This is a genomic window from Micromonospora purpureochromogenes (assembly GCF_900091515.1).
Classification (GTDB): domain Bacteria; phylum Actinomycetota; class Actinomycetes; order Mycobacteriales; family Micromonosporaceae; genus Micromonospora; species Micromonospora purpureochromogenes.
Genome location: NZ_LT607410.1, coordinates 4974560 through 5032230, shown reverse-complemented (window position 1 = coordinate 5032230; position 57671 = coordinate 4974560). Strand labels below are relative to the sequence as shown.

The window sequence follows — 57671 nt, the reverse complement described above, 5'->3', positions numbered from 1 at the left end:
CCGGCCGACGCCCAGCCGGTCGACATCAGCGGCGTCTACGACTACCTGACCGCGCAGGGCTACCACTTCGGACCGATGTTCCGCGGACTGCGTGCCGTCTGGCTGCGCGGCCGGGACCTCTTCGTCGAGGTGGCGCTCCCCGACGAGGCCCGGCAGGACGCGGCCGCGTACCGGCTGCACCCGTCGCTGCTCGACGCCGCGCTCAGCGCCACCGACTTCCTCGGCGGGCGCAGGCCGCAGGACATCGGCGCCGGCCAGCTGCCGTTCTCCTGGACCGGGGTACGGCTGCACTCCGGCGGCCGCAGCCGGTTGCGGGTACGGATCAACTGGACCAACTCCGACGAGAGCGCCGGCTCCGAGGCGGTCCGGCTGGACCTGGCCGACACCACCGGCACCCCGGTCGCCACCGTCGAGTCGCTGGTGGTCCGGCCGGTCACCGCGGACCGGCTGGTGGCCGCCGGAGCGGCGATGACCGGCACCCGCCACCTCGACTCGGTGTTCCGGGTCGACTGGCCCCAACTGCCGCTGGGCGAGGCCGCCGAGGCCGTACCCGGGCGGTGGGCGGTGCTCGGCGGCGAGGTCGACCTCGGCCGCGCGGACGTGCCCGCGTACCCGGACCTGGCGGCGCTGGCCGCGGCGGCCGCGACGGACGGCGTACCCGATGTGGTGTTCCTGCCGGTCGAGCCGGCGGACGGCGAGGTGCCCGAGGCGGTCCGCGACGGCCTGGCCGGGGTGCTGGAGACCACCCGGGCCTGGCTGGCCGACGAGCGGTTCGCCGCCACCCGGCTGGTGGTGCTGACCTGGTTCGCGGCCGACGACGACAGCGGACACCTCGACCTCACCGTCGCACCCGTCTGGGGCCTGCTGCGCGCCGCGCAGGCCGAGAACCCGGACCGGCTGATGCTGGTCGACCTCGACTCCGACGAGGCCAGCCTGCGGATGCTGCCGGCCGTGGTGACGCTGCCCGAGCCGGAGGTCGCCGTGCGCGGCAACCAGGTGAAGGTGCCCCGGCTGGCCCCCGTCCCGGTACCGACCGAGCTGCCCCCGTCGCCCTGGCGGCCCGACGGCACCGTGCTGGTCACCGGCGGCACCACCGGCCTCGGCGCGCTGGTCGCCCGGCACCTGGTCGGCACGCACGGCGTGCGGCACCTGGCGCTGGTCAGCCGGCGCGGCCCGGACACCCCGGGCGCGGCGCGGCTGCGCGACGAGTTGGCCGCGCTCGGCGCCGAGGTGACCGTCGCCGCCTGCGACGTCACCGACCCGAAGGCCCTGGCGGCGCTGGTCGACGGGCTGGCGCAGCCGCTGACCGCCGTGGTGCACGCCGCCGCGGTGCTCGACGACGCGCTGTTCACCTCGCTCACCCCGGACCGGCTCGCCGCGGTGCTGGCGCCCAAGGTGGACGCCGCCTGGGCGCTGCACGAGCTGACCGAGGAGCGGGAGCTGACCGCGTTCGTCCTGTTCTCCTCGGTGGCCGGCCTGCTCGACCCGGCCGGCCAGGGCAACTACGCGGCGGCGAACAGCTTCCTCGACGCGCTGGCCCGGCACCGCCGGTCGATGGGACTGCCCGCCACCTCGCTGGTCTGGAACCTGTGGGGTGAGGGCGCCGGCCTGGCCGGCGGCACCGACCCCGGGGTCACCCGGCGGCTCGCCGCGATGGGCATGCCGGCGCTGTCACCGGCCGACGGGCTCGCCCTGCTCGACCAGGCGATGCGGGTCGACGAGCCGGTGCTGGTGCCGCTGCGCCCCGACCCGACCGGCACCGAGATTCCGGCCAAGCTGCGCGACGTCGCCCGCGCCGCCGCCGGCCGCCGGCCCGCCCGGGCGGCCACCCTGGCTGCCACTGCGGAGGCGGCGGCCCCGGTGGACGAGGGCAGCCTCGTCCAGCGCCTCGCCCCGCTGCCCGAGGAGGGCCGGCAGCGGATGCTGCTGGATCTGGTCCGCGGCCACGTCGCGGCCGTCCGGCACGCCGAACCGGGCGAGATCGACGTCCACCGGGGCTTCACCGAACTCGGCCTGGACTCGCTGGCCGCGATCGAGCTGCGCAACCGGCTCAGCGCGGCGACCGGGCTGCGGCTCGCCGCCACGCTGATGTTCGACCACCCGACCCCGGCCGAGGTGGCCCGGCTGCTGCGCGAGGAACTGGCCGAGGAGGTGCCGGTCGGGCCGTCCGCCGACGCGCCCGCCGGGCCGGCGGGCGCCGACGCTCCGGACGAGGACGACGTACGCCGCCGGCTGGCCACCATTCCGCTGCACGCGCTGCGCGAGGCGGGGCTGCTCGACGCCCTGCTGCGGCTCACCGCGCCGGGCGTCGAACCCCCGCCCGCCGCGGCGCCCGCCGCCGCCGATCGCAGCGAGGAGATCCGGAACATGGCGGTGGACGACCTGGTCCGGGCCGCCCTCGGCGGCGCCGACCCGAACGGAGGGCACCGGTGAGCGGCGTGGACACCGACCAGATCGTCGCGGCGCTGCGCACCTCGCTGCTGGAGAACGACCGGCTCCGGCAGGAGAACGCCCGGCTGGTCCAGGCCACCGACGAACCGATCGCCATCGTCGGGATGGCCTGCCGGCTGCCGGGTGGCGTGGACTCCCCGGAGAGCTACTGGGAGCTGCTGGCCCGGGGCCGGGACGCGGTCACCCCGTTCCCCACCGACCGCGGCTGGGACACCGATGCCCTGTACGACCCGGAGCCCGGCCGCCCCGGCCGGACCGTCACCCGGGAGGGCGCGTTCCTGCACGACGCGGCCGACTTCGACGCCGACCTGTTCGGCATCTCCCCCCGCGAGGCCCGCGACATCGATCCCCAGCAGCGGGTGATCCTGGAGACCGCCTGGGAGGCCCTGGAGCACGCGCGGATCGACCCGCTCTCGCTCAAGGAGAGCCGCACCGGCGTGTACTGCGGGGTGATGTACCACGACTACGACGGTGCGGACGGCGGCGGCAGCATCACCAGCGGCCGGATCTCCTACACCCTCGGGTTGCAGGGGCCGTCGGTCTCGCTGGACACCGCCTGCTCGTCCTCGCTGGTCGCGCTGAACCTGGCCGGGCACGCGCTGCGCTCCGGGGAGTGCACCCTCGCGTTGGCCGGCGGCATCACCGTGATGTCCACCCCGGAGACCTTCGTCTACTTCAGCTCCCAGCGCGGCCTCGCCCCGGACGGCCGGTGCAAGTCGTTCGCCGCCGCCGCCGACGGCACCGGCTGGGGGGAGGGCAGCGGCCTGCTGGTCCTGGAACGGCTCTCCGACGCCCGCCGCAACGGCCGGCGGATCCTGGCCGTGATCCGGGGCGCGGCGGTGAACTCCGACGGCGCGTCCAGCGGCATCACCGTGCCGAACGGGCCGGCCCAGCAGCGGGTCATCCGCCAGGCCCTCGACGGCGCCGGGCTGCGACCGGCCGACGTGGACGCGGTGGAGGCGCACGGCACCGGCACCCGGCTCGGCGACCCGATCGAGGCCCAGGCGCTGCTCGCCACGTACGGGCGGGACCGGGCGGGGGAGCCGCTCTGGTTGGGGTCGGTCAAGTCCAACCTCGGGCACACCCAGGCCGCCGCCGGGGTCGCCGGGGTGATCAAGATGGTGCTCGCCATGCGGCACGGGCTGCTCCCCGCCACGCTGCACGTCGACGCGCCCACCCCGCAGGTCGACTGGTCGGCCGGGCGGGTGGAGCTGCTGACCGAGGCCCGGCCCTGGCCGGAGACCGGCCGGCCGCGCCGGGCCGCCGTGTCCTCCTTCGGCATCAGCGGCACCAACGCACACGTGATCCTCGAAGAGGCGCCGGCCGAGGGCGGGGACGCCCCCGCGCCGGCGCCGGGCTGACGGGCGGGAGAGCGATGACATCGCGTACGGGCACCACGGCGGGCCGGGTCGACCCCGGCGCCTTCCGGCACGTCCTCGGACTCTTCTGCACCGGGGTCACCATCATCACCGCCGCCGGCGACGGAGTACGTCCGGTCGGCTTCACCTGCCAGTCGTTCGTCTCGCTCTCCCTCGACCCGCCGCTGGTCTCCTTCTCGGTGTCCCGCACCTCCCGCTCCTGGCCGCTGATCCGGGCCCGGGGCGCGTTCGGGGTGAACATCCTGACCGCCGAGCAGGAGGGGCTGTGCCGGACCTTCGCCAGCCGGGTCACCGACAAGTTCACCGGGGTGGACTGGACGCCCGGCCCGGTGACCGGCTCGCCCCGGCTGCCCGGCTCGCTGGCCTGGGTGGAGTGCACCGTGGAGGCGGAGTACCCGGGCGGGGACCACGTCATCGCCGTTGGCCGGGTACGCGACCTGGAGGTGGTCGACGGCGACGCCGACCCGCTGCTGTTCTTCCTCGCCGGGTTCCGCCGTCCCGCCCCGGCCGTCCCGGGCACCCCCTAGGCCGCGCCGGCCGACCCCTGAACGGCCCCCGCCGGCCCCCTGATTACCGCCTCAGCCAGGCCGGATCCAACGGTCGCGGCCCTAGCGTCATGGCCACCGGGCAGCTTCTCGTCACGCGGAGGAACGCATGCGCTTCGGCTTGACCTATCACCACCAACTTCCCCGGCCGTGGGCCGAGGACAGCGAGGAACGCCTGTTCCAGGAGGCGCTGGCGCAGATTGAGCTGGCCGACCGGCTCGGCTTCGACTACGCCTGGGGCACCGAACACCACTTCTTCGAGGAGTACTCGCACTCCTCGGCGCCGGAGGTCTTCCTCGCCGCCGCCGCGGCCCGGACGAAGAACATCCGGCTCGCGCACGGCATCATCCACATGCCGCCGGCGGTGAACCACCCGGTGCGGATCGCCGAGCGGCTGGCCATGCTGGACCTGATCTCCGGCGGCCGGGTGGACTTCGGCTCCGGCCAGGGCAGCTCCCAGCTGGAGGTGGGCGCCTTCGGCATCGAGCTGGCGGACAAGCAGGAGCAGTGGCACGAGGCGCTCGAGGTGGTCATCCGGATGATGACCGAGACCCCGTTCACCGGCCACCAGGGGAAGTGGGTCGACGTGCCCGTCCGCAACGTCATCCCCAAGCCGAAGCAGAAGCCGCACCCGCCGCTGTGGCGGGCCTGCACCCGCCGGGAGAGCATCCAGGAGGCGGCCCGCGAGGGCATGGGCGCGCTCGCCTTCTCCTTCGTCAACCCGGAGGAGGCCGAGGAGTGGGTCGAGGCCTACTACCGGACGCTGGAGTCGGACGACTGCGTCCCGATCGGCCAGGCGGTCAACGCCAACGTCGCCATGGTGCTGCCGTTCATGTGCCACGAGGACGAGGAGGTCGCCCTCGACCGCGGGCTGGAGGGCGCGTACTTCTTCTCGTACGCCCTGATGCACTACTACATCACCGGTCAGCACCAGCCGGGCGTGACCGACATCTGGCAGAGCTTCCAGGACGCCCGGGAGAGCATGGGCTTCACCCGGGACGCGATCGTGCCGGACGAGAAGGACCTCCAGTCGGCCGAGTCGCAGGCCATGATGGACCAGGTCGGGCAGCTGCGCCGGGGCATCGGCACGCCGGCGCAGATCGCCGACATCATCCGCCGGTACGAGGCCGTCGGCGTCGACCAGATCATCTTCTCGGTGCAGATCGGCAAGAACAAGCACGAGCACATCATGGAATCGCTGGAGCTGTTCGCCCGCGAGGTGATGCCGGAGTTCGTCGGCCGCCGGGAGGCCCGCGAAGCCGCCAAGCGGGACCGGCTCGACGTCGCCGTCAAGGCGGCCCTCGGCCGCATCAAGCGGCGGACCAGGGACGTCTCCGACTTCGTCATCGCCCCGGAGATGTCGCTCTACGGCGACGCCGACGACGACGACTGACCACCGCCGTGTCCCCGGCCGGGTCGACCCCGGCCGGGCCGGCGGCGGCCGGGCCGTTCCTCCCGCGCCGGCCGCGCCGGCGCACCGACGCGAAGGATGCACGAGATGGCCGTACCCACGGACAACGGCGCCTGGATCCGCCGCTTCCACCCCGCCCCGGACGCCCCCACCCGGCTGGTCTGCTTCGCCCACGCCGGTGGCTCCGCGTCGTACTTCTATCCGGTGTCCCAGGCGCTGAGCCCCGGCCTGGACGTCCTGGCCGTGCAGTACCCGGGCCGCCAGGACCGCCGCGCCGAGCCGGCCTTCGAGGACGTGCCCCGGCTGGTCGACGCCCTCGTCGACGAGGTGGCCGTCTGGGCCGACCGGCCGCTGGCGCTGTTCGGGCACAGCCTGGGCGCGACCGTGGCGTTCGAGGTGGCCCGGCGGCTGCAGGCGCGCGGGACCGAGGTGTCCGCGCTGTTCGCCTCCGGCCGGCGGGCGCCGTCGCGGCACCGCCCCGCCTGGGTGCACGAGGGCGACGACGACGCGCTGATCAGCGAGATGCTGAAGCTGGAGGGCACCGACGCCCAGATGCTCACCGACCCCGAACTGGTCCGCATGGTCCTGCCGGCGCTGCGCGCCGACTACCGGGCCGCCGAGACCTACCGCTACCAGCCGGGCCCGCCGCTGACCTGCCCCGTGTACGCGCTGACCGGTGACGCCGACCCGCAGGTCGACGTGCCCGACGCGGAGAGCTGGCGGGGGCACACCACCGGCCCGTTCGCGCTGCACGTCTTCTCCGGCGGGCACTTCTACCTCAACCGGCACGCCCCCCAGGTCCTGGCCCTGATCCGCCGGCACGCGGCGGACGGGGTGGTGGCCGGCCACGCCCGCGCCTGACGCGCGCCGCCCCGCGGCCGGCCCCGTCGGAGCGTCGCGGTGGCGGGCCGGGGCGGCACGGGCGCGAGGTGCCCGGCGGGCCGGGCCTCCGGAACGCTACAGACCTGATGTCGGGGATGGCTCAAGCCGCTTGCGGGCAGGACGGTGGTGTCGCGGGCGTTGTCGAGCTGATGTCGTGGACGGCTCAGGCCGCCGCCGGCAGGACAGCGGTTCGCGGGACGCTGTCGAACTATGACGTGGCGGACTCGTGGCCCTCGCCGGGCGGGCAGCGGCGGTCGGCCCGCGACCCGAGGTCCCGGGCGGGACGGCGCGGGTCACCGCGACGGATCAGCGTGCGGGCTGAGTCGTTCACGACATCAGGTCCACAGCGACGGGACCAGGGTGTGCGTCGGTCGGCGGGGGCGGGCCGTCCGGGCGGAGGGTCAGTGCCCTTCGCCGCCCGCGCTCCTCGCCGCGGCGCGCTGCTCGACCAGGGCGCCGACCCCGTCGAGGATGCGCTCCAGGCCGAAGACGAACTCGTCGTCCGGGCCGGCCGGGGTGTCCAGCACGCCGGCGTCGATCACCGCGTTGAACGCCGGGAAGCGGTCCGGCCCGGCGAGCTTGCGGACCAGCTGACCGTAGGAGGACATCGCGGCCAGCTCGTCGGGGGCCTTGGCCATGAACGAGGCCTGCACGTCGGCGGAGACGGTGGCATCGTTGCGGCAGAAGCCGCTCAGCAGCATGATCACCGACAGCTTCTCGCCCTCGCCCAGCGCGGTGCCGCCCAGGCACTCCAGCCCCCGCTCCAGCCAGATGATCTGGTTGGGGGTGACCGGCGGGCCGAGGGTCGGGATCTGCAGCGCCCAGGTGTGCTTGCGCAGGATCGCGTGCTGCTCCCAGGTCCACCGGGCCAGCCCGGCGCGCCAGCCCTCGTCCGGCGCGTCGGGCCCGGACGGCGGCGTCTGGTAGATCGCGTCCATCATCAGCTGGAGCAGTTCGTCCTTGGCGGACAGGTAGCGGTACAGCGACATGGTCGAGGCGCCGAGATCCGACGCGACCCGGCTCATCGACACCGCCGACAGACCCTCCGACGCGGCGATGGCGACCGCCGCGTCGACGATGCGCGGAAGGCTCAGTGCGCGCTTGGGGCCCTTGTTCGGTCGGTCCCGCAAACCCCAGGCGTCCCCGATGTATCCCGGCAGCCCCGGATCAATGCTTCCGCCCATCGACTCCACTTTCCCTCGAGACGCCCGGCCGCGGTCATCCGCCCTTCGCCGCTGCCCGTCGCTGCAGATCAGGGTATGCCGCCGCCCGAACGATGTCTGCACGGGATTGGGAACCGGACCGTCGGTGCCGTGACAGTAACCGTTCCGCCCCGTCCCGTGGTGCCGGCATAGGGGGCTCATCGCCGACCTTAGGGGGTGCGGAACCTGTCCGCCGTGCCGGCGCGCTGCTTGAATCGATCCGATCGATTCCCCGCCGCCCCCTGAAGAGAGAGGCGTCGCAGCGATGACCGAAACAGCCGATGCCGTGACCACCGGTACCGAGCGCCCGGATTTTCCGCTGGACCGGCGCCGGTGCCCGCTCGCCGTTCCGCAGGAATACGAGCGGATGCGTGAGGAGAACCCACTCGCTCCGGTGACCAACCGGATGACCGGTAAACCCGTCTGGGCGTTGACCCGATACCGGGACGTGCGCCAGGTGCTCGGTGACCCGACGATGAGTTCGAATGCGCGTAACCCCGCCTACCCGGCGCAGTTCCACGTGCCGGAGGAGATGCTGCCGTACATCGCCTTTCCGTTCCCGGCGATGGACCCGCCGGAGCACACCGTCCGCCGGCGAATGGTGATCCCCGAATTCACCGCCGCGCGGATCAACAAGCTCCGCCCGCGGATGCAGCAGATCGTCGACACGCAGATCGACCAGATGCTGGCCAAGGGCGGCCCGCTGGACCTGATGGCCGAGCTGGCGCTGCCCGTGCCGGCGCTGCTGTTCTGCGAGATGCTCGGCGTCGACCCGGTGCACATCGGCTATTTCCGCCGCTACGCCGAGACCACCACGGGCCGGGACTCGACGCAGGAGGCGGTGGCCGGCGCGATCGCCGAGATGGACGAGTTTCTCGACGAGCTGATCACCGAGAAGACCAAGAACCCGGGCGACGACCTGCTCAGCCGGATCGCGGCCCGGCTGCCCGACGAGCCCACCCTCGAACACGAGGACCTGGTCGCCATCGCCCGGGTGCTGGTGATCGCCGGCTCCGACACCACCGCCAACGTCGTCTCCCTCGGCACGGTGGTGCTGCTGGAGCACCCGGAGCAGCTCGCGGAGCTCAAGGCGGACCCGTCGCTGTGGCCGGGCGCGGTCGAGGAGCTGCTGCGCTTCCTCAGCATCCTCGACTCGGCCACCGTGCGGGTGGCCACCCACGACGTCGAGGTCAGCGGCGGCACCATCCGCCAGGGCGAGGGCGTGCTCGCGCTCAACGGCGCGGCGAACTGGGACCCGGGGCGTTTCCCGGAACCGGAGAAGTTCGACATCCACCGCAACGCCGAAGGACACCTGGCCTTCAGTTACGGCAACCACATGTGCCCCGGCGCCAACCTGGCCCGGATGCAGCTGGAAACCGTCTTCCGTACGCTCTTCGAGCGCATTCCGGATCTGCGCCTGGCCGCCGACGTCGACAAACTGTCGTACATGTTCGACGCGCACGCGTACGGGTTGCACGAACTGCCCGTCACCTGGTGAGCGACGGGTCGCCGACAATGCGTGTCGAGGTCGACCGGGAAACCTGCGTCGGTTCCGGCAACTGCGTGTACTTCGCGCCCACGGTGTTCGACCAGGACGACCGCGACGGTCTCGTGGTCGTGCTGGTGGAATCGCCGGAACCGGCGCTGCGCGCGGCGACCCGTACGGCCGCGCTGAACTGTCCGGTCGGCGCCATCTCGGTCGATCGGATCAATTCCGGCAGCCCGCCGGTCCGGCCCGCCCCCTAGGGGCGCGGTCGGGCCGGCGGAAGCCGTTGAGGGGTTGCCCCGGAATTAGGGGGTCGCCGCTATGGAACCGCACTCCCGCGAGTCGCTTGAATTGTGCCGACTCGATCCAGACGACGGTTCGGAGCAGAAAAAATGATCAAGCTTCCGGAGTCGGACGGCACCCTGACCGTCTACCACCCGACCCAGGCGCCGCGCGTGGTGCAGCCCGCCGACCCCTCCCCGTTCCGGACCCGTTCCGTGCTGGCCACCGCGCACGTGCTGGGCGACCCGCTGGCCGACAACGAGCCCTTCGGGCCGCCCGGCGGCGACCCGCCGCCGCAGTCGCTGGACTGGGAGGCGACCCTGGCCTTCCGCCGGCACCTGTGGTCGTACGGCTTCACGCTCTGCGAGGGCATGGACACCGCCCATCGCGGCATGGGGCTGGACTGGCCCGGCGCCGCCGAGCTGATCCGCCGCTGCGGCGCCGAGGCGAAGGCCGTCGGCGGCCGGCTGGCCGCGGCCGTCCTCACCGACCAGCTGGAGCCGTTCGCCCCGGTCACCCTCGCCGAGGTCCAGGCCGCCTACGAGGAGCAGCTGGCCGTGGTCGAGGAGGCCGGCGCGCAGCCGGTGATCATGTGCAGCCCGCACCTGAACGTCGCCGTCCGCGGCCCGGAGGACTTCGCCACCGTGTACGGCAACCTGCTGCGCCAGTCCAGCCAGCCGGCGATCGTGCACTGGATCACCTCGGAGTGGGACCCGCGCAACTCGGAGTACTTCGGCTACGAGGAGCCCGACGACGCGTACGACGCGCTGATCGCGATCGTCCGCGACAACCTGGACAAGGTCGACGGCGTCAAGATCGGGCCGGCGTCGCTGGCCCGCCAGGTCGAGTGGCGCAAGCGGCTGCCCGAGGGCGTGAAGTTCTACACCAGCGACACCACCGAGTACCCGGAGATGTTCGTCGGCGACGGGTCCGGGCACAGCCACCCGCTCACCCCGGTCATCGACGCGGTCGTCCCGATCGCCGCCGAGGCCTTCCGGGCGCTCGACGCCGGCGACGACAGCCGGGCCCGGGGGCTGCTGGAGGAGACCCTGCCGCTCAACCGGCACCTGTTCAGCGGCGAGGGCCGCAGCATCTTCTTCTTCAAGACCGGAGTGGTCTTCCTGGGCTGGCTGGCCGGGCACCACGACCACTTCCGGATGGTCTGGGGCGAGCAGTCGGCCCGGTCGGTGCCGCACCTGGCCGCCGCGTACCGGCTGGCCGACAGCCTCGGCGCGCTGCCGGACCCGGAGCTCGCCGAGCGGCGGATGAAGCTCTTCCTCGCCACCTCGGGGATCGAGCAGTGAGCCGGGCCGTCGTCCTCGGCGGCGGCCTCGCCGGGATGCTCGCCGCCGCCGCGCTGGCCCGCGCCGTCGACGAGGTCACCGTCGTCGAACGGGACCAGCTCCCCACCGAGCCGCAGCCGCGCAAGGGGCTGCCGCAGGGCCACCACAGCCACATCCTCATGCGCGGCGGTGTCGAGGCCCTCGACCAGCTGCTGCCCGGCGTCACCGACCGGCTGTACGCCGCCGGCGCCAAGCGCCGGGGGCTGCCCTCCGGGGCGCTGGCCCGCGGCCCCGAGGGCTGGATGGAACGGCTGGACACCGACGCGTACCTGCTGCTGTGCAGCCGGGAACTGCTCGACCACGTGGTCCGCGAGCAGGTGCTGCGTGACCCGCGGATCGGCGTCCGGGAGGGCTGCCGGGTCACCGGGCTGGTCGGCGACGCCGACCGGGTCACCGGCGTGCGGGTCGAGCAGGGCGGCGCGGAGCGCACCCTCGACGCCGACCTGGTGGTCGACGCCACCGGCCGGGCCACCAGCGCCCCGAAGTGGCTGGTCGACCTGGGCCTGCCCCAGGTCCGCGAGGACGTGGTGGACGCCGGCATCGTCTACGTCAGCCGCTGGTTCACCGCGCCGCCCGGCACCCGCGACGACTTCCCCGGCGTGATGATCCAGATGCAGGCGGGCACCGGCCGCCCCGGCCAGGGCGCCGGGCTGCTGCCGATGGAGAACGGCCGCTGGATCCTCAGCCTCTTCGGCAGTCGGGGCGGCGAGCCCCCCACCGACGAGGAGGGCTTCGCGCAGTTCGCCCGGGAACGGCACCACCCGATCATCGTCGACCTGATCGCCCAGGCCCGCCCGGCCGGGCCGATCCGCGCCTACCGGAGCATCCCGGACCAGCGGCGGCGCTTCGAGAAGCTGCCCGTGCCGGAGGGCTTCCTGGTGATCGGCGACGCCGCTCAGGCGCTGAATCCGGTGCACGGCACCGGCATGTCGGTCGCCGCGCAGTGCGCGCTGGCGCTGCGGACCGAGCTGGACGTACGGGGCCTGCGCCCCGGCTTCTCCCGCAACGTGCAGGCCGCGATCGCGAAGATCAACCAGGGCGCCTGGCAGATCGCCGTCAACACCGACCAGGGGCTGCCGCACGTGCGGGCCAACGTGCCGCTGCGCGGCGGCGCGTTCGCCAACAAGATGGCCGCCCGGGTCGCCCGGACCGGCTGCGGCAACCGCATGGTCATCAACACCGTGTTCAACGTGGCGTCGCTCTGCGCGCCGATGACCCGGATGATGACGCCCGCCTTCCTCTGGGCCGTGCTGCGCGGCCCCCGTACGCCGGCGCTCACCGCCGAGCAGGCCATCGCGCAGTTCCCCGAGTTCGGCGACCTCGTCAAGGTCGACGCGGCGCCCCGGTCCACGGCCAGCCCGGCCTGACCCATGCACCACCCGCAGACGGCTCACCTCGCGATCGGAACAGGCGGTGGTACCCGGTGAACCAGGAGATGCCGTCGCGGGACGGCGCGGTGCTGCCCTGGGTGCTCTCCGGGCGCGGCGCCGACGCGCTGCGCGGGCAGGCGGCCCGGCTGTCGGCGTACCTGGGAAAGGCCGCCGACGCGCGGGCGGCGGACGTCGGCCACTCGCTGCTGACCACCCGGGCCCGGCTCGGCCACCGCGCCGTGGTGCTCGGCGCGGACCCCGCCGAGCTGCTGACCGGGGTACGCGCGCTGGCCGACGCCGCCGACGCCCCCGGCGTGGTCACCGGCACGGTCCTGCCCGATGCCCGGGCGGTCTTCGTCTTCCCCGGCCAGGGCTCCCAGTGGCCCGGGATGGCCCGGGCGCTGCTCGACGAGGCGCCGGCCTTCGCCGCCCGGCTCACCGAGTGCGCCACCGCGCTCGAGCCGTACGTCGAGTGGCGGCTGCTGGACGTGCTGCGCGACCCCGACTCCCCGCTCTGGGACTCGGTCGACGTGGTGCAGCCGATGCTCTGGGCGGTCATGGTGTCGCTGGCCCACCTCTGGCAGGAACACGGGGTACGGCCCGCCGCGGTGGTCGGCCACTCGCAGGGCGAGATCGCCGCCGCCTGCGTCGCCGGCGCGCTCACCCTCGACGACGGCGCCCGCGTCGTCGCCCTGCGCAGCCGGCTCATCGGCGCGGAACTCGCCGGCCTCGGTGGGATGATGTCCGTGCTGCTGCCCCGCGACGCCGTCGAGGCCCGGCTGGAGCGGTGGGCCGGCCGGCTCCAACTCGCCGTCGTCAACGGTCCGTCATCCATGGTGGTCTGCGGCGAGGTCACCGCCCTCGACGAGTTCCACGCCGAGCTGACCGCCGACGGCGTGCAGGTCCGCCGGATCGCCGTCGACTACGCCTCGCACTCGCACTACGTCGAGGGCATCCGGGAGAAGCTGATCGAGGCGCTCGCCCCGGTCAGCCCGCGTACCGCCGGGGTGGCCTTCTACTCCACGGTCACCGGGGGGCCGCTGGACACCGCCACGGTGACCGCCGACTACTGGTACCGCAACCTGCGCCAGACCGTCCGCTTCTCCGAGGCCGTCCGGGCGCTGCTCGCCGACGGGCACCGCGTGTTCGTGGAGTCCAGCGCCCACCCGGTGCTCACCTCCGCCGTGCAGGAGACCGCCGAGGCGGCCGGCGTCACCGCCGTACCGATCGGGTCGCTGCGCCGCGACGACGGCGGGCTGCGCCGCTTCGCCACCTCGCTCGCCGAGGCGTACGTGCACGGCGCGCCGGTGGACTGGGCCGGCTTCCTCGCCGGCGGCCGGGTCGTCGACCTGCCCACCTACGCGTTCCAGCGGCGGCGCTACTGGAAGAACCCGACCGGGCGCACCACCGGCGCCGGCGAGGGCGCCCCGGGCCACCCGCTGCTGACCGGACTGGTCCGGCCCGCCGACGGCGACGGGCTGCTGCTCACCGGCCGGCTCTCGGTGACCCGGCAACCCTGGCTCGCCGACCACGAGGTCCACGGCCGGCCGGTGCTCCCCGGCGCCGCCCTGGTGGAGCTGGCGCTGCACGCCGGCGAGCAGGTCGACCTGCCAGCAGTGGCGGAGCTGACCCTCGGCGCGCCGCTGGTGCTGCCCGAACGCGGCGCCGTCGCGCTCCAGGTCGTCGTCGGCGCCCCCGCCGCCGACGGCGCGCGCCCGGTCAGCGTCCACTCCCGCCCCGAGGACTCCGACCGGCCGTGGACCCGGCACGCCGAGGGACTGCTGGCGCCCGCCGCCCCGGCCCCTGCCGCCGCCCCGGGCGACTGGCCGCCGCGCGACGCGACCGCCGTCGACATCCGCGACGGGTACGCCCGGCTGACCGGGCGGGGCTACGGCTACGGCCCGGCGTTCCAGGGCCTGACCGGGCTCTGGCGGCACGGCGACGACCTCTTCGCCGAGGTGACCCTGCCGGAGGCGGCCCAGCCGGACGCCGACCGGTTCGGCGTGCACCCGGTGCTGCTCGACGCCTGCCTGCACGCCGGCGTGATCGAGGACGCGGGTGGGGACACCCTGCTGCCCTTCGCCTGGACCGATGTCACCCTGCACGCCGTCGGGGCCACCGTGCTGCGGGTACGGGTGCGGCGCCTCGGGCCGGACCGGGCCACGATCGAGGCGGTCGACCCGGCCGGCGCACCGGTGATCTCGGTCGGCGCGCTGGTGGCCCGCCCGGTCGCCGCCGAGCAGTTGGCCGCCGCCGGCGGTGCCCCGGCCGTGGAGCCGCTGCGCCTGCACCGCCGACCGGTCGACCTGGCGGTGGGCGTCGGCTCGTTCGACGGCTGGGCGGTGCTCGGCGCGGACCCGCCGATCGGCGCGCCCGCCACCAGCCACCCCGACCTGGCCGCGCTCCGGGCCGACCTGGGCGCCGGTGTCGCCGTACCCGAGGTGGTGCTCTGGCCGGTCACCGCCGGAACCGGCGACGTGGTCGACGCCGCGCACGCGGCGGCCCGGCGGGCGTTGCGGGTCGTCCAGGAGTGGCTGGCCGACGAGCGGTGGGCCGGCGCGACGCTGGTGGCGCTCCTGCCCGACGCCGACGACGACCTGTCCACCGCGCCGGTGCGGGGCGTGCTCCGGGCCGCCGCGGCCGAGCACCCGGGGCGCTTCCTGCTGGTCGACGCCGACGACGATCCCGCCTCCCTGGCGGCGCTGCCGGCCGTGCTGCGCCTCGGCGAGCCCGAGGTGACGCTGCGGGCCGGCACGGCGGCCGTACCCCGGCTGGTGCGCGCCCCCACGAACGGCGACGCCCCGCCGGCGCTGGCGCCCGACGGCACCGTCCTGGTCACCGGCGGCACCGGCGACCTCGGCGCCCTGGTGGCCCGCCACCTGGCCGCCGTCCACGGCGTGCGGCACCTGCTGCTGACCAGCCGCCGCGGCCCGGACGCCCCCGGCGTCGACGCGCTGTGCGCCGAGCTGGCCGAACTCGGCGCGCGGGTCACCGTCGCCGCCTGCGACGCCGCCGACCCGGTGGCGCTGCGCGCCCTGCTCGACGCCGTCGACGCCGCGCACCCGCTGACCGGGGTGGTGCACGCCGCCGGGGTGCTCGACGACGGCCTCGTGCAGTCGCTGACGCCCGAGCGGATGGACGCCGTGCTGGCGCCGAAGGTCGACGCCGCCTGGCACCTGCACGAGCTGACCCGCGACGCCGACCTGGCGCTGTTCTGCCTCTTCTCCTCGGCCGCCGGGGTGCTCGCCCCGGCCGGCCAGGCCAACTACGCCGCCGCGAACCTCTTCCTGGACGCCCTCGCCGCGCACCGCCGCGGCCGGGGCCTGCCCGCCCACTCGCTGGGCTGGGGGCTCTGGGCCGGCGGCACCGGGATGACGGGGCACCTCGACGAGACGGCGCTGCGCCGGCTGCGCCAGCAGGGCTTCGACGCGCTCTCCGCGGCCGACGGCCTGGCCCTGCTCGACGCCGCGCTGGCCGGCGACGTCACCGCGCCGGTGCTGCTCCGGCTGGACCCGGCCGGCCTGCGCGCCCAGGCCACCTCCGGGGCGCTGCCGGCCGTGCTGCGCGACCTCGTCCGGGTGCCCCGCCGGCAGGCCCACCGGGGTGCCGGCGCCGCCTCGCTGGCCGACCGGCTGCTGCGGTTGCCCGAGGAGGACCGCCGCCGCACCCTGCTGGACCTGGTCCGGGTCGAGGTCGCCGGGGTCCTCGGCCACGCCACCCCGGACGCCGTGGACGCCGGCCGCGCCCTCAAGGAACTCGGCTTCGACTCGCTGACCGCGGTGGAGCTGCGCAACCGGCTCAACGCGGCGACCGGCCTGCGGCTCCCCGCCACCCTGGTCTTCGACCACCCGACCGTCTCGGCGGTCGCCGCCCACCTCGCCGCGACGCTGCTCGGCGCGGCCCACCCGACCACGCCGGTCGTGACGGCGCCGGCGGTCGCCGACGAGCCGATCGCGATCGTCGCAATGGGCTGCCGCTTCCCCGGCGGGGTCGGCTCGCCGGAGGAACTGTGGCGGCTGGTCGCCGACGGGGTGGACGCCATCTCCGGCTTCCCTACCGACCGGGGCTGGGACACCGACGGCCTGTACCACCCCGAGCCGGGACTGGCCGGGCGTACGTACACCCGGGCGGGCGGGTTCCTGGCCGACGCGGGGGAGTTCGACGCCGACTTCTTCGGGATCAGCCCGAACGAGGCCGTGGCGATGGACCCGCAGCAGCGGCTGCTGCTGGAGTGCGCCTGGGAGACCCTGGAACGCGCCGGCATCGACCCGGCCACGCTGCGCGGCAGCGACACCGGCGTCTTCGCCGGCCTGATGTACCACGACTACGCCGGCAGCACCGCCACCGGCTCCATCGCCTCCGGCCGGATCGCGTACGCGCTCGGGCTGGAGGGGCCGGCGGTCACCGTCGACACCGCCTGCTCGTCGTCGCTGGTCGCGCTGCACTGGGCGGTCCGCGCACTGCGCGCCGGGGAGTGCTCGCTGGCCCTCGCGGGCGGGGCGACCGTGATGGCCACCCCGGAGGTGATCCTGGAGTTCAGCCGGCAGCGGGGCCTCTCCCCGGACGGCCGGTGCCGCTCGTTCGGCGCGGGCGCCGACGGCACCGGCTTCTCCGAGGGCGTCGGCCTACTCCTGGTCGAGCGGCTCTCCGACGCCCGCCGCAACGGGCACCCGGTCCTGGCAATGGTGCGGGGCTCGGCGGTAAACCAGGACGGCGCGTCGAACGGGCTCACCGCCCCAAACGGTCCGTCGCAGCAGCGGGTGATCCGGGCCGCCCTGGCGTCGGCCGGCGTGCCGGCCGCCGAAGTGGACGTGGTCGAGGCCCACGGCACGGGTACGACCCTCGGGGACCCGATCGAGGCGCAGGCGCTGCTGGCCACCTACGGTCAGGACCGGCCCGCCGACCGGCCGCTGTGGTTGGGGTCGATCAAGTCGAACCTGGGCCACACCCAGGCCGCCGCCGGTGTCGCCGGCGTGATCAAGATGGTCCTGGCGATGCGGCACGGGGTGCTGCCCCGGACCCTGCACGTCGAGGAGTCCTCGCCGCAGGTGGACTGGTCGGCCGGCGCGGTGGAGCTGTTGAGCGAGGCGCACGAGTGGCCGGTGGACGGCCGCCCCCGCCGGGCCGGGGTGTCGTCGTTCGGCATCAGCGGCACCAACGCCCACGTCATCATCGAGCAGGCACCGGACGACGCGCGGACCCGTGCGTCCGGCCCCGGCGGGGACGGCCCTGGCGCGGACTCCGGGGTGACCGGCGCGCTGCCGTGGCTGGTGTCCGCGAGGTCGGTACCGGCGCTGCGGGCCCTCGCCGGTCGGCTGGCGGAGGTCGCCGGGTCGATGGACCCGGTGGACGCGGCTGCGGCGGCTCGCGCCCTGGCGACCGGCCGGGCGCTGCACCCCCAGCGGGCCGTGGTGCTCGGCGCGGACCCGGCGGAACTCTCCGCCGGCCTGGCCGCCCTGGCGACCGGCGAGACCGCGCCGCACACGGTGGTCGGCACGCCCCGGGCCGGTCGGTTGGCGGTCCTGTTCACCGGTCAGGGCGCGCAGCGCCTGGGGATGGGTCGCTCGCTGCACGCGGTGTTCCCGGTGTTCGCCGCTGCTTTCGATGCGGTGGTGGCGGAGTTGGACGTGCACCTGGATCGGCCGTTGCGTGAGGTGGTCTGGGGTGATGACGAGGAGCTGATCCGCCGGACGGGTTACGCGCAGGCCGGCTTGTTCGCCGTCGAGGTGGCGTTGTTCCGGCTGGTGGAGTCGTGGGGCGTGCGGCCGGACTTTGTCGCCGGGCATTCGATCGGTGAGTTGGCTGCCGCGCATGTGGCTGGGGTGTTGTCGCTGGCGGATGCGGCTCGGTTGGTCGCGGCGCGGGGTCGGTTCATGCAGGCGTTGCCCGAGGGCGGCGCGATGGTGGCGGTGCAGGCGTCGGAGGAGGAGGTGCGGGCGGCGCTGGCGGGTCCGGGTGTGGTCGTCGGATCCTTTGGAGCTGATGTCGTAAACGATTCAGCTTCCACCGGCACCGGCACCGGCACTGGCTCCGATTCGGTCGCGGTCAACGGCACCGGCCCCGGCGCCGTCCCGGCCGACGGCCACGGCGCCCGCGCTGGCACTGGCACCGGCACTCGCGCTGGTCGGGTCGCGGCCAGCGGCTTCGGCATTGGCGACGGCAACAGTCGGGCAGCAGGTGCCGCCGGTGTGGACATCGCGGCCGTCAACGGCCCCCGGTCGGTGGTCATCTCCGGCCCCGGAGCCGCCGTCCTGCACGTGGCCGAGCACTTCACCAGGCTGGGGCGGAAGACGACGCGGCTGCGGGTCAGCCACGCGTTCCACAGCGGGCTGATGGACCCGATGCTCGACGACTTCCGGGCCGTCGCGGCAAGCCTCACCTACACCGAGCCGCAGCTCCCAATCGTGTCCAACCTGACCGGCGCCCTGGCGAGCAGCGAGCTGACCGACCCCGACTACTGGGTCCGGCACGTCCGGGAGGCGGTCCGCTTCGCCGACGGCATCACCGCCCTGCACCAGGCAGGCGCGACGACGTTCCTGGAACTCGGCCCGGACGCCGCGCTCACCCCGATGGTCGAGGGCATCCTCCCCGACGAGACCACGACCATCCCCAGCCTGCGGCGGGGACACGACGAACACCGCCAGGCCATGACCGCCCTGGCCAGGCTGCACGTCACCGGCACCACCGTCGACTGGACGCCGCTGCTCCCCACGACCACCCGCACGATCGACCTGCCCACCTACCCGTTCCAGCGGCAGCGGTACTGGCTCGCCGCGCCCTCCACCGCCGACCTCTCCGGCTTCGGGCAGGTCGCCACCGGCCATCCGCTGCTCGGCGCCAAGGTGAGCGTCCCCGACGACGACCTGCTGGTGCTCACGGGCAGGATCTCGCTGCCGGGGCAGCCCTGGCTGGCCGACCACGACCTGCACGGCCGGGTCGTCTTCCCCGGCACCGGCCTGCTCGACCTCGCCCTGCACGCCGGTGCGCAGATCGGCTGCGACCGGCTGGTCGAGCTCACCGCCGAGACCCCGCTGGTCCTCACCGACGAGGCGGTCACCGTACGCGTGGTGGTCGGGCCGCCCGACGACCACGGCGCACGGCCGGTCGGGGTGCACACCCGCGGCGCCGACGAGGAGCTGCCGTGGACCCGGCACGCCACCGGCGTGCTCGCCCCCGGCGGACCCACCCCCACCCCGCCGCCGGCCGCCTGGCCACCCCCGGGCGCGGTCCGCGCGGACGTCGAGGACGTCCACCGCGGCCTGCTGCGCCACGGCTACGGGTACGGCCCGACCTTCCAGGGCCTGCGGGCGGTGTGGCGACGGGGCGCCGAGCTGTTCGCCGAGGTGAGCCTGCCCGAGGGGGCCACCGCCGACGGCCACGAGGCGCATCCCGCGCTGCTCGACGCGGCCCTGCACCCGCACCGCCTCGACGATGCGGCCGGACCGGTCCAGCCGTCGGTCTGGCGGGACGTCACCCGCCACGCCGCCGCCCCGGCCACGCTGCGCGTACACCTGGTGCCGGTCGGCGGCGGGGTCACGCTGACCGCCACCGACGCCGACGGCCGCCCGGTGCTCACCGTCGGGCACCTGGAGAGTCGGCTGGTCGGCCCCGACGAACTGGCCGCCGTCACGGGCGCCGGCGACGAGAGCCTGCTCCGCCTCGACTGGGTGCCCGCGCCCGAGGTCGCCCCCGACGCCGCGCCGGTGGCCTGGGCGGTGCTCGGCGAGGACCCGTTCGGGGTGGTTCCCGACGCGGCGGCGTACCCCGACCTGGCCGCGCTGCTCGCCGCCGTGGACGCCGGGGCGCCGGAACCGGCGTACGTGCTGCACGCCCCGGCCACCCCCGCCGGGCAGGGGCCGGAGGCGGTTCGCGCCCTGCTCACCGGCCTGCTCGGCACGCTGCGGGACTGGCTGGCCCAGAGCCGGCTGCCCCGGACCCGGCTGGTGCTGCTCACCCAGGGCGCCGTGGGGGCGGGGGAGCTGCCCGCCGACCTGGTGCTCGCGCCAGTGTGGGGGCTGGTCCGCGCCGCCCAGTCCGAGCAGCCGGGGCGGCTGGTACTCGTCGACACCGACGGCAGCGGACCCTCCTGCGTGGCCCTGCCGGCGCTGCTCGCGTACGGCGAAGCGGAGCTGGCCGTCCGCGACGGCCGTGCGCTGCTGCCCCGGCTGACCAGGGCCTCCGCCGGGGCCGGCGCGCCACCGCGCTGGGACACCGACGGCACGGTGCTGGTCACCGGCGGCACCGGCGGACCCGGCGCGGCCATCGCCCGACACCTGGTCGCCGAGCACCGGATCGACCACCTGCTGCTCGCCGTCGACCCCGCCGAGGACGCCGACAAGGACCTCCTCGCCGAGCTGGCCGGACTCGGCGCCGACGTGACCGTCGCCGCGGGCGACCTGACCGACCGGGACGCGGTGGCCGCGCTGCTCGACTCGATCCCCGGGAAGCACCCGCTCACCGCCGTCGTGCACGCCCCCGCCGTACGCGAGCAGAGCCTGCTCGCCACCACCGCGCCGGAGGCGTTCGCCGCCGCCCTGCGCGCCACCGTCGACCCGGCCTGGCACCTGCACGAGCTGACCGCCGACCGGCCCCTCGCGGCGTTCGTGCTGGTCTCCTCGGCCGCCGGGCTGATGTTCGGCGCCGGCCGGCCGGCCACCGCGGCAGCGGCCACCTTCCTCGACGCGCTCGCCGCCCACCGGGCCGCCCGCGAGCTGCCCGCCACCGCTCTCGCCTTCGGCGCGTGGGCGGCCGGGCCACCCTGGCTGGACCGGATGGGCCTGCACCCGCTCGGCATCGCCGAGGGACTGGCCCTGCTCGACCGGGCGCTCGGGCAGGCCACCCCCGCCCTGGTCCCGGTACGCCTCGACGTCGCCGCGCTGCGCGCCACCGCCGACACGCTGCCGGCGTTGCTGCGTCAGGTGGTCCGGGTACCGGCCCGCCGCGCCGCGCCGACCGGTCCCGACCTGGCGCAGCGGCTCGCCGGGCTCCCCGACGACCAGCGGGACCGCTTCCTGCTGGAACTGGTCCGCACCCACGTCGCCACCGTCCTCGGCCACCCCGACTGGCGTTCGGTCGAGCCGGACCGGGCCTTCCAGGACCTCGGCTTCGACTCGCTGGCCGCCGTGGAGCTGCGCAGGACGCTCAGCGAGGCGTGCGGGCGGTGGCTCTCGCCGACGCTGGTCTTCGACTACCCGACCTCGCGGGAGCTCGCCGCCCACCTCGCCGCCGAGCTGGGCGCGCGGGACGTCGCCGGGGACGACCCGGTGCTGACCGAACTGGACCGGCTCGCGGCGGTGCTCGCCGGCCCCACCGACGGCGACCCGGCCCGGGTCACCGCCCGGCTGGAGGCGGTGCTGCGCGAATGGCGGACCCGGCACGACCCGGCCGGACCGGACGGCGCGGACGACGACCTGGCCACGGCGACCGACGACGAACTGTTCGCGGTGCTGGACAACCTGGGGATGGGCTGAGCGGCGATGGCGACCGACGACAAGCTGCGCGACTACCTCAAGCGCGCCACGGCTGATCTCCAGCAGACCCGGCGGCGGCTGCACGACGCCGAGCAGCGCTGGCACGAACCCATCGCGATCGTCGCCGCGGCCTGCCGGTTCCCCGGCGGTGTCCGCACCCCCGACGACCTGTGGGAGCTGGTCGCCTCCGGCGGCGACGCGATCAGCGGGTTCCCGCAGAACCGGGGCTGGGACGTCGCCGGCCTGTACGACCCGGAGCCGGCCACGCCCGGGCGGACGTACTGCGTCAACGGCGGGTTCCTGCACGACGCGGGGGAGTTCGACGCCGACTTCTTCAAGATCAGCCCACGGGAGGCGCGGGAGACCGACCCGCAGCAGCGGCTGCTGCTGGAGACCGCCTGGGAGGTCGTCGAGCGGGCCGGCATCGACCCCGCCTCGCTCAAGGGCAGCGCCACCGGCGTCTTCGCCGGCCTCGTCTACCACGACTACGCCGCCAAGGGCGTCGGCAGCCTGGCCAGCGTCGCCTCCGGCCGGGTCGCGTACGCGCTGGGCCTGGAGGGCCCGGCGGTCACCGTGGACACCGCCTGCTCCTCGTCGCTGGTCTCGGTGCACCTGGCCGCGCACGCGCTGCGGGCCGGCGAGTGCGGCCTGGCCCTGGCCGGCGGGGTGACGGTGATGTCCACCCCGGACTCGTTCGTCGGGTTCAGCCAGGACCGGGGGCTGGCCCCGAACGGCCGGTGCAAGTCGTTCTCCGCCGACGCCGACGGCACCGCCTGGGGCGAGGGCATCGGCCTGCTGCTGCTGGAACGCCTCGCCGACGCCCGCCGCCACGGTCACCCGGTGCTCGGGCTGGTCCGGGGCAGCGCGGTCAACTCCGACGGCGCCAGCAACGGCCTCTCCGCCCCCAACGGGCCGGCCCAGCAGCGGGTGATCCGGGCCGCGCTGGCCGCCGCGCAGCTCACCGCCGACCAGGTCGACGCCGTCGAGGCGCACGGCACCGGCACCACCCTCGGCGACCCGATCGAGGCGCAGGCGCTGCTGGCCACGTACGGGCAGGGCCGGCCGGCGGACCGGCCGCTCTGGTTGGGCTCGTTCAAGTCCAACGTCGGGCACGCGCAGGCCGCCGCCGGGGTCGGCGGGATCATCAAGATGCTGGCGGCGATGCGGCACGACACGCTGCCGCAGACCCTGCACGTCAAGGAACCGACCCCCAACGTGGACTGGTCCATCGGCAACGTGCGGCTGCTCACCGAGGCCCGGCCCTGGCCGCGTGGCGACCGCCCCCGCCGGGCCGGGGTCTCCGCGTTCGGCCTCAGCGGCACCAACGCCCACGTCATCGTCGAGGAGCCGCCCGCCGAGCCCGCCCCCGTCCAGGGCACCGCCGCCCCTGCCCGCGACGACGCGGCCTCAGCGCGGGACGACGCCGGGACTCTGCCGGCGCGGCCGGTGGCGCTGCTGGTCTCCGGGCGGGACGAGCCGGCGCTGCGGGCGCAGGCCCGCCGGCTCGCCGGCCACCTGGAGGAGCACGCCGACCAGGCCCCGGCCGACGTGGCGTACTCGCTGGCCACCACCCGCGCCGCGCTGGAGCACCGGGCCGCCGTCATCGGCGGCGACCACGGCGCGCTCCGCGCCGGCCTGGCCGCGCTCGCCGACGGCACCGCCGCCGCACACCTGGTCCGCGACGCGGTACGCGTCGACGGCCGCACCGCCTTCTGCTTCACCGGGCAGGGCGCCCAGCGCCCCGGCATGGGACGGCAGCTGCACGTCGCCTTCCCGGCCTTCGCCGACGCGTTCGACGCCGCCGTCGCCGCCCTCGATGAGCACCTGGCCCGACCGCTGTGCGAGGTGGTGTGGGGCGCCGACGCCGACCCGCTGAACGACACCGGGTACGCCCAGCCGGCGCTCTTCGCGCTGGAGGTGGCGCTGTACCGGCTGCTGGAGAGCTGGGGGGTGCGCCCGGCGTACCTGGTCGGGCACTCCATCGGCGAGCTGGCCGCCGCGCACGTCGCCGGCGTGCTCACCCTGCCCGACGCGGCGGCGCTGGTGGCCGCCCGGGGCCGGCTGATGGGGGCGCTGCCCCCCGGCGGGGCGATGGTCGCCGTGGAGGCGACCGAGGAGGAAATCCGGCCGCTGCTCGACGATCGGGTCGACCTGGCCGCGGTGAACGGCCCCAGGGCCCTGGTGGTCTCCGGCGTGGAGGAGGCCGCGCTGGCCGTCGCCGAGCAGCTGCGCGGCCTCGGCCGGCGGACCCGCCGGCTGGCCGTCTCGCACGCCTTCCACAGCCCGCTGATGGCACCCATGCTCACCGACTTCGCCGAGGTCGCCCGGTCGCTGCGCTACACCGCGCCGAGCCTGCCGGTGGTCTCCACCCTGACCGGCCAACCGGTCACCGGCGAGCTGACCGACCCGGAGCACTGGGTACGCCAGGTGCGCGGCACCGTCCGCTTCCACGACTCCGTACGGTGGCTCGCCGACCAGGGCGTCACCACGTTCCTGGAGCTCGGCCCGGACGCGGCGCTCTCGGCCACCGGCCCGGACTGCGTCGGCGACGGCCGGGACGGGGTCTTCGTGCCGCTGCTGCGCCGGGACCGGGACGAGGAGCGGGAGCTGGTCACCGCGCTGGCCCGCGCGCACACCCGGGGCACGGCGGTCGACTGGGCGGCGGTGCACCCCGGCGCCCGGGTCGAGCTGCCCACCTACCAGTTCCAGCGCCGCTGGTACTGGTGGGAGGCGCCCGAGCCGGTCGCCGCCGACCCGAGCTTCCTCGACGACCTCGCCGCCGCCGACCCCGCCGCCCTCGCCGTCGACCTCGGCGTCGACCCGGCCGCCCTCGGCCAGGTGCTGCCCGCCCTGTCCGCGCTGCGCCGCCGGCACGCCGACCGGTCCGCGGTGGACGGCTGGCGCTACCGGGTGGTGTGGGAGTCCGTCGCCGACCCCGAGCCGGGTCCGGCGCCGGCCCGCTGGCTGGTCGCCGTGCCCGACGGGTACGACAACGACCTGCGCGTCGGCATGATCGCGGCCACCCTGGCCGAGCACGGCGGCGAGGTGGTCCGCCTCCCGGTGGCCGACGCCGACCGGAACGCCCTCGCCGCCCGGCTGCGCGAGCTGCCCGGCGCCGGCACGGTGCTGCTCTCCCTGCTCGCCCTCGACGACCGGCCGCACCCCGAGCACCCGGCGCTGACCCGCGGCCTCGCCGCGACGGTCGCGCTGGTCCAGGCGCTCGGCGACGCCCAGCTCGACGCCCCGATCTGGTGCCTCACCACGGGCGCGGTCGCCGTCGACCCGAGCGAGTCCGCCGACCCGGCCCAGGCCGCCGTGCACGGCCTCGGCGCCGGCCTCGCCCTCGACCTGCCCCGGCACTGGGGCGGGCTGGTCGACCTGCCCGAGTTCCCCGACCCGGCCGCCCTGCGCCGGCTGCGCGCCCTGGTCACCGCCACCGGCGGCGAGGACCACGTGGCCATCCGCGACGGCGGGGTGCGCGCCCGCCGGATGGTCCGGGCCGCCCGGCCGGTGGCGCCGCCGTCGTGGCGGCCGCGCGGCAGCGTGCTGGTCACCGGCGGCACCGGCGGCCTCGGCGCGCACGTGGCCCGCGCCCTGGCCCGGGCCGGGGCCGAGCATCTGGTGCTGGTGGGCCGGCGCGGCAGGGACACCCCCGGCGCGGAGGCGCTGGCCGCCGAGCTGACCGGCCTCGGCGCCGAGGTGACCCTCGCCGCGTGCGACGTCGCCGACCGCGACCAGCTCCGGGACCTGCTCGACGGGCTGCCCGCCCGGTGGCCGCTGACTGCCGTGGTGCACGCCGCCGGGGCCATGCAGCGCATCGCGCCGGTCGGGGAGCTGACCCTCGCCGAGATCGCCGACGTGGCCGCCGCCAAGGTGGCCGGCGCCGCCCACCTCGACGACCTGCTCGCCGATACCGAGCTGGACGCGTTCGTGCTCTTCTCCTCCGGCGCCGCCGTCTGGGGCAGCGCCGGGCAGGCCGGCTACGCCGCCGCCAACGCCTACCTGGACGCGCTCGCCGCCCGCCGCCGAGCCCGGGGCCTCGCCGCCGCCTCGATCGCCTGGGGCTCCTGGGACAGCGGCATGGTCGACGCCGACCTGGCCGCCGGGATGCGCCGCCTCGGCGCGCCGCCGATGCGACCGGAGCTGGCGATCACCGCGCTGCCCGAGGCGTACCGGGCCGACGCCGGGGACCTCGTCGTCGCCGACATCGACTGGTCGCGCTTCGCCCCCGTCTACACCATGGCCCGGCGGCGGCCGTTGCTCGACGCGCTGCCCGAGGTGGCCAAGGCGGTCGCCGGCGACACCACGAACGCCCCGACCGGGCTGGCCGACCGGCTCGCCGGGCTGCCGCCGGCCCAGCGGGCGCGGGCCCTGCTGGACACCGTCCGCGCCGAGGTGGCCGCGCTGCTCGGCTACGACAGCGCGGCCGCCCTCGACCCCGCCCGCCCCTTCGCCGAGCTGGGCTTCGACTCGGTCGCCGCGATGGACCTGCGGCAGCGGCTCACCGCCGCCACCGGCCAGGCGCTGCCCGCCACGCTGGTCTTCGACCACCCGACGCCGGCCGCCGTGGCGGAGTTCCTCGGTGCGGAACTGGGCGTCGGCGCCGGCGACGCGACGACCGGGCCGGGGGCCGACCTGGACCGGCTGGAGGCGTCCCTCGCCGCGCTGCCCGAGGACGACGCCGACCGGCCCGCGCTCGCCGCCCGGCTGCGCGCCCTGATCGGCCTGGTCGATCCCTCCGCCGGCGACGACCGGCTCGGCGAGGCGGCGACCGCCGACGAGATCTTCGACTTCATCGACAACGAACTCGGGTTGCGCTGACCGCGCAGGGGTGAGGACGGGCATGGCGGAGGACGGCAAGCTTCTCGACTACCTGAAGCGGGTGACGGCGGATCTCACGCAGACCCGCCAGCGGCTCCAGGAGGTCGAGGGCGTCGAGCGGGACCCGATCGCGATCGTCGCGATGGCGTGCCGCTACCCCGGGGACGTGCGGACCCCGGAGCAGCTCTGGGACCTGGTGGCCGGCAGCGTGGACGCGGTCGGCCCGCTCCCCACCGATCGGGGCTGGGACCTCGCCCGGCTGCTCGCCGACGACCCCGACCGGATCGGCACCAGCTACGTCGCCGAGGGCGGCTTCCTCGCCGAGGCCGCCGAGTTCGACGCCGCCTTCTTCGGCATCTCCCCGCGCGAGGCGGCGGCGATGGACCCGCAGCAGCGGCTGATGCTGGAGGTCTCCTGGGAGGTGCTGGAACGCGCCGGCATCGCCCCCGACGCCGTCCGGGGCAAGCCGGTGGGCGTCTTCACCGGCTCCGGCTACCAGGACTACGGCGACCTGCTCAACGCCGCACCGGAGGCGGCCGAGGCGTACCTGGGGACCGCGGCGGCGGCCTCGGTGATCGCCGGGCGGGTCGCGTACACGCTGGGGTTGGAGGGGCCCACGCTGACCGTGGACACCGCCTGCTCGTCGTCGCTGGTCGCGCTGCACCTGGCCGGGCAGGCGCTGCGCCGGCGCGAGTGCACCCTCGCGCTGGCCGGCGGGGTGATGGTGATGTCCACCCCGGCGCCGTTCGTGGCGTTCAGTCGTCAGCGCGGGCTCGCCCCCGACGGCCGCTGCAAGGCGTACTCCGACGACGCCGACGGCACCGGTTGGGCCGAGGGCGCCGGCGTGCTGCTGCTCGAACGGCTCTCCGACGCCCGCCGCAACGGCCACCCGGTGCTCGCCGTCGTGCGCGGCAGCGCGGTCAACCAGGACGGCGCGTCCAACGGCCTCACCGCACCCAGCGGGCCGGCCCAGCAGCGGGTCATCCGCGCCGCCCTGGCCAACGCGCAGCTCCCGCCCGGCGAGGTCGACGTGGTCGAGGGGCACGGCACCGGCACCACCCTCGGCGACCCGATCGAGGCGCAGGCGCTGCTCGCCACGTACGGGCAGGACCGGCCGGCGGACCGGCCGCTCTGGCTCGGCTCGCTGAAGTCCAACTTCGGGCACGCGCAGGCCGCCGCCGGGGTCGGCGGTGTGATCAAGATGGTGCAGGCCATCCGGCACGGCCTGCTGCCGAAGAGCCTGCACGTCGGCACCCCGTCGTCGCACGTGGACTGGACGCCGGGGACCGTCCGCCCGCTCGCCGAGGCGCTGCCCTGGCCCGAGCTGGGCCGCCCCCGCCGGGCCGGGGTCTCCTCCTTCGGCGTCAGCGGCACCAACGCGCACGCCATCATCGAGCAGGCTCCCGAGGAGGAGCCGGCCGAGGTCACGACGCCGGAGCCGGCGCCGTCGGGGCGTACCCTCGCCTGGGTCCTGTCGGCCCGCGACCCGCAGGCGCTGCGCGCGCAGGCCGCGCGGCTCGCCGCCGTCGCGGCCGGGCCCGACCCGGCCGACGTCGGGCACGCCCTGGTCACCGGCCGCTCGGCGCTGGACCACCGCGCGGTCGTCACCGGTACGGACGCCGCCGCCCTGCTGGCCGGACTGGCCGCCCTCGCCGACGACCGCGACGCCGCCAACCTGGTACGCGGCACCGCCCGCACCGACGCCCGGGTGGCCTTCGTCTTCCCCGGTCAGGGCTCGCAGTGGGCCGGGATGGCGGTCGAACTGCTCGACTCGTCGCCGGTCTTCGCCGCGAAGATCGCCGAGTGTGCCCACGCGCTGGCACCCTTCGTCGACTGGGACCTGGTCGACGTGCTGCGCGGCGTGCCCGGCGCGCCCACCCTCGACCCGGTCGACGTGGTGCAGCCGGTGCTCTGGGCGGTGATGGTCTCGCTGGCCCAGCTGTGGCGCAGCCACGGCGTCGAGCCGGCCGCCGTGGTCGGCCACTCGCAGGGCGAGATCGCGGCGGCCTGCGTCGCCGGTGCGCTCACCCTCGACGACGGCGCCCGGGTGGTCGCCCTGCGCAGCCAGGTCATCGCCGCCGAGCTGGCCGGCCTGGGCGGGATGATGTCGGTCTCGCTGCCCGCCGACGCCGCCCGCGAGCGGCTCGCCGGCTGGGCGGGGCGGCTCTCCCTCGCCGCCGTCAACGGCCCCGGCTCGGTGGTGGTCTGCGGCGAGGTGGACGCCCTCACCGCGTTCCAGGCCGAACTGGCCGCCGAGGAGATCCGCACCCGGATGATCCCGGTGGACTACGCCTCGCACTCGGTCTTCGTCGAGGGCATCCGGGACCGGCTCGCCGAACTGCTCGCCCCGGTCCGACCCCGCACCGCGGAGGTGCCGTTCTACTCGGCGGTCACCGGTGCCCTGCTGGACACCACCGCCCTCGACGGCGGCTACTGGTACACCAACCTGCGGCAGACCGTGCTCTTCGCCGACGCCACCCGGGCGATGCTCGCCGACGGGCTGACCGTCTTCGTCGAGCCCAGCGCCCACCCGACGCTCAAGGTCGGTATCGAGGAGACCGTCACCGACGCCGGTGTCCCGGCCGTCGTGGTCGGTACGCTGCGCCGCGACGACGGCGGACCGGACCGCTTCGCCGCCTCGCTCGCCGAGGCGTACGTGCACGGCGTCGCGGTGGACTGGCTGCCGCTGTTCCTCCGGCGGCCGGGGCGGCGGGTACAGCTGCCGACGTACCCGTTCCAGCGTCGCCGGCACTGGCTGGACGCGGCCGCCACCGGCGCCGGCGACGTCACCGGCGCCGGCCAGCGCCCCGCCGACCACCTGCTGCTCAGCGCGGTCGTCGCCACCCCCGCCGACGACGGGGTGGTGCTCACCGGACGCATCTCCACCGGCAGCCACCCGTGGCTGGCCGACCACGCCGTCGCCGGCGCCGTGCTGGTCCCCGGCACCGGCCTGGTCGAGCTGGCGCTGCGCGCCGGCGACGAGGTCGGCTGCCCGGCCGTCAGCGAGCTGACCATCGGTGCGCCGCTGGTGCTCGCCGACGGTGCCGGCGTGCAACTGCGGGTCGCCGTCGGCGCGGCGGGGGAGCGCGGGACCCGCCCGGTCAGCGTCTGGTCCCGGGCCGAGGACGCCACCCCCGACGCGCCCTGGCAGCGGCACGCCACCGGCCAGCTCGCGCCGGCCACCGCCCGTCCCGCCGACGACCTGCGGCAGTGGCCGCCGGCCGGCGCCACCGCCGTGGACGTCGCCGGCCTCTATTCGGAGCTGGCCGACGCCGGGCTGGCGTACGGGCCGGTGTTCCAGGGGCTGCGGGCCGCCTGGCGCGCCGGCGCCGAGGTGTACGCCGAGGTGGAACTGCCCGAGGAGGCCAGCGCCGACGCCGAGCGCGCCGACCTGCACCCCGCCCTGCTCGACGCCGCGCTGCACGCGGTCGCCCTCACCGACGCCGTCGACGACCGGGCGCTGCTGCCGTTCGCCTTCACCGGCGTCACCCTGCACGCGGTCGGGGCGTCCAGCCTGCGGGTGCGGATCACCCCGCTGCGGGCCGGCGAGGTCGCCGTCTCCGCCGCCGACGCCACCGGCGCGCCGGTGCTCTCACTGGACTCCCTCGTCCTGCGGCCGCTTCCGGCCGACCTCGCCCCGGCGGCGGTCGGGCCCGTCGCCGAGGCGCTCCACCGCACCGCCTGGACGCCCGTGCCCACCCCGCCGCCGGCGCCCGTCCAGGTCGGACGGTGGGACGCCCGCGAGGTCGCCGACGTGGTGGTGCTGCCGGTCACCGGTGGCGCCGACGCGGCGTCGGTGCACGACACCACCCGCCGCGTGCTCGCCGACCTCCAGGAGTGGCTGGCCGACGACCGGTACGCCGCCAGCACCCTGCTGGTGCTCACCCGCGGCGCGGTCGGCCGCGACGGCGAGGACGTCACCGACCTGGCCGGCGCCGCCGTCTGGGGGCTGGTCCGCTCCGCCCAGTCGGAGCACCCGGACCGGATCGTCCTCGCCGACCTGGACATCGAGGTCGCCGACGCGGTGGCCCTGGCGCCGACCCTCGTCGCCGCCGGTGAGCCGCAACTGCTGCGACGCGACGGTGACCTGCTCGCGACCCGGCTGGTCCGCGCGCCGGCCACCGACGAGGAGCCGCGGGCCGGCCGGATCGACCCGGCGGGCACCGTGCTGGTCACCGGCGCCAGCGGCACCCTCGCCGCCATCGTCGCCCGCCACATGGTCCTCGCCCACGGGGTACGCCACCTGCTGCTGCTCAGCCGGCGTGGACCGGCCGCCCCCGACGCGGCCGACCTGGCCGCCGAACTGACCGGCCTCGGCGCCTCGATCGACCAGGTCGCCTGCGACGTCACCGACCGGGCCGCCCTCGCCGCAGTGCTGGCCGACGTCCCGGCCGGACGGCCGCTGACCGCGGTGGTGCACACCGCCGGCGTGCTCGACGACGGCACCATCGCCTCGCTCACCCCCGAACAGCTCGACGCCGTGCTCGCCCCGAAGGTGGACGCGGCGCTGCACCTGCACGAGCTGACCCGCGACGCGGACCTCGGCGCGTTCGTCCTGTTCGGCTCCGCGGCCGGCGTGATCGGCGCGCCCGGGCAGGGCAACTACGCGGCGGCGAACGCGTTCCTCGCCGGCCTCGCCGCGCACCGCCGGGCCCACGGGCTCGCCGGCCAGTGCCTGGCGTGGGGGTTCTGGGCGCAGGCCACCGGCATGACCGGGCGGCTCGGCGGCGTCGACCGGGCGCGCATCTCCCGCAGCGGCATGATCGGCCTCACCGTCGACGAGGGGCTGACCCTGCTCGACGTCGCCCTGGACCGCCCCGACGCCCTGCTGCTGCCGGTCCGCTTCGACCTCGCCGCCGTACGCGCCCAGGGCGACGTGCCGGCGCTGTTCCGTACCCTGCTGCCGGTCGCCCGGCGCAGCGCCGCCGGGGTACGCGCCGACGCCGGCTCCCTGGTGGACCGGCTGCTCCGGCTGCCCGAGGCGGACCGCGAGCAGGCGCTGCTCGACCTGGTGCTGGACCGGGTGGCGCTGGTGCTCGGCTTCACCTCCGCCGCCGCCGTCGCCCCGGAGCGGGCGTTCCGCGAGCTGGGCTTCGACTCGCTCACCGCGGTCGAGTTCCGCAACCGGCTCAACCAGACCCTCGGGCTGCGGCTGCCGGTCACCGCGGTCTTCGACTACCCCTCACCGGCCGGGCTGGCCCGCTTCCTGCTCGACGAGCTCTCCGGCACCGCCGCCGTGGCGTCCGCCGTGGCGGCGGCGAAGCCGGTCGACGAGCCGATCGCCATCGTCGCGATGAGCTGCCGTTTCCCGGGCGGGGTCAGCTCGCCGGAGGAGCTGTGGCGGCTGGTCGCCGACGGGGTGGACGCGATCGGCGACTTCCCGGCCGACCGGGGCTGGAACGTCGACCAGCTCCACGACCGCGACTTCACCACGCCGAACAGCAGCTACACCCGCTCCGGCGGCTTCCTCCACGACGCCGCCGACTTCGACCCCGCGTTCTTCGGGATCAGCCCGAACGAGGCGCTGGGCATGGACCCGCAGCAGCGGCTGCTGCTGGAGTGCGCCTGGGAGACCTTCGAGCGGGCCGGCATCGAGCCGGCGACGCTCAAGGGCAGCCCCACCGGCGTCTTCGCCGGCCTGATGTACCACGACTACCCGGCCAACAGCGGCACCGGCGCGGTGGCCTCCGGCCGGGTGGCGTACGTGCTGGGTCTGGAGGGGCCGGCGGTGACCATCGACACCGCCTGCTCGTCGTCGCTGGTGGCGCTGCACCTGGCCGCGCAGGCGCTGCGGTCGGGGGAGTGCGACCTGGCGCTGGCCGGCGGGGTCAGCGTGATGGCCACCCCGGAGATCTTCGTCGAGTTCAGCCGGCAGCGGGCACTGTCGCCGGACGGCCGCTGCCGCGCCTTCGCCGCCGCCGCGGCCGGCACCGGCATCGCCGAAGGCGCCGGGTTCCTGCTGGTCGAGCGGCTCTCCGACGCCCGCCGCAACGGTCACCCGGTCCTCGCCGTGGTGCGCGGTTCGGCCGTCAATCAGGACGGCGCGTCCAACGGCCTGACCGCGCCGAACGGCCCGTCACAGCAGCGGGTGATCAGGGCCGCGCTCGCCTCGGCCGGCGTCCCGGCCGCCGAGGTCGACCTGGTCGAGGCGCACGGCACGGGCACCATCCTCGGCGACCCGATCGAGGCGCAGGCGCTGCTCGCCACGTACGGCCGGGAGCGCCCCGTCGACCGGCCCCTCTGGCTGGGCTCCGTCAAGTCGAACCTGGGCCACACGCAGGCGGCGGCCGGGGTGGCCGGGGTGATGAAGGTCGTCCTCGCCATGCGGCACGGGGCGATGCCCCGGACGCTGCACGTGGACGCGCCGTCGCCGCAGGTGGACTGGTCCGCCGGTGCGGTGGAGCTGTTGACCGAGGCGCGGCAGTGGCCGGTGAACGGGCATCCGCGCCGGGCCGGCGTGTCGTCGTTCGGCATCAGCGGCACCAACGCGCATGTCATCATCGAGCAGGCCCCGGCCGACACCCCGGCGCCGGCCAGCCCTGCCCGGGACGCCGCCGGTCCGCTCATGCCCTGGCTGGTGTCCGCCCGGTCGGAGGCGGCGCTGCGGGCCCAGGCCGGGCGGCTCTCCGCGTACGCGGGGGAGCACCCCGACCTGCGCGACGGCGACATCGGGTGGTCCCTCGCCACCGGACGGGCCCGGTGGGAACGGCGGGCCGTCGTCCTCGGCGCCGACCGGACCGAGCTGCGGCGCGGCCTCGACGCCCTCGCGGCCGGCACGCCCGACCCGACGCTGGTGTCCGGCGTGGCCCGATCGGGTGATCGGTTGGCGGTGCTGTTCACCGGTCAGGGTGCGCAGCGCCTGGGTATGGGTCGCTCGCTGCACGCGGTGTTCCCGGTGTTCGCCGCCGCGTTCGACGCGGTGGTGGCGGAGTTGGACGCGCACCTGGACCGGCCGCTGCGTGACGTGGTCTGGGGTGACGATGAGGAGCTGATCGGCCGGACGGGTTACGCGCAGGCGGGGTTGTTCGCGGTTGAGGTGGCCCTGTTCCGGCTGGTGGAGTCGTGGGGTGTGCGGCCGGACTTCGTGGCGGGGCATTCGATCGGTGAGCTTGCTGCCGTGCACGTGGCCGGAGTGCTGTCGCTGGCGGACGCCGCAAGGTTGGTGGCGGCGCGGGGTCGGTTGATGCAGGCGTTGCCGGCGGGTGGGGCGATGGTGGCCATTCAGGCGTCGGAGGAGGAGGTGCGGGCGGCGCTGGCGGGTCCGGGTGTGGTGGTCGGGTCCTTTGGAGCTGATGTCGTAAACGACTCAACCGCCACCGACACCGCCACCGACAACGGCGACGGCACTGGCGCTGGTCGGGGCGCGGCCAACGGCTTCGGCATTGGTGACGGCATCAGTCGGACCGCAGGTGCCGCCAGTGTGGACATCGCCGCCGTCAACGGCCCCCGGTCGGTGGTCATCTCCGGCCCCGAAGCGGCCGTGCTGCACATGGCCGAGCACTTCGCCAAGCTGGGACGAAAAACGACCCGCCTCCGGGTCAGCCACGCGTTCCACAGCCAACTGATGGACCCGATGCTCGACGAGTTCCGGGCCGTCGCCGCGGAGCTGACCTACGCCGAGCCGCTGTTCCCGGTCGTGTCGAACCTGACCGGCGCCCTGGCGAGCAGTGAGCTGACCGACCCGGACTACTGGGTGCGTCACGTCCGGGAGGCGGTCCGCTTCGCCGACGGCATCACCGCCCTGCACCAGGTGGGAGCGACCACGTTCCTGGAACTCGGTCCGGACGCCGCGCTCACCCCGATGATCCAGGGCATCCTTCCCGACGACGCCACGACGATCCCCACCCTGCGCCGGGGACACGACGAGCACCGGCAAGCCCTGACCGCCCTGGCCAGGCTGCACGTCACCGGCACCACCGTCGACTGGACCGCACTGCTCACCGGCACCCGCGTCGAGCTGCCCACCTACCCGTTCCAGCGGCAGCGCTACTGGGCCGACGCGCGGGAGTACTGGGCCGACGCGTGGGCCGGGGCGGGCGACGGCGAGGTGGTCGCCGCCGGCCTGGCCGCGCTGCGCCACCCGCTGCTCGGCGCCGAGGTGGTCGTACCGGACTCCGGCGAGGTGGTGCTGACCGGACGGGTCTCGCTCGCCACCCACCCGTGGCTCGCCGACCACGCCGTCGCCGGGACGGTGCTGCTGCCCGGCGCCGCCCTGGTCGACCTGGCCGTGCACGCCGGTGACCGGGTCGGCTGCCCGCACCTGGTCGAGCTGACCCTCCAGGCGCCGCTGCCGCTGCCCGACCGCGCGGCGGTCGTGCTGCGGGTGGTCGTCGGCGGGGCCGACGAGGCCGGCAACCGTACCGTCGCCGTCTACTCCGGGGACGACGCCGAGGACAACGCCTGGACGGCACACGCCACCGGGCTGCTCTCGGCGTCCGTACCCGCACCGGGCGCGCCGCTGGACGCCTGGCCGCCGGCCGGCGCGAGCCCGCTTCCGGTGGACGACGGCTACCGGCGGCTGCTCGCCGACGGCTACGCGTACGGGCCGACGTTCCAGGGCCTGCGGGCGGCCTGGCGGCACGGCGACGAGGTGTACGCCGAGGTCGTGCTCCCCGAGCCGGCCCAGCCGGACGCCGCCCGCTTCAGCCTGCACCCCGCGCTGCTCGACGCCGGCCTGCACGCCGCCCTGCTCGACGCCGCCGACCGCGACGCCGCCGACCCGTCGACCGGGGACGCGTTGCTGCCCTTCTCCTGGAGCGGGGTGTCCCTGCACGCCGCCGGCGCGACCGCGCTGCGGGTACGCATCACCCGCCGCGGCCCCCGCAGCGCCACCGTCACGGTGGCCGACGCGGCGGGGCAGCCGGTGCTCACCGTCGACTCGCTGGACTACCGCGCGGTCAGCGTCGACCAGCTCGACCCCGGCGCCCGGCCCGAGGCGATGTACCGGCTCGACTGGGCGCCGCTGACCACGCCCGCCCCGCCGGCCGGGACCGGGTCGGTCGTGCTGGTCGGTACGCCACCGGCGGGCGCGGCGGAGCTGCCGGCCCACCTCGACCTCGCCGCGCTCGCCGATGCCGTCGACGCGGGTGCCCCGCTGCCCGACCGGGTGCTGGTCACCGTGCCGTCGTTCACCGGAGACGACGTGCCGGCGCGACTGCGCGCGGCGGTGGCGTGGACGTTGCGGCTGACCCAGGACTGGATCGCCGACGCCCGCTTCGGCGCGGCCCGACTGGTGCTGGTCACCACGGCGGCCGTACCGGTGGCCGCCGGCGAGGTGGACCTCGCCACCGCGCCCCTGTGGGGCCTGGTCCGGGCGGCGGAGGCCGAGCATCCGGGCCGGTTCGCGCTGCTGGACGTCGACCGTACCGTCGAATCGGGTCGCTGCCTGCCCGCGGCGCTGGCCTGCGGCGAGCCGGAGGCGGCGCTGCGCGGCGGCGAGATCCGCGTGCCGCGGCTGGTCCGCGCGGCGGAGGCCGTGACCCCGGCCGCGCCGCACGAGCACGGCACCGTCCTGGTCACCGGCGGCACCGGCGGCCTCGGCGCGCTGGTCGCCCGGCACCTCGTCACCGAGCTGGGCGTCCGGCACCTGCTGCTGACCAGCCGGCGCGGCATCGACGTGCCCGGCGCCCGCGACCTGGTCGCGGAGCTGGCCGACCTGGGTGGCGACGTCACCGTCGCCGCCTGCGACGTCGCCGATCGGGACGCGCTGACCCGGCTGCTGGCCAGCGTGCCCGCCGCCCGTCCGCTGACCGGGGTGGTGCACGCTGCCGGAGTGCTCGACGACGGCGTTCTCGCCGCGCTCACCCCCGAGCGGGTCGACGCCGTTCTCGCCCCCAAGGCGACCGCCGCCTGGCACCTGCACGAACTCGCCCGTGACCTGCGGATGTTCGTGCTCTTCTCGTCGGCGGCCGGGGTGCTCGGCGCGCCCGGCCAGAGCGGCTACGCCGCCGCGAACGTCTTCCTCGACGCCCTGGCCGCGCACCGCCGCGCCGCCGGGCTGCCCGCCGTCTCGCTGGCCTGGGGACTGTGGGCGGCCGACGGGATGGGCGACCGGCTCACCGCGGCCGAGCTGCGCCGGCTGGGCCGCAACGGCTTCCCCCCGCTCACCCGCACCGAAGGGCTGGCCCTGTTCACCGCGGCGCTCGACGCCGCCGATCCGCTGCGGGTGCCGGTCAAGCTCGACCTGCCGGCCCTGCGCGCGGTAGCCGCCAGTCAACCCCTCCCGGCCGCCCTGCGCGGCCTCGTCCCGCCGGCCCGGCCGGTCGCGCGAGCCGGCGCGACCGCGCCGGCCGGCGGTCACGACCTGCGCCGCCGGCTCGCCGGCCGGTCCGGGTCCGAGCGCCGCGAGGCCCTCCTCGATCTGGTACGCGTCGAGATCGCCGCCGTGCTCGGCCACGCCACGGTGGACGCCGTCCAGCCCGACCAGGCGTTCAAGGACCTCGGCTTCGACTCCCTGTCGGCGGTGGAACTGCGCAACCGGCTGACCGCGGTGACCGGGCTGCGGCTGCCCGCCACCCTGGTCTTCGACCACCCCACGGCTCTCGCCGTGGCCGCGCACCTCGACGAGGTGCTCACCCCCGGCGAGGCGGCCCCGACCACCGACGCCCCGGCGGCGCGGCCGGCCGACGAACCGATCGCCGTCGTCGCGATGAGCTGCCGCTTCCCCGGCGGCGTCGGCTCACCCGAGCAGCTGTGGCGGCTGGTCGCCGACGGGGTGGACGCGATCAGCGACTTCCCCGCCGACCGGGGCTGGGACGTCGACGGCATCTTCCACCCGGAGCGGGGCGCCGAGGGGCGGACCTACTCCCGTTCCGGCGGCTTCCTCGCCGACGCCGCCGAGTTCGACGCCGGCTTCTTCGGCATCAGCCCGAACGAGGCGGTGGCGATGGACCCGCAGCAGCGGTTGCTGCTGGAGTGCGCCTGGGAGACCTTCGAGCGGGCCGGCATCGACCCGGGCAGCCTCAAGGGCAGCTCCACCGGCGTCTTCGCCGGCGTGATGTACCACGACTACCAGGACAACACGAACACCGGATCGATCGCCTCCGGCCGCGTCGCGTACGCCTTCGGGTTGGAGGGGCCGGCGGTCACCGTCGACACCGCCTGCTCGTCCTCGCTGGTCGCGCTGCACCTGGCCGCCCAGGCGCTGCGGTCCGGGGAGTGCACGCTCGCGCTCGCCGGCGGGGTGACCGTGATGGCCACCCCCGACACCTTCGTCGAGTTCAGCCGGCAGCGCGGGCTCGCCCCGGACGGCCGGTGCAAATCCTTCGGGGCGGGCGCCGACGGCACCGGCTTCTCCGAGGGCGCCGGCCTGCTGCTGGTGGAACGCCTCTCCGACGCCCGCCGCCACGGCCACCCCGTCCTCGCCGTGGTACGTGGCTCGGCGGTCAACTCCGACGGCGCGTCGAACGGCCTGACCGCGCCGAACGGCCCCGCCCAGCAACGGGTCATCCGCGCGGCGCTCACCGCGGCCCGGGTGCCGGCCGCCGAGGTGGACGTGGTCGAGGCGCACGGCACCGGCACCACCCTCGGTGATCCGATCGAGGCGCAGGCGCTGCTCGCCACCTACGGGCAGGACCGTCCGGCGGACCGGCCGCTCTGGCTGGGTTCGGTCAAGTCGAACGTCGGCCACACCCAGGCCGCCGCCGGGGTGGCCGGAGTGATGAAGATGATCCTGGCGATGCGGCACGGGCTGATGCCCCGCACCCTGCACGCCGAGGAGCGCTCGCCGCAGGTCGACTGGTCCGCCGGCGCGGTCGAGCTGCTGACCGAGGCACGCGAGTGGCCGGCGAACGGGCGTCCGCGCCGGGCCGGCATCTCCTCCTTCGGACTCTCCGGCACCAACGCCCACGTGATCATCGAGGAGGTGCCCGCCGACGCTGACGCGTCCACGCCCCGACCGGTCGACGGCCCGGTGCCCTGGCTGCTGTCGGCGCGGTCCGACACCGCCGTACGCGACCTCGCCGGACGGCTGGCCGATCTCGCCGCCCGGATCGACCCGGCCGACGTGCCGGCGGCGGGCCGGACGCTCGCCACCGGACGGGCGCTCTTCGCCCACCGGGCCGTGGTGCTCGGCGCGGACGCGGCGGAACTGTCCGCCGGCCTGACCGCCCTGGCCGCCGGCGCTCCCGGTGTGGTCACCGGCGTGGCCCGGCCGGGTGGTCGGCTGGCGGTGCTGTTCACCGGTCAGGGTGCGCAGCGCCTGGGGATGGGTCGCTCGCTGCACGCGGTGTTCCCGGTGTTCGCCTCGGCCTTCGACGCGGTGGTGGCGGAGCTGGACGTGCACCTGGCTCGGCCGTTGCGTGAGGTGATCTGGGGTGATGACGAGGAGCTGATCCGCCGGACGGGTTACGCGCAGGCGGGGCTGTTCGCGGTTGAGGTCGCTCTGTTCCGGCTGGTGGAGTCGTGGGGTGTGCGGTCGGACTTCGTCGCCGGGCACTCGATCGGTGAGTTGGCTGCCGTGCATGTGGCTGGGGTGTTGTCGCTGGCGGACGCGGCGCGTCTGGTGGCGGCGCGGGGTCGGTTGATGGAGGCGTTGCCGGCCGGTGGGGCGATGGTGGCCATTCAGGCGTCGGAGGAGGAGGTGCAGGCGGCGCTGGCGGGTTCGGGTGTGGTGGTCGGGTCCCTTGGAGCTGATGTCGTAAACGAATCGGCCTCCAACGGCAACGGCAACGGCAACGGCGTCGGCGGGGCGGCAGGCGCTGGTGTGGACATCGCGGCCGTCAACGGTCCCCGGTCGGTGGTCATCTCCGGCCCCGAAGCGGCCGTGCTGCACGTGGCCGAGCACTTCACCAAGCTGGGGCGGAAGACGACCCGACTGCGGGTCAGTCACGCGTTCCACAGCGGGTTGATGGACCCGATGCTCGACGAGTTCCGGGCCGTCGCCGCGGAGCTGACCTACGCCGAGCCGCAGCTTCCGGTCGTGTCGAACCTGACCGGTGCCCTGGCGAGCAGCGAGCTGACCGACCCCGACTACTGGGTCCGGCACGTCCGTGAGGCGGTCCGCTTCGCCGACGGCATCGCCTCCCTGCATGAGGCGGGAGCGACGACGTTCCTGGAACTGGGTCCGGACGCCGCGCTCACCCCGCTCGTCGAGGGAATCGTGACCGACGCGGTCGTGGTGCCCAGCCTGCGACGGGGACACGACGAGCAGCGGCAATTCCTGACCGCCCTGGCCAGGCTGCACGTCACCGGCACCACCGTCGACTGGACCGCGCTGCTCCCGCAGACCACCCGCGCCGTCGACCTACCCACCTACCCGTTCCAGCGGCAGCGGTACTGGCAGCGGACCAGCACCGCCGACGGGGACCTCGGCGCGGTCGGGGTCGACGTCGCCCGGCACCCGCTGCTCGGCGCTGCCGTCACCCTCGCCGGCTCGGACAGCATCGTCCTCACCGGACGGCTCTCCGTGCACACTCAGCCCTGGCTCGCCGACCACGTGGTGGGCGACGCGATCCTTCTGCCGGGCACCGGTTTCGTGGAACTGGCGCTCAGCGCGGGCGGACAGCTCGGCTGCGACAGGCTCACCGAACTGGTCCTCGAGGCGCCGCTGGTCGTACCGGACCGCGGCGGGGTCATCGTCCAGGTGCTGCTCGGCGCGGCCGACGAGGCGGGCGGCCGGGCGGTCACCGTCCACTCCCGGGACGGCGGACCGGACCAGCCGTGGACCCGGCACGCCACCGGCGCCGTCGCCCCGGCCACCCGGCCGCCGTCGGTCGACCTGGCCGCGTGGCCGCCGCCGGGCGCCGTCCCGGTCGACCTCACCGGACGGTACGCCGCCCAGGCCGCCGCCGGACTGGCGTACGGGCCGGCGTTCCAGGGGCTGCGCGCCGCGTGGACCGCCGGCGAGCAGGTGTACGCCGAGGTGGCCCTGCCGACCGGGAACGGTGCCGACGACGGGTACCGGATGCATCCGGCCCTCCTCGACGCCTGCCTCCAGGCGGTCGGCCTCGACGCCGGCCAGGTCGGGCCGGTCCGGCTGCCGTTCGCCTTCGCCGGCGTCACCGTCGCGGTGCCCGACGCCACCACCGTCCGGGTCCGGGTCACCCCGGCCGGCGACGGGGTGCGCCTCGACATCGCCGACGCCGCCGGTCTGCCGGTCGCCTCGGTGGAGTCGCTCACCCTGCGGGAACTCTCCGCCGCCCAGCTCGCCGCCGGCCGGCCGGAACCGCTGTACCGGCTGGCCTGGCAGCCCGCCGCACCGGTGGCCGTGCCCCCGGTGCGCTGGGCGGCGTGGGAGGACGTCCGCGAGGACGTACCCGAGGTGGTGGTGCTGCGGTCGGAGCCCGGCCGGGACGCCGCCGCCGTGCACCGGGCGACCCACCGGGCCCTGGAACGGGTCCAGACCTGGCTCGCCGACGACCGGAACGCCCGGTCCAGCCTGGTGGTGGTCACCCGGGGGGCGGTCGCGGTGGCCGACGAGGAGGCCGGCGACCTGGCCGGCGCCGCCGTCTGGGGGCTGGTCCGCTCCGCGCAGTCGGAGCAGCCCGACCGGATCGTCCTGGCCGACCTCGACGCCCCGGACGACCCGGCAGCGCTCGCCCTGGCCGTCGCCACGGGGGAACCGCAGGTCGCCGTCCGCGCCGGCGTCGTCCACGTCGCCCGGCTCGCCCGGCTCGCGGCCACCCCGGACGCCCCGGCGGCCAGCGTGTTCGCCGGGCAGGGGACGGTGCTGGTCACCGGCGCGACCGGCCTGCTCGGCCGGCTCGTCGCCCGGCACCTGGTCACCACGCACGGCGTACGCCGGCTGCTGCTCACCAGCCGGCGGGGCGCCGCGGCGGCCGGGGCGGACGACCTCGTCGCCGAGCTGACCGCGCTCGGCGCGGACGTCCGGCTCGCCGCCTGCGACATGGGCGACCGGGACGCCGTGGCGGCCCTGCTGGCCGGGCTCGACCCGGCGCACCCGCTCACCGGGGTCGTGCACTCCGCCGGGGTGCTCGACGACGGGGTGATCGGGTCGCTCACCCCGGACCGCGTCGACGTCGTGTTCCGCCCCAAGGTGGACGCGGCGCTGCACCTGCACGAGCTGACCGCCGACCTGCCGCTCACCGCGTTCGTGCTCTTCTCCTCCGCCGCCGGTGTGGTCGGCAACCCGGGCCAGGGCAGCTACGCCGCCGCCAACGCCTGCCTCGACGCGCTCGCCGCGCACCGCCGGGCCGCCGGCCTGCCCGCCCAGTCGCTCGCCTGGGGAGCCTGGGCCGGCGACGCGGGGATGGCCGCCGACCTCACCGCCGGCGACCGGGCCCGCGTCGAGCGGACCGGCGTCCGCCCGCTCACGCCCGCCGAGGGGCTCGCGCTGCTGGACACGGCCGCCGCCACCGACGCGGCGGTGGTCGTACCGGTGGCGCTGGACCTGGCGGCGCTGGCCGGCGTACCCGACCTGCCGCTGCTCTTCCGCGGCCTGGTGCGGCGACCGGCGCGCGCCGGTGGCGGGGCCGGACCGGACGCCGCGGCGCTGACCCGGCGGCTCGCCGCGCTGCCGGCCGACGAGCGCGAGGCCGCGCTGCTCGACGTCGTGCTCACCCAGGCGGCGGCGATCCTCGGGCACGCCGGCCCGCAGGACGTCGACCCGGACCGGGCGTTCCAGGAACTCGGCTTCGACTCGCTGAGCGCGGTGGAGTTCCGTAACCAGCTCAACACCGCCACCGGCCTGCGGCTGCCCGCGACGCTGATCTTCGACCACCCCAACGCGCGGGTCCTCGCCGCGGAACTGGGCACCGCGCTCGCCCCGGCGCCGGCCGACGGGCTGCCCGAGGACCGGGTGCGGGAGGTCCTCCAGGGCATCCCGCTGAGCCGGCTGCGGGAGGCCGGGCTGCTGGACCGGCTGCTCGAACTCGGTGGGCTCGCCCCCACGCCGGACCCGGCCACGGAGGACGACGGGACCGGCCGCTCGATCGACGAGATGGACGCCGACGACCTGATCAGCATGGCGCTGGGCGACCAGGACCTCGACGACCTCATGACGGGAGACCCTCGATGACCGACGACAAGCTCGTCGCCGCGCTGCGCAGCTCGCTCAAGGAGACCGAGCGGCTGCGCGCGCAGAACCGGCGGCTCACCGCGGCCGCCCACGAGCCGGTCGCGATCGTCGGGATGAGCTGCCGCTTCCCCGGCGGGGTGAGCACGCCGGAGCAGCTGTGGCGGCTGGTCGCCGACGGGGTCGACGCGATCGGCGACTTCCCCGACGACCGGGGCTGGAACGTCGACGAGCTGTACGACCCGACCGGCGAGCGGCCGCACACCAGCTACGTCCGGCAGGGCGGGTTCCTCACCGACGCCGCCGCCTTCGACCCGGCGTTCTTCGGGATCAGCCCCAACGAGGCGACCGTCATGGACCCGCAGCAGCGGCTGCTGCTGGAGTGCGCGTGGGAGGCGTTCGAGCGGGCCGGCATCGACCCGGGCACGCTGCGCGGCAGCCGTACCGGGGTGTTCGCCGGGTTGATGTACCACGACTACGCCAGCAGCCACGCCACCGGCTCGGTCGCCTCCGGCCGGGTGGCGTACGCGCTGGGGCTGGAAGGGCCGGCGGTCACCGTGGACACCGCCTGCTCGTCGTCGCTGGTCGCGTTGCACCTGGCGGTGCAGGCGCTGCGGTCGGGGGAGTGCACCCTGGCGCTCGCCGGTGGCGCGGCGGTGATGGCGACGCCGGAGGCCTTCGTCGAGTTCAGCCGCCAGCGGGGGTTGGCCCCGGACGGCCGGTGCAAGTCGTTCGGCGCGGGCGCCGACGGCACCGGCTGGGGCGAGGGTGCCGGCTTTTTGCTGGTGGAACGCCTCTCCGACGCCCAGCGCCTCGGCCACCCGGTGCTCGCCGTGGTGCGCGGCACGGCCGTCAACCAGGACGGCGCGTCGAACGGCTTCTTCGCCCCGAACGGCCCCGCCCAGCAGCGGGTGATCCGCGCCGCCCTCGCCTCGGCCGGCGTCCCGGCCGCCGAGGTGGACGTCGTCGAGGCGCACGGCACCGGCACCACCCTCGGCGACCCGATCGAGGCGCAGGCCCTGCTCGCCACGTACGGGCAGGACCGGCCCGCCGACCGGCCGCTCCGGCTCGGGTCCATCAAGTCGAACCTCGGGCACACCCAGGCCGCCGCCGGCGTCGCCGCCGTCATCAAGATGGTGCAGGCGATGCGGCACGGGATGATGCCCCGCACCCTGCACGCCGAGGAGCGCTCCCCCCAGGTGGACTGGTCGTCCGGCGCGGTCGAGCTGCTGACCGAGGCACGCCAGTGGCCGGCGGACGGGCACCCGCGCCGGGCCGGCATCTCGTCGTTCGGCCTCTCCGGCACCAACGCCCACGTCATCGTCGAACAGGCCCCGGAGTCCGCCCCGCAGCCGGACGCCGACGTGCCCTCGTCGCTGGTTCCCTGGGTGCTGTCGGCGAAGTCCGACCCGGCGCTACGGGAACTCGCGGACCGCTTCGCCGGCGTCGCCGCGCACCTCGCGCCGGTGGACCTGGGGGCCGCGGCCCGGACCCTGGTCACCGGCCGGGCAGGGTTCGGCCACCGGGCGGTGGTGCTTAGCGCGGACCCGGCCGAGCTGTCGGCGGGACTGGCCGCGGTGGCGGCGGGCGAGCGGACGCCGAACGCCGTCTCCGGTGTGGCCGGGACCGCCCGGTTGGCGGTGCTGTTCACCGGTCAGGGCGCGCAGCGCCTGGGGATGGGTCGCTCGCTGCACGCGGTGTTCCCGGTGTTCGCCGCTGCTTTCGACGCGGTGGTGGCCGAGCTGGACGCGCACCTGGATCGGCCGTTGCGTGATGTCGTCTGGGGTGATGACGAGGAGCTGATCCGGCGGACGGGTTACGCGCAGGCCGGGTTGTTCGCCGTTGAGGTGGCCCTGTTCCGGCTGGTGGAGTCGTGGGGTGTGCGGGCCGATTTCGTGGCGGGGCATTCGATCGGTGAGTTGGCCGCGGCGCATGTGGCTGGGGTGTTGTCGTTGGCGGATGCGGCTCGTCTGGTGGCGGCGCGGGGTCGGTTGATGCAGGCGTTGCCCGAGGGTGGGGCGATGGTGGCGGTGCAGGCGTCGGAGGAGGAGGTGCGGGCGGCGCTGGCGGGTCCGGGTGTGGTGGTCGGGTCCTTTGGAGCTGATGTCGTAAGCGATTCAGCCGCCACCGCCACCGCCACCGCCACCGCCACCGGCCTGGCGGCAGGTGCTGGTGTGGGCATCGCGGCGGTCAACGGCCCTCGGTCGGTGGTGATCTCCGGCCCCGAAGCGGCCGTGCTGCACGTGGCGGAGCACTTCACCAAGCAAGGTCGCAAGACGACGCGGCTTCGGGTGAGTCACGCGTTCCACAGCGGGCTGATGGACCCCATGCTCGACGAGTTCCGGGCCGTCGCCGCGGAGCTGACCTACGCCGAGCCGCAGCTCCCAATCGTGTCCAACCTGACCGGCGCTCTCGCCACCACCGAGCTGACCGACCCCGACTACTGGGTGCGCCACGTGCGCGAGGCGGTCCGCTTCGCCGACGGCATCAGCGCCCTGCATGAGGCGGGAGCCACGACCTTCCTGGAACTCGGCCCGGACGCCGCACTCACCCCGATGATCGAGGGCATCCTCACCGACAAGGTCACCGTCGTGCCCAGCCTGAGGCGGGGACACGATGAACAGCGGCAGACCCTGAGCGCCCTGGCCAGGCTGCACGTCACCGGCACCACCGTCGACTGGACCCCGCTGCTCCCGCAGACCGGCCGCACCGTCGAGCTGCCCACCTACCCCTTTCAGCGGCAGCGGTACTGGCTGCACACCCTCGACTACCTCGCCGAGTCCTGGCTGGCCGGCGCGCTCGGCGACGACCCGGCCGCGCTCGGCCTGACCCCCGTCGACCATCCGCTGCTGCGGGCCGCCGTGGCCACCGCCCAGGCCGACGGTCTCGTCCTCACCGGCCGGCTGTCCCAGCAGGCCCAGCCCTGGCTCGCCGACCACGACGTGCTCGGCACCGTGCTGCTGCCCGGCACCGGCCTGGTCGAACTCGCCCTGCGCGCCGGCGAGGAGGCCGGCTGTCACCGTCTCGACGAGCTGACCCTCACCGTGCCGCTGGTGCTGCCCGAACGTGGCGACGTCATGGTGCAGGTGGTCCTCGGCGATCCCGACAGCGACGGGCGTCGCACCGTCGGCGTCTACTCCCGGGCCACCGGCGGCCGCTGGACGCTGCACGCCGACGGGCTGCTCGCCGCCGACGCCGCCGAGCCGTCCGTCGACCTGACCGCCTGGCCGCCGCCGGGCGCGACCCCACTCGACACCGAGGGCGCGTACGAGCGGTTGCGCGGGCGGGGGTACGCGTACGGGCCGACGTTCCAGGGGCTGCGGGCCGCCTGGGAACGCGGCGACGAGCTGTACGCCGAGGTGGCCCTGCCCGACGAGGCGCACCCGGACGCCGCCCGGTTCGGCCTGCACCCGGCCCTGCTCGACGCCGCCATGCACGCCTCCCTGCTCCAGGACCACGACGGCTCCGGGGCGACGCTGCTGCCGTTCGCCTGGAACGGCGTCTCCCGGCACGCCGTCGGCTCCACCGCGCTGCGACTGCGGATGGCGCCCACCGGCCCGGACAGCGTCACCCTCACCGTCGCCGACCCGTCCGGGCAGCCGGTGCTCACCGTCGGGTCGCTGGTGTCCCGGCCGGTCTCCGCCGCGCAACTCGACGGCGTCCGGGCCGGCCGCGACCAGGTGCTGCACCGGGTGCGCTGGCAGTCGGCGGCCACCCCGGACGGGGCGCCGGACCCGTCCCGCTGGGCGGTGGTCGGCGACGCCGTCGCGGTGCCGGGAGTGCCGTCGTACGCCGATCTGGACGCGGTCGGCGCGGCGGCCGACGTACCGGAGGTGGTGCTGCTGCCGCTCGCTGCCGGCGACGGCGACGTGTCGACTGCGGTCCGGGAGGTGACCGGGGCGGCGCTGGCGGCCGTGCGGGCCTGGCTGGCCGACGACCGGTTCGCCCACTCGCGGCTGGTGCTGCTCACCCGGGGGGCCGTGGTCACCGGCCCCGACGACCGGGTGGCGTTGGACCAGGCGCCGGTCTGGGGCCTGGTCCGGGCGGCGCAGGCGGAAAACCCGGAACGGTTCGTCCTCGCCGACACCGACGGCCGGCCGGAGTCCTGGGCCGCGCTGCCGGCGGCCCTCGCGGCGGGCGAGCCGGAGCTGGCGCTGCGCGCCGGCCGCCTGTTCGTGCCCCGGCTCGTCCCGGTGTCCGACGCCGCGACGCCCGGGACCGCCGCCGCCGCAGCCGCTACGACGCCCGGCGACACCGCCACCGACGCCGGTACGCCCGAACGCGCCGGGACGGACCCCGGCACGCGCGACCACCGCGCGATCGGTGGCGACCAGGTGACCGCCGGCACGGCACTGGTCACCGGGGGAACCGGCGGGCTCGGCGCGCTGGTGGCGCGGCACCTGGTCACCGTGCACGGCGTCCGCCACCTGGTGCTCACCAGTCGGCGCGGGCCTGCCGCCCCCGGCGTGGACGCGCTGGTCAACGAGCTGACCGCGCTCGGCGCGACGGTACGCGTGGCGGCCTGCGACGCCGCCGACCGGGAGGCCCTGGCCGCCGTGCTGGCCGACATCCCCGCCGCCCACCCGTTGCGGATCGTGGTGCACGCCGCGGGGGTCGCCGACAACGGCGTGGCCGCCACGCTCACCCCGGAACGGCTCGCGGCCACCCTCGCGCCCAAGGTGGACGGTGCCTGGCACCTGCACGAGCTGACCCGCGAGGCGGACCTGTCCGCGTTCGTGCTCTTCTCCTCCGCGGGCGGGCTGGTGCTCGCCGCCGGCCAGGCCGGCTACGCGGCGGCGAACGTCTTCCTCGACGCGCTCGCCGAGCATCGGGCCGCGCGGGGACTGCCGGCGACCTCGCTGGCGTACGGGCTGTGGGGGACCGACGCGGGACTGGGTGCCGCGCTCAGCGACGCCGACCTGGAACGGATGGCCCGACAGGGCTTCCCCGCGCTCACCGAGGCCGACGGGCTGGCCGCGTTCGACACCGCACTGCGGGACCGGCCGGTCACCCTCGTCCCGCTCCGGATCGACCCGGCCGCCGTGCGCACCGACACCGGGATTCCCGCGCTGCTGCGCGCCCTGGTCCGGGCGCCCCGGCGGTTGCGCCGGGCCACCGACACCCCGGCCGCCGCCGGGCGGTTCGCCGGCCTGTCCGGGCCCGACCGGCTCCGCGCCCTGCGGGACCTGGTCCGCGCCCAGGTCGCCGCCGTCCTCGGGTACGACTCCGCCGAGGCGGTGGAGCCGGAGCGTGCCTTCTCCGAGCTGGGCTTCGACTCGCTGTCGGCGGTGGAACTGCGCAACGCGCTGGGTGCGGCGACCGACCTGCGGCTGCCCGCCACGCTGGTCTTCGACTACCCGACCGCCGACGCCGTCGCCGCGTACCTCGACTCGCTGCTCGGCGGGGTCTCCGCCGACGCGCCCGCCCTGGCCGGGCCGCGCCCGGTGGACGAGCCGATCGCCATCGTCGGGATGAGCTGCCGCTTCCCCGGCGGGGTCGGCTCGCCGGAGGAGCTGTGGCGGTTGGTCGCCGACGGGGTGGACGCGATCGCGCCGCTGCCCACCGACCGGGGCTGGGCCGACGACCTGTACCACCCGGAGCCGGGCCGCCCCGGCCGCTGCTACGCCCGGGCCGGCGGGTTCCTGCCCGACGCCGCCGACTTCGACGCCGGCTTTTTCGGCATCAGCCCGAACGAGGCGTACGCGGTGGATCCGCAGCAGCGGCTGCTGCTGGAGTGCGCCTGGGAGGCGTTCGAGCGGGCCGGGATCGATCCGGGCCCGCTCAAGGGCAGCCCCACCGGCGTCTTCGCCGGCCTGATGTACCACGACTACGGGTACGGCAGTTCCGCCGGCGGCAGCGCGGCGGCCGGCCGGGTGTCGTACGTGCTGGGCTTGGAGGGCCCGGCGGTGGCCGTCGACACCGCCTGCTCGTCGTCGCTGGTGGCGTTGCACCTGGCGGTGCAGGCGCTGCGGTCGGGGGAGTGCTCGCTGGCGCTCGCCGGCGGCGTGACCGTGATGGCCACCCCCGAGATCCTGATCGAGTTCTCCCGGCAGCGCGGCCTCTCCCCGGACGGCCGGTGCCGCTCCTTCGGCGCGGGCGCCGACGGCACCGGCTGGGCCGAGGGCGCCGGCTTCCTGCTGGTCGAGCGCCTGTCCGACGCCCAGCGGCTCGGCCACCCGGTGCTGGCGGTGGTGCGGGGCTCGGCGGTAAACCAGGACGGCGCGTCGAACGGCTTCTTCGCGCCGAACGGTCCGTCGCAGCAGCGGGTGATCCGGGCCGCCCTGGCGTCGGCCGGCGTCCCGGCCGCCGAGGTGGACGTGGTGGAGGCCCACGGCACGGGTACGACCCTCGGGGACCCGATCGAGGCGCAGGCGCTGCTGGCCACCTACGGTCAGGACCGGCCGGCGGACCGTCCACTGTGGCTGGGGTCGATCAAGTCGAACCTGGGGCACACCCAGGCCGCCGCCGGTGTCGCCGGCGTGATCAAGATCGTGCAGGCCATGCGGCACGGCCTGATGCCGCCGACGCTGCACGCCGAGGAGCGCTCGCCGCAGGTGGACTGGTCCGCCGGGGCGGTCGAGCTGCTGACCCGGCCCCGCGAGTGGTCGGCGAACGGGCATCCGCTGCGGGCCGGCATCTCCTCCTTCGGGCTCTCCGGCACCAATGCGCACGTCATCCTCGAACAGGCCCCGCCGCCCCCGACCACCCCCGGGAAGCCGGCAGCCGGAACGCAGGGACCGCTGCCCTGGCTGCTCTCCGCCCGCTCCGAGATGGCGCTGCGGGCCCAGGCCGCCCGGCTGCACCGGCATCTGTCGGTCCGGCCGGAGTTGCGGCCGCCGGACGTGGCGTACTCGCTGGCGACCGGCCGCGCCGCCCTGGAACAGCGGGCCGCCGTGCTCGGCGCCGACCGCGACGAATTCCTCGCCGGGCTGGCCACCCTCGCCGACGGCGGGGCGGCGGCGACCGTCCTGTCGGGGGCGGCCCGGGCCGGGCGGCTGGCGGTGCTGTTCACCGGTCAGGGTGCGCAGCGCCTGGGGATGGGTCGCTCCCTGCACGCGATGTTCCCGGTGTTCGCCTCGGCCTTCGACGTGGTGGTGGCGGAGTTGGACGTGCACCTGGACCGGCCGTTGCGTGATGTCGTCTGGGGTGAGGATGAGGAGCTGATTCGGCGGACGGGCTACGCGCAGGCCGGGTTGTTCGCCGTTGAGGTCGCCCTGTTCCGGCTGGTGGAGTCGTGGGGTGTGCGGCCGGACTTCGTGGCGGGGCATTCGATCGGTGAGTTGGCTGCCGCGCACGTCGCTGCGGTGTTGTCGCTGTCGGACGCGGCGCGTCTGGTGGCGGCTCGTGGGCGGTTGATGCAGGCGTTGCCGGCCGGTGGGGCGATGGTGGCCATTCAGGCGTCGGAGGAGGAGGTGCGGGCGGCGCTGGCGGGTCCGGGTGTGGTGGTCGGGTCCTTTGGAGCTGATGTCGTAAACGATTCAGCTTCCACCGGCACCAGCACCAGCACCAGCACCAGCACCGGCACCGGCACCGGCACCGGCACCAGCACCAGCACCGGCACCGGCACCAGCACCGGCACCAGCACCGAGGACGGCGTCGGCCGGATCGCTGCCAACGGCATGGGCATGGGCATCGGCGCGGGCACGGGCACGGGCACCGGCACCGGCACCGGCACCGGCCTGGCGGCAGGTGCTGGTGTGGACATCGCGGCCGTCAACGGCCCCCGGTCGGTGGTGATCTCCGGCCCGGAAGCCGCCGTGCTCACGGTCGCCGAGCACTTCACCAACCTGGGCCGCAAGGCCACGCGGCTTCGGGTGAGTCATGCGTTCCACAGCCAACTGATGGACCCGATGCTCGACGAGTTCCGGGCCGTCGCCGCGGAGCTGACCTACGCCGAGCCGCAGCTCCCGGTCGTGTCGAACCTGACCGGCGCTTTCGTCACCTCCGAGCTGACCGACCCCGACTACTGGGTGCGTCACGTCCGGGAGGCGGTCCGCTTCGGCGACGGCGTCAGCGCCCTGCATGAGGCGGGAGCGACGACGTTCCTGGAACTGGGTCCGGACGCCGCGCTCACCCCGATGATCCAGGGCATCCTCACCGACGACGCCACGACCATCCCCACCCTGCGGCGGGGACACGACGAACAGCGCCAAGCCATGACCGCCCTGGCCAGGCTGCACGTCACCGGCACCGCCGTCGACTGGACCGCACTGCTCACCGGCACCCGCGTCGAGCTGCCCACCTACGCCTTCCAGCGGCAGCGCTACTGGCGCCCGGAACGGCCCGGCGGCGAGGGGGCCACCGCGGCCGGCCTCGCCGCGACCGAGCACCCGCTGCTCGGCGCGTCGGTCACCGTCGCCGACACCGACGGCGTGCTCTTCACCGGCCGGCTCTCCGTCGACAGCCAGCCCTGGCTCGCCGACCACACGGTCGGCGACACCGTCCTCTTCCCCGGCACCGGCTTCGTCGAGCTGGCGGTCGCCGCCGGCGAGCGGACCGACGCGCCGGTGGTCGAGGAGCTGATCCTGCACGCACCGCTGATCCTGCCCGAGAACACGGCGGTCACCCTCCAGGTCGCCGTCGGTCCACCCGACGAGGGCGGCTCCCGGTCCGTCACCGTCCACTCCCGCAGCGGCGAGGCCGACCCATGGATCCGGCACGCCGACGGCCGGATCGGTGCCGGCGGCACGGCGCCCGCCGTGGACCTGACCGCCTGGCCGCCGCCGGGCGCGACCCCGCTGCCCACCGGCGACGCGTACGAGCGGATGGCCGAGCGCGGCTACGGCTACGGCCCCACCTTCCAGGGGCTGCGCGCCGCCTGGCAGCGCGGCGACGAGCTGTACGCCGAGATCAGCCTGCCGGACGCCGCGCACGCCGAGGCCGAGCAGTTCGTGCTGCACCCGGCCCTGCTCGATGCCGCGCTGCACGTGCTCGGGCTCGCCGACGGCGACGCCGACGACCAGGGCGGCACCATGCTGCCGTTCTCCTGGAACACGGTCACCCCGCACGCCACCGGCGCCCGGGGGCTGCGCGTCGCGATCCGCCCGACCGGGCCCCGCGAGGTCTCGCTCGACCTGGCCGATCTGTCCGGCGCGCCGGTCGCCGCCGTCGGCTCGCTCGCCCTGCGGGAGGTTGCCGCGGCGCGGCTCCGGGCCGCCGCTCCGGGCCGGCAGGACGGCCTGTACCGGCTCGCCTGGACCCCCGCCGAGCTGTCGACCGCCACCACCGGCACCGGGTGGGCCGTCATCGGCCAGCCCGGCTCTCACCACGCCGCGTCCGGCACCGACACCGGTCCGGCGAACGCCCCGACTCCTGCCGCTTCCGGCATCGACGCCGTTCCGGCGACCGCCCCGGACCTTGACCCGCTCGGCCGGGCCGTCGGCCCGGCGAACGACGGGGATCTCGCCGCGCTTGGCAGCAACGGCGGCCCGGCACACGACCGGAATCTGGCCGCGCTCGGCGGGGACGGCGCCCCGGCGAACGACCGGAATCTCGTCCTGCGCGGCGACGGCGGCCCGGCGAGCGACCTGGATCTCGTCCCGCTCGGCGGGGACGGCGACCTTCCCAGCTACCCGGATCTCGCCGCGCTCGACGCCGCCGTGGACGCCGGCCTTCCGGCGCCCGACGTGGTGCTCTTCCGGGTCCCCCGCCCGGAAACCCCACTCGCCGCCGCCGACCGCACCGAGCCGAACACCGGCGTCAACGTCCTGGCCGGTGTCCGCGGCTGCGTGTACGAGGTCCTGGCCCTCGTTCAGGGCTGGCTCGCCGACCCCCGCTTCACCGGGGCCCGGCTGGTCCTGCTCACCGAGGGCGCGGTCGGCGCCGACGGGGCGGACGTGGCGCTGACCCAGGCGCCGGTCTGGGGCCTGCTCCGGGCCGCGCAGGCGGAGAACCCTGGCCGCTTCGTGCTGCTGGACACCGACCGGGCCGCCGCCTCCCGGGAGGCCCTCGCACCCGCCCTGGCCAGCGACGAGCCGGAACTGATGATCCGCTCCGGCCGAGTCCTGGTGCCCCGCCTGGTCCGCGAGCCGTACGCCCCGGCCGACACCCCGGCCGGGCTGGACCCTGACGGCACCGTGCTGATCACCGGTGGCACCGGTGGGCTGGGCGCGCTGGTGGCCCGGCATCTCGCCGGGGCGTACCGGATCAGGCACCTGCTGCTGACCAGCCGGCGCGGGCCGGCGGCGCCCGGGGTGGACGAGCTCCGCGCCGACCTGGCCGCGCTCGGCGCCACCGTCGATGTGGTGGCCTGCGACGTGGGCGACCGCGACCAGCTCGCGGCGCTGCTCGCCGGCGTGCCCGACCGGCGTCCGCTGACCGCCGTGGTGCACGCGGCAGCGGTGGTGGACGACGGGGTGGTGGGCTCGCTGACCCCGGAGCGGATCGACGGGGTGCTGCGCCCGAAGGTGGACGCCGCCTGGCACCTGCACGAGCTGACCCGCGACGCCGGCCTGGCCGCGTTCGTGCTCTTCTCCTCGGCCGGCGGGCTGGTGCTCGCCGCCGGGCAGGGCGGGTACGCCACGGCGAACGTCTTTCTCGACGCGCTCGCGCAGCACCGGGTGGCGGCCGGCCTGCCCGCCACGTCGGTCGCCTACGGGCTCTGGGGCACCGACGTCGGCCTGGGCGCCTGGCTCACCGAGGCGGACCTGCACCGGATGGCCCGGCAGGGCCTGCCCGCGCTGACCGTGCCGGAGGGGCTGGCCGCCCTCGACACCGCGCTGCGCAGCCCCCGTGCCACGCTGGTGCCGGTGAAGGTCGACGTGGCGGCGCTGCGCGCCCGTGCCGACGAGCCGCCCGCGCTGCTGCGGGGTCTGCTGCCCCGGGTACGCCGGCGCAGCGCCGCGGCCGCCGTCGACCCGCAGTGGTTCGCCCGCCGGCTCGCCGGGCAGTCCCCGGCCGAACAGGAGCGACAGGTCACCGAGCTGGTACGCGGCCACGCCGCCGCCGTGCTCGGCCACGACGGCCCCGAGGCGGTCGACCCGGAGCGGGACTTCCTCGAACTGGGCTTCGACTCCCTCGCCGCGGTGGAGCTGCGCAACCGGCTCAACGCGGCGACCGGGCTGCGGCTGGCCCCGATGGCGGTGTTCGACAACAAGAATCCCGCCGCGCTGGCGCGGCACCTGCGGGCCGAGCTGGCCCCGGCGGCCGGCGGCGCGCCCGCCCCGGAGCCGGCCGGAGAGCCGGACACCCTGGCCGGGCTGTTCCGGGCGGCGGTGCTGGGCGACGAGGTGCTCAAGGGCTTCAACCTGCTGCGGGCGGTGGCCGACCTGCGACCCCGGTTCACTTGCGCCGCGGATTTCGGGGCGCTGCCACCGGGCGCCACCATGGCCGACGGCCCCGGGTCACCGGTGCTCATCGGGATCAGCACCCCGATGGCCACCGGCGGCCCGCACCAGCACGCCCGGCTGGCCGCCGCTTTCCGTGGCCGGCGTCCGATGGTCTCGCTGACCAACCCGGGCTTCGTCGCGGGGGAGCGGCTGCCCGACTCGGTGGACGCGGTGGTCGACGTGCTCGCCGAGAGCGTCGTCCGGGCCGCCGCCGGACGCCCGTTCGTCCTCGTCGGCTACTCCTCGGGCGGGACGCTCGCCTACGCCACCGCCGGGCACCTGGAACGGAGCCTGGGGGTGCGCCCCGCCGGGGTGGTGCTGATGGACACCTACCGGGTCGACACCGACGACCGGGACCAGTCCCGACTGATGGAGCAGCTCACCGTCGGGTTGGTCCAGGCCGACGCCCGCTTCGGGATGCTCAACAGCGCTGCCCTGTCGGGGATGAACCGCTACTTCGACCTGGTGCCCCGGTTCCGGCTGGACCCGGTCGAGGCGCCGGTGCTCTTCGTCGGCGCGGCCGAGCCGTTCGCGCCCGACGCGGCCGACGACGGCCCCTGGCAGGCCCGGCCCTGGGAGCCGACGCACGAGTACCGCACCGTCGCGGCCACCCACTTCACCATGATCGAGGACCGGGCGGCGGTCGCCGCGGCGGTCGTCGACGAGTGGCTCGGGACGCTCGCCCCTAGGGGCTGATAGGGGTATGGACCGCCCGCCCCGATCCATAGTGTCTGCCACGGGAAGCGACCGACGCACGATAGGGAGCAACGGATGAGCACCGACGGCAGCTGGCAGCTGGACATCGAGAGCCCGCTCGGCAAGCAGAGCCTCTGGGTCGAACTGACCGAGGAGGGCGAGAAGCTGATCGGCAAGGCCCGGGCCAACGGCCAGGTCATCGACCCCGACATCATCGACGGCGAGATGGTCGGCGACGTCGCCGCGTGGAAGATCAAGTGCCGCAAGCCGGTCCCGCTGACCATGAAGATCACCGTCACCGTCAACGGCGACACCATGACCGGCAAGGCCAAGCCCGGCATGTTCGGCACCTTCCCGGTCACCGGCCGCCGCGTCTAGTGACCGCACCGACGACCAAGGGGACGGCGCCGTTCGGCGAATTCCGGACCTGGTACCGGGTCACGGGGGAGCTGTCGCCGCAACGGACCGCGCTGGTGGTCGTGCACGGCGGCCCCGGCAGCACCCACGACTACCTGACCAGCCTCTCGATGTTCGCCGACGGCGGCACCCCCGTCGTCCACTACGACCAGCTGGGCAACGGGGGCTCCAGCCACCTGCCGGGCCGGCCGGCCGACTTCTGGACCGTCCAGCTCTTCCTCGACGAGTTGGACAACCTCCTGCGCCACCTCGGGATCGCCGACAACTACGTCCTGTTAGGACACTCCTGGGGCGGCCTGCTGGTAGCCAGGCACGCGGCGGCGGCGCCGGCCGGCCTGAAGGGCCTGATCATCGCCGACGCGCCGGCGTCGTACCCGTTGTGGCTGGCGGCGATGGCGGAGCTGCGCGCCGCGCTGCCCGCCGGGGTCGACGACACGCTGCGCCGGCACGAGGCGGCGGGCACCACCGACAGCGACGAGTACCACGCGGCCACCAAGGTCTTCTACGACCGGCACCTGTGCCGGCTCGACCCGTGGCCGCGCGACTACCAGGCCTCCTTCTACGAGCTCTACAACGACCCGACCGTCTACCTCGCGATGAACGGACCGAGCGAGTTCCACGTCATCGGGTCGCTGAGGGACTGGGGCGTCACCGACTGTCTCGCCGACATCGCGGTGCCCACCCTGGTCATCTCGGGCCGCCACGACGAGGCCACCCCGGCCACCGTCCGGCCCTTCGTCGACCTCATCCCGGACGCGCGCTGGGAGCTGTTCGACGACTCCAGCCACGTGCCGCACCTGGAGGAGCCGGAGCGGTTCCGCCAGAAGGTGGGCGACTACCTCAAGACCGTCGCGCAGGTGTGACGAAGGACGGACATCCGATGACCGACGCGGTCGGGCGGTTCCCCGCCGACACTCTGGACCAGTTCGTACTCGGCCCCGCCGCCCGCACCCCGGACAAGCCGGCGGTGATCGAGCGGGCCGGCGGCGCGCTGGTGACGGTCACCTACGGCGAGCTGGCCCGCGCGGTCGACGCGCGGGCCACCGCGCTGGCCGAGGCGGGCGTCGGCACCGGCGACCGCGTCGTCATCGAGTCGCAGACCTCCGCCGCCGCCATCGCGCTGCTGCTCGCCTGCTCCCGGCTCGGCGCGGCGTTCGTGCCGGTCGACCCGGACACCCCGGACCTGCGGGTACGCGCCATCGTCGAGGCGACCGACCCGGTGCTGCACATCCGCGCCGCCGGCCGCCCGGCCCGGGACCTGCCGTCGCTGACCGCGGTCGCCGAGTTCAGCCCGGACGGGCTGGTCGCCCCCGCCGGCAAGCCCCGGCAGCGCCGCCGCCGCGCGGTGGTGGGCACCGACCCGGCGTACCTGATCTTCACCTCGGGGACCACCGGGCAGCCGAAGGGTGTGGTGCTCAGCCACCACGCCGCGCTGGCCTTCTACCGGGGCGCCCAGCGCTTTCCGGTGGTGGCCGCCGACGACGTGGTGGCCAGCACCTCGCCGTTGGCCTTCGACGTCTCCCTGTTCGACCTCGGGGTCACCCTGGGCAGCGGGGCGACCCTCGCGCCGGTGCCCCGCGAGTTCCTGAGCTTCCCGCGCCGGCTGCTCGGCTTCCTGCGCGAGGCCGGTGCGACCGTGGTGCACGGCGTGCCCTCGCTGTGGCGGCCGTTGCTGCGTCACGAGCCCGACGGCCTGGCCGCCCTGGACCGGTTGCGCGGCATCCTCTTCGCCGGCGAGAACTTCCCGCTGGCCGAGCTGCGCCGGCTGCGCGAGCTGCACCCGGGACTGCGGGTGGTCAACGCGTTCGGCGCCACCGAGACGGTGGCCTGTTCCTTCGCCGAGGTGCCCGACCCGCTGCCCGCCGACGCCGAGCGGCTCTCGATCGGCGACGGCTACCCGGGCGCCGAGCTGCTGCTGGTCGACTCCGACGGCAGCGTGGTCGATGCGCCCGGCGCGGTCGGCGAGATCCACGTCCGCTGCCCGTCGCTGTTCAGCGGCTACTGGGACGACCCGGCGGCCACCCGGCAGGTGCTGGTGCCCGACCCCCTGGAGCCCCGCTCCGGGCAGCTCGTCTACCGCTCCGGCGACCTGGCGTACCGGGGGGCCGACGGGGAGCTGTACTTCTGCGGCCGGACCGACTCGATGGTGAAGATCCGGGGCAACCGGATCGAGCTGGGCGAGGTGGAACGCCGGCTGCTGGACCATCCGACGGTCGGCGCGGCGGTGGCGGTGGCGGCCCCGGCGGCCGACGGCGAGCCGAGCCTGCACGCCTTCGTGGTGCCCCGGCCGGGCGCCACCGTCGGTGCGGCCGAGCTGGTGGAGCGGTGCCGGCGGACCATGCCGGCGTACATGGTCCCGGCGCGGTTCCACTTCCTCACCGAGCTGCCGCTGACCGCCAACGGAAAGGCGAACCGGACCGCGCTGGCCGAACTGGCCCGCGCGGCCCGGTAGGCCGCCGGCTCATCCCACCAGGGTCCGCTGCCGCGGCCGGGGCCGCAACGCGAGCGCCGGGGTCAGGGTCAGCACGTCGAACGGTCGCCGCGCCGCGTCCACCCGGCCCCAGAGCCCGTCCGGTCCGGAGACGCAGAGCCGGGACACCCCGTGGGCGCGCAGCG

At 75.7% G+C, this 57671-nt stretch carries 15 protein-coding genes and 3 pseudogenes (2 of these 18 running past the window's edge); 16 read left to right on the top strand and 2 right to left on the bottom strand.

Features of this window, described 5'->3' with window-relative positions; translation table 11 throughout:
• From GA0074696_RS22995 to GA0074696_RS22975, 5 genes and pseudogenes are all read left to right on the top strand, one after another.
• Positions 1-2433: the 3' end of a type I polyketide synthase gene (locus GA0074696_RS22995; RefSeq protein ID WP_088963024.1), read on the top strand. Its footprint begins 14451 nt before the window's first position; only the last 2433 of its 16884 coding nucleotides appear in the window; its start codon lies off the left edge, out of view; its stop codon occupies positions 2431-2433.
• A 44-nt stretch (positions 2434-2477) separates the two neighbouring features.
• Positions 2478-3806 (top strand): annotated as a pseudogene (locus GA0074696_RS22990) (type I polyketide synthase); the annotation flags it as partial.
• Positions 3807-3826: 20 nt separating this feature from the next.
• Positions 3827-4357 carry a flavin reductase family protein gene (locus tag GA0074696_RS22985; protein ID WP_088963023.1) on the top strand — a complete coding sequence of 177 codons (531 nt, stop codon included), beginning with the start codon at positions 3827-3829 and terminating at the stop codon, positions 4355-4357.
• A gap of 127 nt (positions 4358-4484) precedes the next feature.
• Positions 4485-5768: an LLM class flavin-dependent oxidoreductase gene (locus tag GA0074696_RS22980; protein ID WP_088963022.1), complete on the top strand. Its 1284-nt coding sequence runs from the start codon at positions 4485-4487 to the stop codon at positions 5766-5768.
• A gap of 105 nt (positions 5769-5873) precedes the next feature.
• The gene (locus GA0074696_RS22975) at positions 5874-6647 is read left to right on the top strand and encodes a thioesterase II family protein (RefSeq protein ID WP_088964739.1); all 774 of its coding nucleotides are present in this window, start codon (positions 5874-5876) and stop codon (positions 6645-6647) included.
• Between the two features lie 422 nt (positions 6648-7069).
• Here the strand turns inward: GA0074696_RS22975 and GA0074696_RS22970 are convergent, their stop codons facing one another.
• Positions 7070-7852, bottom strand: a complete 783-nt coding sequence (locus tag GA0074696_RS22970) for a TetR/AcrR family transcriptional regulator (protein WP_088963021.1) — start codon at positions 7850-7852, stop codon at positions 7070-7072.
• Positions 7853-8156: 304 nt separating this feature from the next.
• Here GA0074696_RS22970 and GA0074696_RS22965 point away from each other — a divergent pair, with 304 nt between their 5' ends.
• From GA0074696_RS22965 to GA0074696_RS22915, 11 genes and pseudogenes are all read left to right on the top strand, one after another.
• On the top strand, positions 8157-9368 hold the full coding sequence (locus GA0074696_RS22965) for a cytochrome P450 (protein WP_197700764.1): 1212 nt from the start codon (positions 8157-8159) through the stop codon (positions 9366-9368).
• A gap of 17 nt (positions 9369-9385) precedes the next feature.
• A complete protein-coding gene (locus GA0074696_RS22960; protein WP_088963019.1) occupies positions 9386-9616 on the top strand; it encodes a ferredoxin in 231 nt (76 codons plus the stop codon).
• 132 nt (positions 9617-9748) lie between these two features.
• Complete coding sequence (locus GA0074696_RS22955) at positions 9749-10942, top strand: DUF993 family protein (protein WP_088963018.1); 1194 nt, start codon at positions 9749-9751, stop codon at positions 10940-10942.
• The gene (locus GA0074696_RS22950; protein WP_088963017.1) at positions 10939-12348 is read left to right on the top strand and encodes an NAD(P)/FAD-dependent oxidoreductase; all 1410 of its coding nucleotides are present in this window, start codon (positions 10939-10941) and stop codon (positions 12346-12348) included. The genes GA0074696_RS22955 and GA0074696_RS22950 overlap by 4 nt, the downstream gene beginning before the upstream one ends.
• 89 nt (positions 12349-12437) lie before the next feature.
• A pseudogene (locus tag GA0074696_RS32335) lies at positions 12438-21821 on the top strand (SDR family NAD(P)-dependent oxidoreductase); the annotation flags it as partial.
• Positions 21822-21827: 6 nt separating this feature from the next.
• Positions 21828-26642 (top strand): type I polyketide synthase, encoded by a 4815-nt coding sequence (locus GA0074696_RS22940; protein ID WP_088963015.1) that lies wholly within the window; start codon positions 21828-21830, stop codon positions 26640-26642.
• Between the two features lie 22 nt (positions 26643-26664).
• A complete protein-coding gene (locus GA0074696_RS32010) occupies positions 26665-42618 on the top strand; it encodes a type I polyketide synthase (protein WP_088963014.1) in 15954 nt (5317 codons plus the stop codon).
• A gap of 29 nt (positions 42619-42647) precedes the next feature.
• Positions 42648-54578: pseudogene (locus GA0074696_RS22930) on the top strand (type I polyketide synthase); the annotation flags it as partial.
• Positions 54579-54713: 135 nt separating this feature from the next.
• Positions 54714-55016 carry a hypothetical protein gene (locus GA0074696_RS22925; protein WP_088963012.1) on the top strand — a complete coding sequence of 101 codons (303 nt, stop codon included), beginning with the start codon at positions 54714-54716 and terminating at the stop codon, positions 55014-55016.
• Positions 55016-55918 carry a proline iminopeptidase-family hydrolase gene (locus GA0074696_RS22920; RefSeq protein WP_088963011.1) on the top strand — a complete coding sequence of 301 codons (903 nt, stop codon included), beginning with the start codon at positions 55016-55018 and terminating at the stop codon, positions 55916-55918. Before GA0074696_RS22925 ends, GA0074696_RS22920 begins: the two co-directional genes overlap by 1 nt.
• A gap of 17 nt (positions 55919-55935) precedes the next feature.
• Positions 55936-57507 carry an amino acid adenylation domain-containing protein gene (locus tag GA0074696_RS22915; RefSeq protein ID WP_088963010.1) on the top strand — a complete coding sequence of 524 codons (1572 nt, stop codon included), beginning with the start codon at positions 55936-55938 and terminating at the stop codon, positions 57505-57507.
• Between the two features lie 9 nt (positions 57508-57516).
• Here GA0074696_RS22915 and GA0074696_RS22910 read toward each other — a convergent pair whose 3' ends face one another.
• Positions 57517-57671: the final stretch of an ACP S-malonyltransferase gene (locus GA0074696_RS22910; protein ID WP_197700763.1), read on the bottom strand. Its footprint extends 808 nt past the window's final position; 155 of the gene's 963 nt are visible here — the last part of the coding sequence; the start codon falls outside the window, past its right edge — the gene reads right to left on this strand; the stop codon is at positions 57517-57519.

What these genes read in the sequence shown, in the direction of transcription:
- GA0074696_RS22960 (WP_088963019.1), top strand. Translation starts at nt 9,386, where the DNA reads ATGCGTGTCGAGGTCGACCGGGAAACCTGCGTCGGTTCCGGCAACTGC.
- GA0074696_RS22915 (WP_088963010.1), top strand. Translation starts at nt 55,936, where the DNA reads ATGACCGACGCGGTCGGGCGGTTCCCCGCCGACACTCTGGACCAGTTC.
- GA0074696_RS32010 (WP_088963014.1), top strand. Translation starts at nt 26,665, where the DNA reads ATGGCGGAGGACGGCAAGCTTCTCGACTACCTGAAGCGGGTGACGGCG.
- GA0074696_RS22925 (WP_088963012.1), top strand. Translation starts at nt 54,714, where the DNA reads ATGAGCACCGACGGCAGCTGGCAGCTGGACATCGAGAGCCCGCTCGGC.
- GA0074696_RS22980 (WP_088963022.1), top strand. Translation starts at nt 4,485, where the DNA reads ATGCGCTTCGGCTTGACCTATCACCACCAACTTCCCCGGCCGTGGGCC.
- GA0074696_RS22975 (WP_088964739.1), top strand. Translation starts at nt 5,874, where the DNA reads ATGGCCGTACCCACGGACAACGGCGCCTGGATCCGCCGCTTCCACCCC.
- GA0074696_RS22940 (WP_088963015.1), top strand. Translation starts at nt 21,828, where the DNA reads ATGGCGACCGACGACAAGCTGCGCGACTACCTCAAGCGCGCCACGGCT.
- GA0074696_RS22985 (WP_088963023.1), top strand. Translation starts at nt 3,827, where the DNA reads ATGACATCGCGTACGGGCACCACGGCGGGCCGGGTCGACCCCGGCGCC.
- GA0074696_RS22970 (WP_088963021.1), bottom strand. Translation starts at nt 7,852, where the DNA reads ATGGGCGGAAGCATTGATCCGGGGCTGCCGGGATACATCGGGGACGCC.
- GA0074696_RS22955 (WP_088963018.1), top strand. Translation starts at nt 9,749, where the DNA reads ATGATCAAGCTTCCGGAGTCGGACGGCACCCTGACCGTCTACCACCCG.